The sequence below is a fragment of the Streptomyces sp. NPDC048337 genome (assembly GCF_043201175.1).
Lineage (GTDB): Bacteria > Actinomycetota > Actinomycetes > Streptomycetales > Streptomycetaceae > Streptomyces.
Map to the genome: position 1 here is coordinate 1 of NZ_JBICYR010000022.1, position 57,299 is coordinate 57,299.

Here is a 57,299-nt window from a genome sequence, read left to right on the forward strand (position 1 = left end):
ACGCCCGGTTACATTCCGAACCCGGAAGCTAAGCCTTTCAGCGCCGATGGTACTGCAGGGGGGACCCTGTGGGAGAGTAGGACGCCGCCGAACAACCCGCCCTTTTAGCTCAGTCGGTAGAGCGTCTCCATGGTAAGGAGAAGGTCAACGGTTCGATTCCGTTAAAGGGCTCCATCAGAAAAGGCCCCCGCCATCAGGCGGGGGCCTTTTTGTGTTTCCGGAGCGGTTGAGGGAGAAGGTGCCCTGGGCCGCCGCTGCAGGAGCGGTCCAGGGCCGAACGGGTGGATTCAGGAGCCTTCGCGCTGGTGCGGGACGCGGAAGGCGAGGATGGCCATGTCGTCCGAGGCGGGTTCGGCCGCGAAGCGTTCGACCGCGCGCAGGACGCGGGAGGCCACCGCGCCGGCGGTGAGGCCCGTACAGGTGGTGAGGACCTCCGCCAGGCCGTCGTCGCCAAGCATGCGGGAGCCTTCGCGGCGTTCCGTCACGCCGTCCGTGACGCAGAGGAGGACGTCGCCCGGGGCGAGGGAGAGGGTCTGCTCGTAGAGGTCGAGGTCCTCGATCACGCCGAGGAGCGGTTGCGGCTCGGCGGCCGGGGTGACCTGGCCGTCGGGGCTCAGGCGCAGCGGGAGCGGATGGCCCGCGCAGACCACCTTCATCAGGGCGCCGCCGTCGGGCTGGGGGTGGAGCTCCCCGTAGAGGAGGGTCAGGAAGCGGCTGCGGGCGCCCTCGTCGAGGATGGCCGCGTTCAGACGCTCCAGGACGGCCGGGCCGCCGAGGCCCTCGCGGGCCAGGAGGCGCAGGGCGTGCCGGGCGAGGCCGGTGACGGCCGCCGCTTCCGGGCCCGTACCGCAGACGTCGCCGATGGCGAAGCCGTACGCGCCGTCGCGGATCGGGAAGACGTCGTAGAAGTCTCCGCCCACCTCGTTGCCCTCGCCGGCCGCGCGGTAGATGACCTCGACCTCCATGCCGGGGATCGCGGGGTAGCCGGGCGGCAGCAGGCTGCGCTGGAGCGAGCGGCTGATCGCCGTGCGCTCGGAGTAGAGGCGGGCGTTGTCCAGGGCGAGGGCGGCCCGGCGGGAGAGGTCCTCGGCGAGTTCGAGGATCTCCTGGCGGAAGTGCTCCTCGCTGGGCTTGCCGAGGGTGAGCATGCCGATCACGCGGTTGCGGGCGAGGAGGGGGAGGACGACCGTCTCGCCGCCGACCGCCGAGGCGGCCTCTTGCCAGGGGCGGGCGCCGGCCTCGCGGACCGGCTCCGGCGCGCTGACCCGGGAGAGGAGGGCCTTCAGGCCGTCGATGCGTTCCTCGTCCTCGTGGAGCACGTAGGAGAGGTAAGGGTCGGATGCCTGGTCGGCGATCGTGTAGACGGCGCACCAGGTGGCGAGGGTGGGGACGGTCATCTGGGCCATGAGGGCCAGGGTCTGGTCCCGGTCGAGGGTGCCGGCCAGCAGGTCGGAGGCCTCGACGAGGAAGGACAGGGAGCCGCGGCGCAGGCGTTCCAGCTCGCCGAGGCGGGCCGATTCGACGGCGAGGGCGATGCGGTCGGCGGCGAACTGGAGGCGCAGGGCCTCCGCGTTCGAGTAGCGGCCGGGCACCTCGGCGGCGACGCCGAGGGAGCCGGTGAGCCGGCCCTCGACCTTGAGCGGGACGGTGACCACGGAGCGCATGCCGGTGGACTCCAGGAGCGGGACGGCTCCGGGGACGGCCGTGAGGTCGTCGTGGACGGCGGGCATGCGGGCGGAGCCGTACCGGCTGGTGCCGGCCTCGACGGGGACGCGGGCGAAGCGCTGGCGCGTGGAGGGCAGGCCCGTGGTGGCGCGGACCTCCAGCTCGGTCTCGTCGTCGGTGGCGAGCAGCAGGAAGGCGGAGTCGGCGTCGAGGAGGTCGCGGGCCCGCTCGACGGTGCGCTGGAGGAGGCCGTCGAGGTCATCGGGGGCGGGGGAGCCGATGAAGACCTCGAAGGGGTCCGGGCGGGATTCGGTCAGGTGGCCGCTGTCGGTCGTGGGGATGCGTACGGGGGTCTGGAGCAGGGCGCGCTCGTCGTCGTGGACGAGGAGGCAGACGATGGAGGGCTCCCCGTGGGCATCGCGTACCCGCAGGTGTGAGGCGTAAACGGGGATCACCCGGCCGTCGGCGCCGCGGATGCCGTAGCTGCCCTCCCAGCGGGACAGGCGCAGGGCCTCGGCGATGCCCGTGCCGGTGCCGGGGGTCTGGGGCCAGGCGGCGAGCTCGGCGAGCGGGCGGCCGATGACCTTCTCGGCGCTGAAGCCGAAGACGTGCTCGGCGTCCTCGTTCCAGGCGGAGATCGCGTCGCCGGAGTCGATCTGGAGGACGGCGACGCGGACCCGGCTGTCGGCGAGGGGGAGCAGCTGGTCGGGGACGATGGGGCCCGCGGAGCGGGTACCGACCGGACGGTCCGGGAGGTCGAGGCGGAACCACACGTGCTTGTGGGTGGCCGTGTACTCGACGCCCCAGCGCGTGGCGAGGGCGGCGCAGAGCATGAGCCCGCGGCCGTTCTCGCGGTCGGGGTCCGCGTACGGGCGCTCGCCGGGGTGCTGGAGCGGGAGCTCGCGCTCCGGGTACCGGTCGGCGACCTCGACCCGTACGCCGTCCTCGGCGCGCAGGCACAGCACCTCGGCCCGGGTTCCGGCGTGGACCACGGCATTGGTGACGAGCTCGCTGGTGAGGACCACCGCGTCGTCGACGATGTCCGCGAAGCCCCAGCCCTGCAGGGTGTCGCGGACGAACGCGCGAGCGGCGGCGACCGAACGCCCGAGGGGATCGAAACTGGCAGCCGCCCGTGCCGTGATCACGAGTCTCCTTCGACGCGGTTGGACATCGGGTGCCAGGTTACTTACCTTCGCGGTCGGCATGGTGCCGTCGTCCGGGAATCCACCCGCAGGGTACGGCGGGTGTGCGATGGTGCCGAAGTGTTATGGCCGGGTTCGGCCAGGGTGAAACACTGGGCAGGCTTGTAGAGCCGGCTTGTGAAGAGTCAGGTCCGGTGGAACGGCGGTCGACCCTTTCGGGAGGGACACGGTGGAGTCTGGCGCAGCGGTGCGGCGTACGGGAACGCGGCCGAAGGGCGGACGGTCCCGGCGGGGCAGCACGACGGAGGTCGATACCGCGGCACTGAACCGGCTGCTCACGGCCCTGGTGTCGATGCGGGACGGCAATTTCCGCAAGCGGCTGACGGTGTCCGGCGAGGGCGTGATGGCGGAGATCGCCGCCGTCTACAACGAGGTCGCCGACCGTAATCTCCATCTCACCGGGGAGCTGTCCCGGGTCCGGCGCATGGTGGGCCGCGAGGGCAAGCTGAGCGAACGGCTGGAAACCGGTGCCTGTGAGGGATCCTGGGCGGCCGCGATCGACGCCTCGAACCAGCTCGTGGACGATCTGGCCCGGCCGGTGTCCGAGGTGGGCCGGGTGCTGTCGGCGGTGGCCGAGGGTGATCTGGACCAGCGGATGGACCTGCGGACGCAGGCGCCGGACGGGGTCGGGCATCCGCTGCGCGGGGAGTTCCTGAAGGTCGGGCGTACGGTCAACAACCTGGTCGACCAGCTGTCCGCGTTCACCGACGAGGTGACGCGAGTGGCGCTGGAGGTCGGTACCGAGGGCAAGCTCGGCGGTCAGGCCCAGGTGCGCGGAATGTCCGGTTCTTGGAAGGATCTGACCGACTCCGTCAACACGATGGCGTACCGGCTCACCGCTCAGGTGCGTGATATCGCTCTCGTCACGACCGCGGTGGCGAAGGGCGATCTGTCCCGCAAGGTCACGGTTCACGTGGCCGGCGAGATGCTCCAGCTGAAGAACACCGTGAACACCATGGTGGACCAGCTGTCCTCCTTCTCCTCCGAGGTGACCCGCGTCGCACGCGAGGTGGGTACGGAGGGTGAGCTGGGCGGCCAGGCGAAGGTGCCCGGGGTCGCCGGTGTGTGGAAGGACCTGACCGATTCCGTCAACACCATGGCCGGCAACCTGACGGCCCAGGTGCGCGGGATCGCGCAGGTCACGACGGCCGTCGCGAACGGCGACCTGTCGCAGAAGGTGCGGGTCAGCGCGCGCGGCGAGGTGGCGCAGCTGGCCGAAACGATCAACCAGATGACCGAAACGCTCCGTACTTTCGCGGACGAGGTCACGCGTGTGGCCAGCGAGGTCGGCGCGAAGGGTCTGCTGGGCGGTCAGGCGCAGGTGCCGGGGGCCGCGGGCACGTGGAAGGACCTCACCGATTCGGTGAACACGGTCTTCCGCAACCTCACGACGCAGGTGCGGGACATCGCGCAGGTGACGACGGCGGTGGCCAACGGAGACCTGTCGCAGAAGGTCACCGTCGATGTGGCCGGCGAGATGCTGGAGCTGAAGAACACCGTCAACACGATGGTGGACCAGCTCCAGTCCTTCGGTGCGGAAGTGACGCGAGTGGCCCGTGAGGTCGGCGTCGAGGGTGAGCTGGGCGGTCAGGCACAGGTGCCGGGGGCCGCCGGCACGTGGAAGGACCTCACCGATTCGGTGAACACCGCCTTCCGCAACCTCACCGGCCAGGTCCGCAACATCGCGCAGGTGACGACGGCGGTCGCGAACGGCGACCTGTCGCAGAAGGTCACCGTGGACGTCTCCGGCGAGATGCTCCAGCTGAAGAACACCGTGAACACGATGGTGGACCAGCTGTCGAGCTTCGCCGACCAGGTCACGCGGATGGCGCGGGACGTGGGCACGGAGGGCCGGCTCGGCGGTCAGGCACGGGTGGAGGGGGTGTCCGGTACCTGGAAGGAGCTCACCGACTCCGTCAACTTCATGGCCGGCAACCTGACCTCCCAGGTGCGCCAGATCGCCCAGGTGACCACGGCGGTGGCGCGCGGCGACCTCTCGCAGAAGATCGACGTGGACGCCCGCGGCGAGATCCTGGAGCTGAAGAACACCATCAACACGATGGTCGACCAGCTCTCCGCCTTCGCGGAGCAGGTGACCCGGGTGGCCCGGGACGTGGGTACCGAGGGCCGGCTCGGCGGTCAGGCGCAGGTGCCCGGGGTGGCCGGCGTATGGCGTGACCTGACGGACTCCGTGAACGGTATGGCCGGGAACCTGACCTCGCAGGTGCGCAACATCGCGCAGGTCGCGACGGCGGTGGCGCGCGGCGACCTCTCGCAGAAGATCGACGTGGACGCGCGCGGCGAGATCCTGGAGCTGAAGAACACCCTCAACACGATGGTCGACCAGCTCTCGAACTTCGCGGAGCAGGTCACGCGGGTGGCCCGCGAGGTGGGCACCGAGGGCATCCTGGGCGGTCAGGCGGAGGTCAAGGGCGTCTCCGGCACCTGGAAGGACCTCACCCAGTCCGTCAACTTCATGGCGAACAACCTGACGTCCCAGGTGCGCAACATCGCCGAGGTGACGACGGCGGTCGCCACGGGTGACCTGTCGAAGAAGATCACGGTCGACGCGAAGGGCGAGATCCTCGAACTGGTCACCACCGTGAACACGATGGTCGACCAGCTGTCCTCCTTCGCCGAGCAGGTGACCCGGGTGGCCCGCGAGGTGGGTTCCGAGGGCATCCTCGGCGGCCAGGCCCGGGTGCGCGGGGTCACCGGCATCTGGAAGGACCTCACCGACAACGTCAACCTGATGGCGAACAACCTGACCTCGCAGGTCCGCAACATCTCCCAGGTCTCCTCGGCGGTCGCCAACGGCGACCTGACGAAGAAGGTCACCGTCGAGGCGCGCGGCGAGGTCGCGCAGCTCGCCGACACCGTCAACACGATGGTGAAGACCCTGTCCTCCTTCGCCGACGAGGTCACGCGCGTGGCCCGCGAGGTGGGTACGGAGGGACGCCTGGGCGGTCAGGCGCACGTGCCCGGTGTCTCGGGGACCTGGAAGGACCTCACCGATTCGGTGAACTTCATGGCCTCCAACCTCACCGGCCAGGTGCGGCAGATCGCCATGGTCACGACCGCCATCGCCAAGGGCGACATGACCAAGAAGATCGACATCGACGCCCGGGGCGAGATCCTGGAGCTCAAGACGACCATCAACACGATGGTCGACCAGCTGTCGTCCTTCGCGGACCAGGTGACCCGGGTGGCCCGGGAGGTGGGTACGGAGGGCATCCTGGGCGGCCAGGCCCGCGTCCGTGACGTCGACGGCACCTGGCGGGACCTGACCGAGTCCGTGAACGAGATGGCCGGGAACCTCACCCGGCAGGTGCGCGCGATCGCGGCCGTGGCCACCGCGGTGACCCGCGGCGACCTGAGCCTGAAGGTCGACGTGGACGCGGCGGGCGAGATCCAGGTCCTCCAGGACAACATCAACACGATGATCGTCAACCTGCGCGACACCACCCTGGCCAACAAGGAGCAGGACTGGCTCAAGGGCAACCTCGCCCGGATCTCCGCCCTGATGCAGGGCCGCCGGGAGCTCGACGACGTGGCCTCGCTGATCATGAGCGAGCTGACCCCGGTGGTCTCCGCGCAGCACGGTGCGTTCTTCCTGGCCCTGCCGGCCGGCGGCACCACCGAGATCGGGACCGACGGCGGCGCGGAGGGCTCGTACGAGCTGCGGATGCGCGGGAGTTACGCGTACGCCGGAGGCCAGATGCCGATCTCCTTCCGGCCGGGGGAGGGGTTGATCGGGACGGTCGCGGAGGAGAAGCGGACGATCCTCGTCGAGAACACCCCGCCCGGCTACCTGAAGATCTCCTCGGGTCTCGGCGAGGCGCCGCCGGCGCACGTGATCGTGCTGCCGGTGCTCTTCGAGGGGAAGGTGCTCGGCGTCATCGAGCTGGCCTCCTTCACCCCCTTCACGCAGATCCAGAAGGACTTCCTCAGCCAGATCGCCGAGATGATCGGTACGAGCGTCAACACCATCTCCGTCAACTCCAAGACGGAGATGCTGCTGAAGCAGTCGCAGGAGATGACCGAGCAGCTGCGCGAGCGCTCCGACGAGTTGGAGAACCGGCAGAAGGCCCTCCAGGCCGCCAACGCCGAACTGGAGGAGAAGGCCGAGCTGCTGGCTCGTCAGAACCGGGACATCGAGGTGAAGAACACCGAGATCGAGGAGGCCCGGCAGGTCCTGGAGGAGCGCGCCGAGCAGCTCGCGGTCTCGATGCGCTACAAGTCCGAGTTCCTGGCGAACATGTCGCACGAGCTGCGGACCCCGCTCAACTCGCTGCTGATCCTGGCCAAGCTGCTGGCCGACAACGCGGACGAGAACCTCTCGCCGAAGCAGGTGGAATTCGCCGAGACGATCCACGGCGCGGGCTCGGACCTGCTCCAGCTGATCAACGACATCCTCGACCTGTCGAAGGTCGAGGCCGGGAAGATGGACGTCTCGCCGACCCGGATCGCCCTGGTCCAGCTCGTGGACTACGTGGAGGCCACCTTCCGGCCGCTGACGGCGGAGAAGGGGCTCGACTTCTCGGTACGGGTCTCCCCGGAGCTGCCGGCCACCCTGCACACCGACGAGCAGCGGCTGTTGCAGGTGCTGCGCAACCTGCTGTCGAACGCGGTGAAGTTCACCGACACCGGGGCGGTGGAGCTGGTGATCCGGCCGGCCGGGTCCGATGTGCCGACGGCGATCCGGGAGCAGCTGCTGGAGGCCGGTTCGCTGCGCGAGGCCGACGCGGACCTGATCGCCTTCTCCGTGACCGACACCGGCATCGGGATCGCGGCGAGCAAGATGCTGGTGATCTTCGAGGCGTTCAAGCAGGCGGACGGCACGACCAGCCGCAAGTACGGCGGTACGGGTCTGGGCCTGTCGATCAGCCGGGAGATCGCCCGGCTGCTCGGCGGGGAGATCCACGCGGCCAGCGAGCCCGGCCGCGGCTCCACCTTCACGCTGTACCTGCCGCTGCACCCGAGTGAGCTGCCCCCGCAGGGGTACGCGCCGCCCACGCCCGGCGGCGGCCGGGGCGAGCTGTACCGCAGGGCGGCGGACGGGGTGCGGCCCGCGCTGCCGGAGGCCCCGGTGGCGCCCGTGCCGCTGGCGGCGCCGCCGTCCGCGGCGCCGGTGCTGGGCGGCGCCGAGCCGGCCGGGCAGGGGGCGTCCTCGGCGCTGTTCCGGCGGCGCCGCAAGGCCCTGCCGGATCCCGTGCCGCGGGTGGAGGTGCCCGGCCAGCCGCACGCCGACGCGTGGGGGGTGGAGGAGGCGCTCCCGGCCGGGCCGCGGGCGTACGACTTCCACGGCGAGCGGGTGCTGATCGTGGACGACGACGTGCGCAACGTCTTCGCGCTGACGAGCGTGCTGGAACAGCACGGGCTGGCGGTGCTCTACGCCGAGAACGGGCGGGAGGGCATCGAGGTGCTGGAGCAGCACGACGACGTGGCGGTCGTGCTGATGGACATCATGATGCCGGAGATGGACGGATACGCGACGACCGAGGCGATCCGGCGGATGCCGCAGTTCGAGGGGCTGCCGATCATCGCGCTCACGGCGAAGGCGATGAAGGGGGACCGGGAGAAGGCGATCGAGTCGGGTGCGTCCGACTACGTCACCAAGCCCGTGGAACCGGATTACCTACTGTCGGTCATGGAAGGGCATATGCGGGGCAAGTGAGGACCGGAGAGGTGTGACCGGACGGCGCAGAGGGAACCTTCTGCTCCTCCACCACGTTTCTGCTTCGTGCACAGTGACATCTTGGTGACAGGGTGTGGCGATCTCGGGACTGGGGCTACGATGACCGGCACAAGGACGGACGGCGCAAGGATGCCGTCCTCTGGGGCGGGGCCCGGCGTACAGGCCGGAGCCAGGAGCCGGGGAGGCCCCATGCCGGGGCGAGGAGGACAGGGCATGGTGCAGAAGGCCAAGATCCTCCTGGTCGACGACCGGCCGGAGAATCTGCTGGCGCTGGAGGCCATCCTCTCCGCGCTCGATCAGACACTGGTCCGGGCGTCGTCGGGGGAGGAAGCGCTCAAGGCGCTGCTGACGGACGATTTCGCGGTCATCCTGCTGGATGTGCAGATGCCGGGCATGGACGGATTCGAGACGGCCGCGCACATCAAGCGGCGGGAGCGGACCCGGGACATCCCGATCATCTTCCTCACCGCGATCAACCACGGTCCGCACCACACCTTCCGCGGCTACGCGGCGGGCGCGGTGGACTACATTTCGAAGCCGTTCGACCCGTGGGTGCTGCGGGCCAAGGTGTCGGTCTTCGTGGAGCTGTATACGAAGAACTGCCAGCTGCGGGAGCAGGCGGCCCTGCTGCGGCTCCAGCTGGAGGGCGGCGGGACCAACGGCGCCGACGGCAGCAAGGAGACGGCCGGCCTGCTGGCGGAGCTCTCCGCGCGGCTCGCGGCGGTGGAGGAGCAGGCCGAGGCGCTGACCAAGCAGCTCGGCGAGGACTCGGCCGACGCGGCGGTGGTGGCGACGGCGGCCCATCTGGAACGCAAGCTGACCGGGCTGCGGCGGGCACTCGACGCACTGGAGCCGGGGGCGGGCGGCGGAGCCGTGCTGCCTGCGCAGAGCTGAGCCGATCCACTGCCGCCCCCGGCGCCTCAAGTGCCGCCGGGGCTGGAAGTGGCGGGGTGTCAGGTCTGGTGGGGCGTCAAAGGTGGTGCGGAGCCGGCGACACGAACGGGTGAAGGGGTGGGCACGCGTGTCCACCGGCGCGGTCACCGGTAACCTCGGCCCCATGGCCTCACGTACGTCCGGCAAGGGTTCCCAGAGCACCGCGGGCACCGCGAAGAGCCGCACCGGCCGTACGACGGCGCCGGCGAAGAAGGCGGCTCCCGCGCGCAAGGCCCCGGCGAAGAAGGCCGCGGCCGCCAAGCGCGCCCCGGTCAAGAAGGTCGCGGCCAAGCCCGCGCCGTCCCCGACGGGCGGCGTGGTGCGGCTGGTGCGCGCCGTGTGGCTCGGCTGCGCGCACGCGGTCGGCGCGGTCTTCCGCGGGATCGGCCGGGGCGCCAAGAACCTCGACCCCGCGCACCGCAAGGACGGCGTGGCGCTGCTGCTGCTCGCCCTGGCGCTGATCGTCGCCGCCGGAACCTGGTCGAACCTGAGCGGGCCCGTCGGGGATCTGGTCACCATGCTGATCACCGGCGCCTTCGGGCGACTGGATCTGCTCGTGCCGATCCTGCTCGGTGTCATGGCGGTGCGCTTCATCCGCCATCCCGAGCAGACCGACGCCAACGGCCGCATCGGCATCGGGCTGTCCGCCCTCGTCATCGGCGTGCTGGGCCTGGTCCACATCGCCTGCGGGGCACCCGGCCGGGACGAGGGCACCACCGCGATGCAGAACGCGGGCGGGCTCATCGGCTGGGGCGCCTCCAAGCCGCTGATCTTCACCATGGGCGCACCGCTGGCCGTGCCGATGCTGGTGCTGCTGACGATCTTCGGGCTGCTCGTGGTCACGGCGACCCCGGTCAACGCGATCCCGCAGCGGCTGCGGCGGCTCGGCATCAAGCTCGGGATCATCGCCCCGAACGAATACGACGAAGGGTACGGGGAGGCCCCGGCGGGAGCCGCCGCCGAGCGGCACGATCCCGAGCGGTGGCGGGCCCGTACCGCGGCCGGCGCGGGCCCGGCCGCCGACCCGGCGGACGCCGCCGAGGAGGAGGCCCTCGCCCGGCGGCGCCGCCCGCGCCGGTCCGCGGTCCGGCCGGCCATGGACCGCGAGATGGACGCCGTCGACGTGGCCGCGGCGGCCGCCGCCGCGCTGGACGGGGTGGTCTACGGGGGGCTGCCGCCCTCGCCCCTCGTCGCCGACCTCACCCAGGGGATCACCCCCGAGCGGGAGGGCCCGGACATCACCGCTCCGGTGCCGCCCGCCCGCGAGGAGCGCCCCGTACCGGCCGCCGAGCCCCCGCACGCCACCACCGCCGCGGCCTCCGGGACGCTGTCGGTGCCCGACCTGACCAAGGCCCCGCCGGAGGCCCAGCCGCTGCCGCCGCGCGCCGAGCAGCTCCAGCTGCGCGGGGACATCACGTACGCGCTGCCCTCGCTGGACCTGCTGGAGAAGGGCGGGCCGGGCAAGACCCGCAGCGCCGCCAACGACGCGGTGGTCGCCTCGCTGCGCAACGTGTTCACCGAGTTCAAGGTCGACGCGGACGTCACCGGCTTCACCCGGGGGCCGACGGTCACCCGGTACGAGGTCACGCTGGGCGCGGCGGTCAAGGTCGAGCGGATCACCGCGCTGACCAAGAACATCGCCTACGCCGTGGCCTCGCCGGACGTGCGGATCATCAGCCCGATCCCGGGCAAGTCCGCCGTCGGCATCGAGATCCCGAACACCGACCGCGAGATGGTCAACCTGGGCGACGTACTGCGCCTCGCGGACGCGGCCGAGGACGACCACCCGATGCTGGTCGCGCTCGGCAAGGACGTCGAGGGCGGCTACGTCATGGCCAACCTCGCCAAGATGCCGCACGTGCTGGTCGCCGGCGCCACCGGCTCCGGCAAGTCCTCCTGCATCAACTGCCTGATCACCTCGATCATGGTCCGGGCCACCCCGGAGGACGTGCGGATGGTCCTCGTCGACCCCAAGCGGGTGGAGCTGACGGCGTACGAGGGCATCCCGCACCTGATCACGCCGATCATCACCAACCCCAAGCGGGCCGCCGAGGCGCTCCAGTGGGTCGTGCGCGAGATGGACCTGCGCTACGACGACCTGGCCGCCTTCGGCTACCGGCACATCGACGACTTCAACCGGGCGATCCGGGACGGCAAGATCCAGTTGCCGCCGGGCAGCGAGCGCGAGCTCAGCCCGTACCCGTACCTGCTGGTGATCGTCGACGAGCTGGCCGACCTGATGATGGTGGCCCCGCGGGACGTCGAGGACTCGATCGTCCGCATCACCCAGCTGGCCCGCGCGGCCGGCATCCACCTGGTGCTCGCCACGCAGCGGCCCTCGGTGGACGTGGTCACCGGCCTGATCAAGGCGAACGTGCCCTCGCGGCTCGCCTTCGCCACCTCCTCGCTCGCCGACAGCCGGGTCATCCTCGATCAGCCGGGCGCCGAGAAGCTGATCGGGAAGGGCGACGGGCTGTTCCTGCCGATGGGCGCGAACAAGCCGGTCCGCCTCCAGGGGGCCTTCGTCACCGAGGACGAGATCGCGGGGATCGTCCAGCACTGCAAGGACCAGATGGCCCCGGTCTTCCGGGACGACGTCACCGTCGGGCAGAAGCAGAAGAAGGAGATCGACGAGGACATCGGCGACGACCTCGACCTGCTGTGCCAGGCGGCGGAGCTGGTGGTCTCCACGCAGTTCGGCTCCACCTCGATGCTCCAGCGCAAGCTGCGGGTGGGCTTCGCCAAGGCCGGCCGGCTCATGGACCTGATGGAGTCGCGGGGGATCGTGGGGCCGAGCGAGGGTTCGAAGGCGCGCGACGTCCTGCTGAAGGCCGACGACCTGGACGGGGTGCTCGCCGTCATCCGGGGGGAGGCACAGTCATGACGCGTGTGCGGTCCAGGCGATTTTCCGGGCAACCGTTTCCCCTCGGCCCGCGTCCAGTTGAAGAGAGGTGGCGGCACCGCGCACGGCATCGCGCACGGCGCCGGGTCGCCGCACCGGGGCGACCTCCCTTAGCCATTCGGATGGCGTAGGAAGTGCACCCTCCGGTTGCTCCACCCTTTCGTCACCCCCCTAGACTGGACATCCAGCAGGTGGCTACACGCTCGAAAGGCGCCCACGTGTCCATCGGCAACTCCAACTCCCCCGAAGAAGAGCGGCCTTCGACCGACGACCGGTCCGAGGACCGCCTCGTCGAACGTCCCGTCGAAGGACCGTCCATCGGGACGGCCCTCAAGAAGGCCCGGATCGCCGCCGGGCTCACCGTCGACGAGGTCAGTTCCACCACCCGCGTGCGCATCCCGATCGTGCACGCGATCGAAGAGGACGACTTCACGCGGTGCGGCGGCGACGTCTACGCCCGCGGTCACATCCGTACGCTCGCCCGCGCCGTCCACCTCGACCCGGTACCCCTGGTCGAGGCCTACGACGCGGCCCACGGCGGCCGGCCGGCACCCACCCCCGCCGCGCCGATGTTCGATGCCGAGCGCATCCGCCCCGAGCGGCAGCGGCCCAACTGGACCGCCGCCATGGTCGCCGCCATCGTCGCCGTGATCGGCTTCGTGGGCTTCACCGCCTTCAGCGGCGGTGACGACAAGGACAAGCGGCCCGTGGCGGAAGGTTCCGCCGCCCCGAAGCCCGCCCCCAAGCAGAGCGGTGGGAAGCCGGCCGCCCAGCCGCAGCAGACCCCGCAGGCGCCGAAGCCGGAGCCTTCCGACAGCGCCATCGCGGCAGCACCCAAGGACCTCGTCACGGTCGTCCTGACGGCCGACACCGGGGAGAGCTGGATCTCCGCGAAGGACCACACCGGCAAGCTGCTCTTCGACGGCACCCTCATGCAGGGCGAGTCCAAGACCTTCACGGACAAGGAGTCCGTCGACCTCGTGCTCGGCGACGCCGGCGCCGTGAAGCTGTTCGTGAACGGCAAGGAGATCAAGGACGACTTCCAGCCGGGTCAGGTGGAACGTCTCACTTACACCAAGGAAGACCCCCTCCAGAACCAGCCCCAGGCGGGCTGAGGCGGGGCCGCCCTAGGGCGGAGCGCTTGAATCCGGATCCCCGGTGCGCTGTGCGGAGTCCGCCGCCGGCCCCGGGGATCTTGCTGTGGGGGGACTTGGGGCGGGGCCCGCGCCGGGACGAAGTAGTCTTGAGTCCATGCCCGAACGCCGTACCGTCGCCCTTGTCACTCTTGGCTGCGCCCGTAACGAGGTGGACTCGGAGGAGCTCGCAGGCCGCTTGGCGGCGGATGGCTGGGAGCTCGTCGAGGACGCCGCCGACGCGGACGTAGCCGTCGTCAACACCTGTGGCTTCGTCGAAGCCGCCAAGAAGGACTCCGTAGACGCCCTCCTGGAAGCCAATGATCTGAAGGATCACGGCAAGACCCAGGCCGTCGTCGCGGTCGGCTGTATGGCCGAGCGCTACGGCAAGGAGCTCGCCGAAGCGCTCCCCGAGGCCGACGGAGTCCTCGGTTTCGACGACTACGCCGACATCTCCAACCGCCTCCAGACCATCCTGAGCGGTGGCAGCGTGGAGGCGCACACCCCGCGCGACCGGCGCAAGCTGCTGCCGATCAGCCCGGCCGAGCGGCAGAGCGCCGACGTGGCCCTGCCCGGCCACGCCCAGGCGCCCGCGGAGGAGCCCGCCGAGGCCCCCGCAGACCTGCCGGACGGGCTCGCGCCCGCCTCCGGGCCGCGCGCGCCGCTGCGCCGCCGTCTGGACAAGAGCCCGGTCGCCTCCGTGAAGCTCGCCTCCGGCTGTGACCGGCGCTGCTCCTTCTGCGCCATCCCGTCCTTCCGCGGCTCCTTCATCTCGCGCCGCCCCAGCGACGTGCTGGGCGAGACGCGCTGGCTCGCCGAGCAGGGCGTCAAGGAGATCATGCTGGTCTCCGAGAACAACACCTCCTACGGCAAGGACCTGGGCGACATCCGCCTGCTGGAGACCCTGCTGCCCGAGCTGGCGGCCGTGGACGGCATCGAGCGCGTCCGCGTCAGCTACCTCCAGCCGGCCGAGATGCGGCCCGGCCTGATCGACGTACTGACCTCGACCCCCAAGGTCGTCCCGTACTTCGACCTGTCCTTCCAGCACTCGGCCCCCGACGTGCTGCGCGCCATGCGCCGCTTCGGTGACACCGACCGGTTCCTGGAGCTGCTGGACACCATCCGCAGCAAGGCCCCGCAGGCCGGCGTACGGTCCAACTTCATCGTCGGCTTCCCCGGCGAGAAGGAATCGGACTTCGCCGAGCTGGAGCGCTTCCTCACGAACGCGCGCCTGGACGCCATCGGCGTCTTCGGCTACTCCGACGAGGACGGCACCGAGGCCGCCGGCTACGAGGACAAGCTGGACGAGGACACCATCGCCGAGCGTCTCGCCCACATGCAGCGCCTCGCCGAGGAGCTCACCTCGCAGCGCGCGGAGGAGCGGATCGGGGAGACCCTGGAAGTACTCGTCGAGACGGTCGTTCCGCTGGACGAGGCGGAGGAGGGCGAGGGTGCCTACGGGCGCGCCGCCCACCAGGCCCCCGAGACCGACGGACAGGTCGTCTTCACGGACGGCACGGGGCTGGTCCCCGGGCGTATCGTCACGGCCAAGGTGGTCGGCTCCCTGGGTGTGGACCTGGTGGCCGAGCCCCTGGGCATGGACCTTGAGGAGGCGGCCGGATGACCGGAGTCCCGGCATCTGCGGCGGGCGGGACCGGCCGCCGGCCCGCGCCCGGCGCGAAGCTGGGAGCCGCGGCGGTCGATCAGGCCAGCCTGTGGAACATCGCCAACATCCTGACGATGATCCGGCTCGTCCTGGTGCCGGGATTCGTCTTCCTGCTGCTGGCCGAGGGCGGCTACGACCCGGCCTGGCGGGCGTGGGCCTGGGCGGCCTTCGCCGTCGCCATGATCACGGACATCTTCGACGGGCACCTGGCCCGGACGTACAACCTGGTCACGGACTTCGGCAAGATCGCCGACCCGATCGCCGACAAGGCGATCATGGGCTCCGCGCTGATCTGCCTCTCCTGGCTGGGCGACCTGCCCTGGTGGGTGACCGGGGTGATCCTGGGGCGGGAGCTCGGGATCACGCTCCTTCGCTTCTGGGTGATCCGCTACGGAGTGATTCCGGCCAGCCGCGGCGGCAAGCTGAAGACCCTGGCGCAGGGCACGGCCGTGGGCATGTACGTGCTCGCGCTGACCGGCCCGCTGGCGACCTTGCGCTTCTGGGTGATGGCGCTCGCGGTCGTACTGACCGTCGTCACCGGTTTGGACTACATCCGGCAGGCGGTCGTACTCCGCCGCAAGGGCCTCGCGGCGGAGCGGGCCGCGACGTGACATACGCGGCGGGGGAATCTTCGGGTGTCCGGAACTGAAACCGGAGTGGCTGGGGCGGCCGATGTGGCCGCGGACGTGCTGCGGCTGCTCGCGGAGAGTGACCAGACCCTCGCCGTCGCGGAATCCCTGACGGGCGGCATGGTGGCCGCCGAGCTCACGGCCGTACCCGGGGCGTCCCGGTCCTTCCGCGGCTCGGTCACGGCCTACGCGACGGAGCTCAAGCACCGGATCCTGGGAGTGGACGCCGGCCTGCTTGCGGCCGAAGGCGCGGTGAACGCGCAGGTCGCGGAGGAGATGGCGACCGGGGTGCGGCGGGTGATGGGCGCTTCCTGGGGGATCGCGACCACCGGCGTGGCCGGTCCGGACCCGCAGGACGGGCAGCCGGTGGGCACCGTTTTCGTCGCCGTGGCGGGTCCGGGGGGCAGGAAAACGGCCCGGCTGCGGTTGAACGGCTCCCGCGCGGAAATCCGTAGGGAGAGTGCACGGACAGTGCTCGAACTGCTCTCGAGCGAACTCCGCGAGAATCTGCGGGGGCAGGATACGGAACAGAACGGGGGGATTTGATGTTTACAGCCCTGAGTGAACACGACATCGCTCCCCGCACGGCCGCGGCGCGAGGCGGTACGGTGGGGCGTGAAGGATGCGGCTACACGGTCAGAGGAGGGAGCCACCGATGATTCTGCTCCGTCGCCTGCTGGGTGACGTGCTGCGTCGGCAGCGCCAGCGCCAGGGCCGTACTCTGCGCGAAGTCTCCTCGTCGGCTCGAGTTTCGCTCGGCTATCTCTCCGAGGTGGAGCGGGGGCAGAAGGAGGCATCCTCCGAGCTGCTCTCCGCGATCTGCGACGCGTTGGACGTACGGATGTCCGAGCTGATGCGCGAAGTCAGCGATGAACTGTCGCTGGCCGAGCTGGCACAGTCGGCCGCGGCAAGCGAACCGGTGAGTGTGCCGGTACGCCCGATGCTCAATTCGGTCTCCATGGCTTCGGTCACGGGTGGGCCGGAGCGGGTGACCATCAAGGCGCCTGCGGAAGCGGTGAATGTCGTAGCCGCGTGAGCGAGCACGTGAGTGTGTGAGTGTGGCCGGAGCCCCGGCCGGTGCGTGAAGCACCGGCCGGGGCTCCCGGCCGTTCTGGGTGCGGGGCCGGGAGGGGTGCGGGAGGATGGGGCCGTCCGGGTCCCGGCCCTTGGGAGGTAGCCGTGCGGCGGTTACTGCGCCTGTGCCCGCGCCTGCGCATACCCGTGCCGTTGACCCTCGCGCTGGCGGTGGGGGTGCTGTGGTGGTGGGCCGTGCTGCGGCTGGCCTTCGCGCCCGGGGAGTCCGGACCCGTGGAGGGCGCGGTGGCCGTGGGCGGATGGGGGCTGGGGCTGCTGCCGGTGCACTGTGTACCGGGGCCGCCGAAGCGCGGGGCCCGGCGGGGATCGGCGGACGCGGTGGCCACGGCTCCGGGGGCTACCAGGGCATCGACACTCCGCCGTTCGGGCGAAGGATCTGACCCGTCGTGAAGGACGAGGCGTCCGAGGCCAGGTAGAGCACGGCCTGGGCGATGTCCTCGGGCTCGCCGACCCGGCGCAGGGGGGACATCCGGACCATCATCGCCTCGGTCTGTTCCTGGACCTCGGGGGTGTGGCGGCCGGTCATCGGGGTGCGGATCCATCCGGGGGCCACGGCGTTGACGCGGATGCCGTGCGGGCCGGCCTCGGTGGCCAGCGTCCTGGTCAGCTGGACGACGGCGGCCTTGGCGGCGCTGTAGCAGAGCAGGCCGGGCTGGGAGGCGTCCACGGCGCCCGAGGCCATCGTGACGATCGAGCCCGGGCGGCCCGCCGCGATCATGGAGCGGGCGGCCTCCTGGCAGGTGCGCAGGACGCCCTTGAAGTTGATGTCGAGGACCCGGTCGAGGTCCTCGTCGGTGGTCTCCAGCACGCTGCTGGTGTGCATGACCCCGGCGATGGCGGCGGCGATGTCGAGCGGTCCCGCGGCCGCGACGGCGGCCCTCAGGGCGGCGCGGTCGGTGACGTCGAGGGGGTGGACGGTGGCGGCTCCGCCGGCCTTGGCGACGAGGGCGGCCGTCTCGGCGAGACCCAGCGCGTCGCGGTCGGCGCAGTGCACGTGCGCCCCCGCCTCGGCGAGGAGCAGGGCGGTGGCGCGGCCGATTCCGCTGGCGGCGCCGGTCACGAGGGCAGTGCGCCCGGTGAGGTCGTACGGGGCCGATGCTGTACGGGTGGGTGTGGGCATGCCGGGACGGTACGACCGGATCTGACGGACCGTCAACTAGGGCGTCGGGCCCGGCTGGCAGCGGGGGCACCAGTAGGTCGGGCGGCCGTCCTGCGGGGCCTCGCGGATGGCGGTGCCGCAGCGCAGGCAGGGGCGGCGGGCGCGGCCGTAGACGAAGAGGTCCTGGCCGGGGCGGCGGCTGCCGGTGGTGTTGCGGGGGCCGGGCCGGTCGCCGGTGTTCGCGGCCAGCAGGCGGTGCGCGGCGGCGGCCAGGCGGGGGAGGGTCGCCTCGGGGAGCGCGCCGACCGGGGTCCAGGGGGTGACCTGGGCCAGGAAGCAGAGCTCGGCCTTGTAGATGTTGCCGATCCCGGCGAGGTTGCGCTGGTCGAGCAGGGCCTCGCCCAGGGGGCGCTCGGGGGCGGCGAGGAGGTTGGCCGCCGCGCGGTCGGGGTCCCAGTCGGGGCCGAGGAGGTCGGGGCCGAGGTGACCCACGGCCCGGTCCTCGTCGGCGGTGCGGATCAGCTCCAGCACGGGGAGGCGGTAGCCGACGGCGGTGTGGTCGGCGGTGGCCAGGATCGCCCGGATCTCGTGGGCGGGGCCGCCGTGCCAGGTCGCGCCCGCGGGGAAGACGTGCCAGGCGCCGTCCATGCGGAGGTGGCTGTGCAGGGTGAGACCGCCCTCGAAGCGGGTCAGGAGGTGTTTGCCGCGGGGGGTGACCTCGAGGGTGGTGCGGCCGGTGAGGTCGGCGGTGGCGAAGCGGGGGACGCGCAGGTCGCTGCGGGTGAGCGGTTTGCCGGCCAGGGCGGCGTGCAGCCGGGTGGCCGTGCGCCGGACGCTGTCTCCTTCGGGCATGGCCCCATTGTCCGTCGGCCGCGGACTCCGGCGGGTCCGCGGGGCGCGGTCAGTGCGGGGGGCGGAGGGCGTGGGTGAGAACGGCCAGGACCTCGGCGCGGGTGGGCGGGGTCGGGGCCGTCATGGCGTGCAGGCACAGGCCGGTCATCAGGGGCGGGATCGTCGCGGCGACCACGGGGCCGAGCAGCGGGGTCATCACCTCGATGCTCGCCCGGGCGGGCAGGCTCGCCGCCTCCCGCAGGTCGGGGCGGCGCAGGGCGGCGACGTGGAGCTCGTACTCGACGACGGCCGAGGTGCGGCCCTCGCCGAGGCAGGCCATGACGCTGTCGGCCAGCGCCTCGGCGATCTGCTCCGGGGTGGCGTCGGCGTGCTCCTCGGCCCACTGCCGCACGAAGCCGGCGAAGCGGTCGGCGGCCCGTTCCAGCGCGGCCCGGACCAGCGCCTCGCGGTCGGCGAAGTGGTAGGTGGTCGAGGAGAGGGACACGTCCGCCCGCTCGGCGATGGCCCGGTGTGTCAGCCCCTCCAGCCCGCGCTCGGCGATCAGCTCCTCCGCCACCTGGGCGATCCGCTCGCGCCGGTTCGGGTCGTGCCTGCGCGTCCGCCGCCGGGGGGCGGCCTCCTCGTGAGTCTCTGCGTGCATGGAGTCAGCCTCGCACAAAAGTATTGGTACGGACGTACGTACTGATGTTATGGTGGAGAGGTCGTCAGGGGGTCGGGAAACACGGAACGGAGCAAAGCAATGAAGGTCGCAGTCCTCGGTACCGGCGCGGGTGGCCGCGCGCACGCCGCCAAGCTGCTGGAACTCGGGCACGAGGTCTACGTCGGCACCCGCGACTCCCAGGTCACCCTCGGTCGCACCGAACCCGATTTCATGGGCATCGAGCCCTTCGGGCAGTGGTTCGCGAACTACCCCGGCATCGAACTCCGGAGCTTCGGCGAGGCCGCGGCGGCCGCCGACTTCGTCATCAACGGGATCGACGGCGCCAACGCGGTGCGCGTGCTCAGCGGCATCGACAAGCAACTCGCGGGCAAGACCCTGATGGACTACGCCGTCCCGTACGTCTACAACCCCGAGCAGGCTCATCCCTGGCCCACCCCCTGGGGGGTGATGCCGGCCCTGGACCCCGTCGACCACGACAGTCTGGGGGAGCGGATCCAGCGTGCCCTGCCGCAGGTCAAGGTCGTCAAGGCCTGCGTCACCCAGGAGCAGGAGACCGTGGTCAACCCGCGGGCCGTGGCCGGCGGAGACCACACGATGTTCATCGCCGGGGACCACGACGACGCCAAGGCGGAGGTCACCGCGCTCCTGCGGTCCTACGGCTGGCAGGACGTCCTCGACCTCGGTCCGCTGGTCAGCTCCCGCGGCATGGAGATGTACTCCCACATGCACAGCGCCATCCAGTTCGCGCTCGGCGGTGCCCGCTTCGGCATCAAGGTGATGCGCTGACGCGGGAGTTCCGGTGGAACGGGGAGAGCCCCTGCGGCGGGGTGCCGTCGCAGGGGCTCGATGTGCCGGAAGGGCGGGGCCTGGTGGGCCGCTCGGCGCTTCCGGGTCAGGGGCTCACTTCCAGGTGAGGGGCTTGCCGTTGCTCAGGTTGTTGTAGGGGTTGCCCCAGTACTGGGCGCCGGCCACCTTCGTCTGGGCGGACGGGGCCAGGGCGATGGCGCAGCCGGTCGTCGTCTGGCCGTTGGTGAAGCCCCTCGGCAGGGAGTCGTCCTTGCACTTCTCGAACTTGCCGATGACCGAGACGCCCTGCGCCTCGCTGCCGTCCGGAAGCAGGCCCTTGATGTGGCCGACCGTGGTGTTCGACAGGTCCACGGTGCCGACGTTCTTGACCGAGTAGCGGACGTAGTAGGGGATCATCCCCTTCACCTTGTCGCCCAGGTTGAGCGAGGCCAGGTCGGCCGGGTCGCCCTGCTCGACCGCCGTGACGGTGAGGGCGATCGTGCCGCCCTTGGTGCTGCCGTAGTCGAACGGGACCGTGGCGGTCTCGCCGAGCTTGAAGGCCTGGCCGGGCTTGGCCTGGCCCGCCGCCCCGGCGGCGGGGGCCTCGCTGCTGTAGCCGCCGCCGGCCGACGGGCTGGCCGGGGCCGCGCTCGGGCTGGCCGGGGCGCCGCTGGCGCCGCCCGGGGCGGAGGAGGTCGGGGCCGGAGCCGGGTCCTCGTTGCCGTTCTTGCAGCCCGTCAGGGCCACGGTGCCGGCGACCGCGAGGCCGACCGCGACCAGGGTGCTCTTGCGCATGCTGATGGTGCTCACTCTTCTCGTCCCCCATGACTGTGCATCGTCAATGCGACGCCTGTGATCATCTTGATAAGGGATGGATAAGTGCGAGTGCCAGCTCAGAGGCGGTCGAGGACGGTTCTGTGACATGCCCAAGACATGTGCGGAACAGTCGTTATCCGTTCGCCGCCGTGGCAAGTGCCGTCAGGAGCGCAGGCGCAGGCCCCTCGGGGTGGCGTGGAAACCGGCCGACTCCAAGGCGGACCCGAGGGGGGACGTCAGGGAGGCGGCGGCGTTGATGCGCTCCACCGTGAGGGCCGGGAGGGTGCCAGCCCGGGAGGCGGCGGCCAGGGCCGCCACCGCCGCCGTCAGCCGCGGGTCCCCGGCATCCGGCCAGGCCAGCAGGGTCTTGCCGCCGCGCTCCAGATACAGGGTGAGTTCGCCGTCGACCAGAACCACCAGGGAGCCCGCCTTGCGGCCCGGCTTGTGGGTGGCGCCGGCCGGGGGCTCCGGCCAGGGCAGCGCCGCGCCGTACGCGTTCGCCGGATCGGCGGCGGCGAGGACCACCGCCGCCAGCGGGGGCGGGGTCCGCTCGGCGGCCCGGAGCCGGTCCACCGCACCGTCCATCGCGAACTGGGCCGCGCCCAGCCCCTCGACGACATAGCCCCGACGGGCCTGGCCGCTGTCCTCGAAGGCCGACAGGACGCGGTAGACCGCGCTGAAACCGCCCTCGATCCCCTCCGCGGCCACCGCGCCCCGCGTCACCACCCCGTGCCGGTCCAGCAGGGTCCGGGCCATGGCGTGGGCCCGGTGGGTCGGGTCGGGGGCCTGTGACGGGAGCACCGACCAGCGGCCCGATACCGTGGGCGGGCCGGTCCGGGACACGGTCGCGCCGAGCGTGCCGTACCGGCCGCGGGGGACGGTGCGCCGGGCCCGGTGGGCGGTGGAGCCCGCCGTCCGGCCCGAGCCGAGCAGCGATCGCAGCGGGGCCAGGGTGTCGTTGGTGAGCCGGCCCGACCAGGCCAGATCCCAGAGCGCATCCGCGAGGGCCATGTCGGAGACTTCGGGCAGCACCGCGCGCACGGAATCGGCAATCTGGCGGAAGAACAGGCCGTACCCGCCCGCCAGGGACTCCAGGACCGCCTGGTGGAGCGGGCTCTGCTCCAGAGGGTGCGGCGGGGGCAGGAGCAGCGGGGCCGCCTCCGCCAGGTAGAGGGAGACCCAGCCGTCCTTGCCCGGCAGGGAGCCGGCGCCCGCCCACACCACCTCGCCGGAGGTGGTCAGCTCGTCCAGCAGGGCCGGGGAGTACCCGCTGACCCGCGAGGGGAGGATCAGGCGCTCCAGCGCGGAGGCCGGCACCGGCGCGCCCTGGAGCTGCTCGACCGCCCGGGCCAGGCCGTCGATGCCGCGCAGGGCTCCGCCCAGGTGCTGCCACTGCGGGAGGAAGGTGGCCAGCGAGGCCGGCGGGACCGGCTCCAGCTCCTGGCGCAGCGCGGCCAGGGAACGGCGGCGGAGCCTGCGCAGCACCGCCGCGTCGCACCACTCCTGGCCGATGCCCGCCGGATGGAACTCGCCCTGGACCACCCGGCCGGCCGCCGCGAGCCGGTGCAGGGCGCCCTCGGTGACCGCCGCTCCCAGGCCGAACCGGCCCGCCACGGCGGCCGTGGTGAACGGTCCGTGGGTCCGGGCGTACCGGGCGAGGAGGTCGCCCAACGGATCCTTGACCGGCTCGGTGAAGGCCTCCGGGACGCCGACCGGGAGCGCCGTGCCCAGCGCGTCCCGCAGCCGGCCCGCGTCCTCGACCGCCGCCCAGTGGTCCGCGCCGCCGATCCGGACCCGGATGACGCGGCGGGCCGAGGACAGCTCGCGCACCCAGGACGGCTCGGCCCCGCGCTCGGCGAGCTCGGCATCCGTCAGCGGGCCCAGCAGCCGCAGCAGGTCCGCCACCGACTCGCTGTCCTTGGCCCGCCGGTCCTCGGTGAGCCACTGCAGCTCCCGCTCCAGCTCCTCCAGCACCTGCGCGTCGAGCAGTTCGCGCAGCTCCGCCTGGCCGAGCAGCTCGGCCAGCAGGCGGGAGTCCAGCGACAGCGCGGCCGCCCTGCGCTCGGCGAGGGGCGAGTCCCCCTCGTAGAGGAACTGGGCCACGTACCCGAAGAGCAGCGACCGTGCGAAGGGGGACGGTTCGGGGGTGGTGACCTCGACCAGGCGGACCCGGCGCGCCTCGATGTCGCCCATCAGCTCGGTCAGCCCGGGCACGTCGAAGACGTCCTGGAGGCATTCGCGTACGGCTTCCAGGACGATCGGGAACGAACCGAACTCCGAGGCCACCTGAAGAAGTTGGGAGGCGCGCTGGCGCTGCTGCCACAGCGGGGTGCGCTTGCCCGGACTGCGGCGCGGCAGCAGCAGGGCGCGGGCCGCGCACTCGCGGAACCGGGAGGCGAACAGCGCGGAGCCGCCGACCTGGTCGGTGACGATCTGGTTGACGTCGCCGTGGTCGAAGGCGACATCGGCCGCGCCGAGCGGGGCCTGCTCGTCGTCGAACTCGAAGGACAGCGGGGCGGAGGGGTCGTGGTCCAGCAGGTCCATGCTCAGCAGGTCGGCGTCGGGCAGGCGCAGCACGATCCCGTCGTCGGCGTGCATCACCTGCGCGTCCATGCCGTACTTCTCGGCGAGGCGGGCGCCCAGCGCCAGCGCCCACGGGGCGTGCACCTGCGCGCCGAAGGGGGAGTGGACCACGACCCGCCAGTCGCCGAGCTCGTCGCGGAACCGCTCCACCACGATGGTCCGGTCGTCCGGCACGTGGCCGCAGGCCTCGCGCTGCTCCGCGAGGTACGCCAGGACGTTCTCGGCGGCCCAGGCGTCCAGGCCGGCCGCCAGCAGGCGCAGCCGGCCGTCCTCCTCGGTCAGGCCGCCGAGCTCGCGCAGGAACGCGCCGACCGCGCGGCCCAGTTCGAGCGGGCGGCCCAGCTGGTCGCCCTTCCAGAACGGCAGCCGCCCCGGGACCCCGGGAGCCGGGGTGACCAGGACCCGGTCGCGGGTGATGTCCTCGATCCGCCAGGAGGTGGTGCCGAGGGTGAAGACGTCCCCGACGCGGGACTCGTAGACCATCTCCTCGTCCAGCTCGCCGACGCGGCCGCCGCCCTTCTTGGGGTCCGAGCCCGCGAGGAAGACGCCGAAGAGGCCCCGGTCCGGGATGGTGCCGCCGGAGGTCACCGCCAGGCGCTGCGCCCCCGGCCGGCCGGTGATCGTCCCGGCGACGCGGTCCCACACCACCCGGGGTCTGAGCTCGGCGAACGCGTCCGAGGGATAGCGGCCCGCCAGCATGTCGAGGACGGCGGTGAACGCCGATTCCGGCAGCGCCGCGAAGGGCGCCGCCCGACGGACCAGGGCCAGGAGGTCGTCCAGCTGCCAGGTGTCCATGGCGGTCATCGCGACGAGCTGCTGGGCGAGGACGTCGAGGGGGTTGGAGGGGATCCGCAGGGACTCGATCGAGCCGGTGCGCATCCGCTCGGTGACCACGGCCGCCTGCACCAGGTCGCCCCGGTACTTGGGGAAGACCACGCCGGTGGAGACCGCGCCCACCTGGTGCCCGGCCCGGCCCACGCGCTGGAGCCCGGAGGCCACCGACGGCGGGGACTCCACCTGGACCACCAGGTCCACCGCGCCCATGTCGATGCCCAGTTCCAGGCTGGAGGTCGCGACCACGGCGGGCAGCCGGCCCGCCTTCAGGTCCTCCTCGACCAGGGCCCGCTGCTCCTTGGACACCGATCCGTGGTGCGCGCGGGCCAGCAGCGGCGGGGCTCCGTGGGCGGCGCCCGACTGGGCCATGATCTCCGCCGGGGGCGGTGCGCCGTCGGCCAACTGCTCGCCCGTCGCCCGCTCGTACGCGATCTCGTTGAGCCGGTTGCACAGTCGCTCGGCGAGGCGGCGGGAGTTGGCGAACACGATCGTCGAGCGGTGGGCCTGGACGAGATCGGCGATCCGCTCCTCCACATGCGGCCAGATGGACGGCTTGTCACCGCCCTCCTTGCCCTCGGTGGCGGGGGAGCCGCCCAACTCGCCCATGTCCTGCACCGGGACGACCACCGACAGGTCGAACTCCTTGGCCGACGACGGCTGGACGATCTCCACCTTGCCGCGCGGCGCCAGATACCGGGCCACCTCGTCCACCGGCCGGACCGTCGCCGACAGTCCGATCCGGCGCGCCGGGCGGGGCAGCAGCTCGTCCAGCCGCTCCAGGGACAGCGCGAGGTGCGCGCCGCGCTTGGTCCCGGCGACCGCGTGCACCTCGTCCAGGATCACGGTCTCGATCCCGGCCAGGGCCTCCCGGGCGGCCGAGGTCAGCATCAGGAAGAGGGACTCGGGGGTGGTGATGAGGATGTCCGGCGGCCGGGTGGCCAGCGCCCGCCGCTCCGCGGGCGGGGTGTCCCCGGAGCGGATCCCGACCCGGATCTCCGGCTCGGGCAGCCCGAGGCGGACGGACTCCTGCCGGATGCCGGTCAGCGGGCTGCGCAGATTGCGCTCCACGTCCACGGCCAGGGCCTTCAGGGGCGATACGTACAGCACCCGGCAGCGCTTCTTCGGCTCTGCCGGCGGCGGGGTCGAGGCCAGCTGGTCGAGGGCGGCGAGGAAGGCGGCCAGGGTCTTGCCGGAGCCGGTGGGCGCGACGACCAGCACGTCCGAGCCCGCCCCGATCGCCCGCCAGGCGCCCTCCTGCGCGGAGGTGGGCCTGACGAAGGCCCCCGTGAACCAGGAGCGGGTCGCGGGGGAGAACGATTCGAGCGCGGAGCCGGACATGCCCCCATCCTGCACCCCGGCACTGACAACGGGCCGGACCTGCGAGAACACCCCCGCCCGGAGAGGCGCAGAATGGGGGGATGGGGACGCCGGGGACGGACGGGGGACGCCAGGAGGCCAAGGAGTGGGCCCGGCACTGGCAGTACCCGGAGCTGCCCGGACTGGACCTGCTGCGCGCCCACTACGTCCGGCACACCTTCCCGCGCCACGCCCACGACGGCTACGTCATCGCGGCCGTCACCGGCGGCATCGAGGAGATAGGGCTCCCCGGCGGCACCGTACGGGCCGGTCCGGGCAGCGTGGTCCTGATCAACCCCGAGGTGGCGCACACCGCGCGCGCCGGGGTGCCCGAGGGCTGGGCGTACGCCACCCTCTACCCCTCCCGCGGGCTGATCACCGAGGTCGCCGCCGAGATCGGCACCCTGCGCGGCACCCCCGGCTTCACCGCCGACATGGTCGCCGACCCGCAGGGCTCCCGGGTGATCACCGAGGTCCACCGGGCCGCCGAGGCCGGGAACGCGCTGGCCGCCGACACGCTGCTGCGGGGTGTGGTGGCGCGGATGCTCAGCCGGCACGCGGGCCCGCTGCCCGCCCGTACGGTACGACGCGCGGGCACCGCCGACGCCGAGCGGGCCCGGGCCGTACTGGAGGGGCGGATGGCCGAGCCGCCGTCGCTGGAGCAACTGGCGGCGGAGCTGGGGACGAGCCCCTTCGCCCTGCTGCGCGCCTTCCGGGAGCGGTACGGGATGCCGCCGCACACCTGGCTGACCGACGCCCGGGTGCGGCGGGCCCGCCGGCTGCTCGACGCGGGCACCCCGCCGGCGGAGGCGGCCGTCGCCGTCGGCTTCACCGACCAGCCGCACCTGAACCGGCACTTCACCCGGATCGTGGGCGTGCCTCCGGGCGCGTACCGCATGGAACGGGGAGCGGGCGGCAAGGCCTAGCCTCCGTGCTACGGGCCCGGATGCGGTTGGACGCGCATGACGGGCCGGCTGCCCGCGGCGGAGGCGCCGAGATGGCGGCCGAGTGCCAGGTAGGCGTCGAACTGGTCGTGGTCGAAGGACTGGTCGAAGGTGCTCTGGCGGGGGAAGACCTTCTCGGTGAGGGCGTAGCTCAGCAGCTCGTAGGGCATGTCGGTGGTCAGGCTGGCCTTCGCGAAGATGATCGTGCCCTCCCGGGTCTCGGCCTCGCCCGGGGTGAACTCGATGGGCTCCGGGTAGCGGATGGTGCCCCGTACGACGCACCGCGCGGAGAGGCGCGCGTTGAGGGCCGACATCGGGTCCTCCGGGCACAGTTTCTCGGCGCTGCCCGGCACGAGCGTGAGCATGTTCTGGTCCGGCCCGTCGAAGGTGATCTCCACGCCGAGGTCCTCGTACGCCAGCGCGATCGCCTGGGCGAGCGTGGTGGCCAGCGGGGGGACGTCGCCGCTGGAGTCGATGACGTAGATCTTCCGGCAGCGCAGCCGCAGCAGCTCCACCAGCCCCAGATTGTCGATGTGCCCGCCGTCCGTGCACAGCAGCATGGGGCTGGTGTCCGAGTACAGCCCGATCAGCTCCTGCAGCTGGTAGCGCAGCCGCCGCATCCGCGGCAGCCGGGGCATGGTCCAGTCCGGCGCGAACTTGGCGACCTCGGCGAGGTACAGCGGGTTGGGCAGCCAGGTGCCCAGACGCAGGTTGGACAGGGCCAGCAGCCGCTGCACCGCCTTCGACTGCGTGCCCATCGTGGACGCGAACGCCGCGCCCGAGACGGCGACGGCGGACTGGACGGTCAGGTCGCGCTGGATGAGGGGGTGCGAGATCCGCTCCAGGGTGGAGGTCTTGACCCAGCCGACGTCCGGCCCGCCGACGTAGTCGGAGGCGAAGGTGAAGGGCACGGCCGGCCTGCCCGGCGCCGTGCGGTTGCGGCTGGACAGGGCCGCGGCCGCCGCGAAGATGACCTGCGGGAAGGGCTTCACCCGCTCGGCGTGCGTGCTCAGCCGGGTCAACTCCGCGTGGTAGTCGTACGGAAGTGCCCCGACGGAGCCGTCCCACAGCACCGCGCGCCGCACCGAGAAGGCGCTGGCCAGCCGCTGCCGGTAGAAGGGGTGCAGGCTGCACATGGTCTGGTCGAGCACCACGGCCAGGAGGAGCAGCGCGGCGGGCAGGCCCAGCCGCCACCCCCAGTGCCACTGGTCGGACAGCACGGTGGACCAGGAGAGCACGGCGAGGCCGACGAAGCCGAGCACGAGGAGCACCACCCACACGACGAGGTGCTGGAGCCAGCCCGTGCCGACCCTGGTGACGAGCGAGGCGCCGCTCCCGGAGAACCAGCCCGCCTTCTCGCCGTCCGGCCGGATCTTCTTCACCTGCTGGTACAGCGCGGTGAACATCGCGCCGAGCCAGGTGAGGGCCGCCGTGAGGCCGGCGAGGAGGGACACGCCCTGCGTCCCTTCCGGGAACAGGTTCTGACGCTGCGCCAGCCAGGCGAAGAACCACAGCACCAGGGGGATGAGCAGGGCGTACAGCGCGATCCCGACGGCCATCCACACGATGCCCTTCACCGAGATCCGCAGCCAGCGGGGCCACCCGGACCCGGTGCGCGGCCGGAGCAGGGAGGCCGCCAGGGACACCGCGCCGGCGACCGCGACCAGACCGCTGATGGGCAGCCAGGCGTAGCGGGGGAGGAACAGGGGCCGGACGCCCGTGGACGCACCCGAGGCCGAGGTGGGGTCGAAGCCGCCCGGCCGGAAGCGTTCGATCTCGATCACGGGGACGAGCGAATAGAACTCGTTGAGCGCGATCCCGGCCACGGTGAAGGTCAGGGCCAGCAGCGTGAGGGATACGAGGACCCCGCGCAGCGCCGCGGCCAGGGCCCGTACGAACTCCTGCGGGCTGTCCGCCAGGTACTTGGCGTGCCGCCGCAGATGGTGCTCTTCGGGACTGCCGGGAGCGAACACGTCCTCCGGTTTCGCCAGGTCGGCCGGCGGCGGAGGTTCCTTCCGCCGGTCCCGCGGCTGCCTCGTGGTCAGCGCCAGCTGGAAGGCCCCGGCCGTGAACCCGCCACCGGACACGGAGACCAGGTAGCGCGCCTTGGTCAGCACCTCCGCCTCGCGCAGGGCCTGCAGGGCGCCGAGGGTGACGGACGCGGAGCGGATCCCGCCGCCGGACACGCAGATGCCGACCTCCGCCGCCTCGCGGCCGGGCAGGGGCAGGGCCCGGCTCCGCCAGCGGCGGTGCGCACTCTCCGGCGGCTTCTGCTCGCTCCGCGGCGCGGTCCAGTCCTGCAGGGGCGAGGAGCGGTGCGGCGCCGCCGGCGGCACGACGATCTGCAGATCGTCCGGCGCCCGGCCGGCGCCGTGGGCGAGCCGGTGGGCGAAGCGCACGGGGAGCCGCGGGCCGTGCCGCCGGATCCTGCGGCTGATCAACAGCGCCCAGAAACCCGCCCCGTAGGCCGCCCGGCGGACGCCTTCGACCGCGCGGGTCCGCGCCATCCGGCGCGCGATCCCCGGACTTCCCGGCAGGACCGGCGGCTTCGGGGAGAGCCGCAGTTGCGCCCTCCCCGTGAAGCACCTGGCCAGCAGGGTGAGGAGCACCCAGCCCGCGGCGAGGAACAGCGGGGCGACGAGCGCCCACTTCAGCAGCGCGAACGAGGCCGCCGCCACCAACTCGTAGTCGGGATCGTCGGCCATGTGCTGCAGGGCGCTGCGCAGGAAGGCGTTCTCGGCCAGGTCCGCCGCGGCGGCCACCGGGGTGAGGAGCATCGCCCGGAAGGCGAACCTCCGCGACGCCAGCCGGTACAGGAAGAGGACACCCAGCCCGAACACCGACAGGAGCGCCAGCGCGTACGAGGGGATCAGCCAGTGGCTGTCGGCGCTGATGGCGTGCTGGAAGGCGTCGATGCGCGCGCTGCTGGTCTCACACCGCCGGCCCAGCTCGTAGACGGCCCCGCACGCCTCCTCGCGATGACCGGCGAACTGGAGCAGCTGCTCCCGGTGCTTGCCCAGGCCGTGCGGCCGGTCGTGCAGGTACCGGATGAACAGGGCGCCGGAGGTGATCAGTCCGGCCGCACAGAGGAAGGCCGCCCAGCGGGGAGCCCGGTGCCGGGGGGCCCGGTCGGGAGAGACTGGCATGCGTCGACCGTAGTGTCGCCGTCACGGTGCGTGGTGGACGCGCGCCCGGCCGCGCGCAAGAACGTACAAGACCCGCCCGCCCCGCCCCGCATAGCTTCGGGGCGTGGGAGAACAACGGATGGTGATGCAGGAGACCCCCGCGGGGGTCGCCGTCGAGCGGCCGCGGGCCGCTGTCGTACGGGACGCGCTCGGGGTCGGGGTGGCCGTCGGGCTGTCCGGGTTCGCCTTCGGCGTGACCGCGGCCGGAGCGGGGATCAGCGTGGCGCAGGCCTGCGTGCTGAGCCTGCTCGTCTTCACCGGCGCCTCGCAGTTCGCCCTGGTCGGGGCGCTGGCCGCCGGCGGGAACCCCTTCACGGCCGCCGCCGGGGCCTTCTTCCTCGGGACGCGGAACGCCTTCTACGGGCTGCGGCTCTCGCAGCTGCTCGCCCTGCCGCGCGCCCTGCGGCCCCTCGCCGCGCACTGGGTCATCGACGAGACCACCGCCGTGGCGCTGGCGCAGCCCGACCGGAAGTCGGCCCGCCTCGGGTTCGGCCTGACCGGGCTCAGCCTGTACGTGCTGTGGAACCTCACCACCCTGCTGGGCGCGCTCGGCGCCGAGGCCATCGGCGACACCTCCGCCTGGGGGCTGGACGCCGCCGGACCGGCCGTGTTCCTGGCCCTGCTCGCGCCGATGCTGAAGACCGCCACCGAGCGGGCCGTCGCCGCCCTGGCGCTGGTCCTCGGGCTCGCCTTCCTGCCGGTGCTGCCCGCCGGTGTGCCCGTACTGATCGCCGCGCTGGCCGCGCCGGCCGTGCTGTGGATGAAGGGACGCCGCTCGTGAACGTCTGGATCGCCATCGGGCTCACCGTCGTCGGCTGCTACGCCGTCAAGCTCGCCGGGCTGCTCGTCCCCGCCGGGGCCCTGGAGCGGCCGCTGGTGCGCCGCCTCTCCGCCCTGCTGCCGGTCGCGCTGCTCGCCGCGCTCACCGCCCAGCAGACCTTCAGCACCGGCCACGAGCTCGTCCTCGACGCCCGCGCCGCCGGGCTCGCCGCCGCCGCGGTCGCCCTGCTGCTGCGGGCCCCGTTCCTGCTGGTCGTCGCGGCCGCCGTCGTCGTCACCGCGGGCGTACGGGCCCTGGGCGGCTAGCCGGGCCGAGCGGGCGACCGTACGCCCGCAGGGTGAGCAGGGCCTCCAGGGTCGCGATCGGGCGCCGCTCCAGCGAGCTGCCCGGCGCCCAGGCCCGGCGGCGCACCGGCCAGCCGCCGTCCGCCTGCTGCTCGGCGGCCAGGAAGTCCAGCGAGCGGCGCAGCTCCTCGTCGGTGAACCAGGCGCGGGCCAGCGACTCAGGGCGCCGCGCGAAGTCGTGCGGGTACAGCTGCTCGCCCGGCGCGTAGCCCGGGGCGGGCGGGTACTCGTGCCGCCGCCGCGGATCCAGCACCACGAGCCGCTGCTCGCGCACCAGCCGGCCCAGCCGGTCCGCGGCCGCCGCCGCGCGGGCCCGGTCGGGGGAGCCGTCGAGGAAGGCCACCGCGCTCTGGATCTCGTACGGATGCGAGCGGCGCAGGCCCTCGACCCGGTCCCAGCAGAAGTCCGTCGCCCGGAACAGCCAGGCGTGCCAGATCCGGTTGCGGTGCAGTACGCCGACGACCGGGCCCGTGGTCAGCAGCTCGCCCGGCGGATCGTCGAAGACCGGGTGGTAGGGGGCCGCGGGGTAGCCGCGCGGGGCCGGGGAGACCACCGGAAGCGCGCCGTCCGGCGTGGAGACCCGGGTCAGGTGGCGGCAGAGCCGCTCGATGCGCTGACCGGCGCAGCGGCCCAGGCTGTCCAGGACGCGCAGCGCGTGCGCGGTGTGCAGGGGCTGGCTGAGCGGGCCGCGCAGATCCGGATCGAGCGCGTGCCCGTAGCCGCCGTCGCCGTTGAGGTAGGAGCAGAGGGCTGTGTCCACCGGATCGGCGTCCCCGCCGAGGAAGTGGAACGCGAACCGCCGCTGCTCCAGCACGCGGGCCGTGAGCCAGATGAACTGCTCGGCGCGGGCCAGCGGGGCCAGGGCGGCCGACGAGGGGGCTTCGTCTCCAGGCATGCGAGAAACCGTAGGGCGCCGTGACGCGGCGAGGGGGGACGAACGGGGCCGGTGCACTCTCCGGGGCGGGATACTGGGGTCATGCGGTTGACGATTTTCTGGGAGCGGATGGCGGAGCACTTCGGTGCGGGCTACGCGGACTCCTTCGCGCGGGACCACGTCATGGCGGAGCTGGGCGGCCGGACCGTCCACCAGGCGCTGGACGCGGGCTGGGAGGCCAAGGACGTGTGGCGGGCCGTGTGTTCGGCGATGGACGTGCCGGCTTCGCTGCGCTGAGCTGCGCAGTTTTTACGGTACGGGCTGCCGGTGGGACAGACTTGGCCGCGTGGCAGCGACTGATGAGACGACGGACCCGCCCGAAGCCCCCCGGGGAGCGGGGGAGACGACGCCGACGTGGCCGGTCGACCCGGCGCGCGGCCCGTCCGGAGGCGGCCGTCCGCCGGCCGGGGGCCGGGCGGAGGCGCGGATGCCGCCGTGGCTGCCCCGCGCCGTGGTGCTCGTACTGGCCCTGGTCGCCTGCTTCCAGCTCGGCAGCTGGGCCTTCCACCAGCTGATCGGGCTGCTGGTCAACATCCTGATCGCCTTCTTCCTCGCGCTGGCGATCGAGCCCGCGGTGTCCCGGATGGCGGCCCGCGGGATGCGCCGCGGGCTCGCCACCTTCCTGGTGTTCCTCGGGGTGTTCGTCGCGACCGCCGGCTTCCTCACCCTGCTCGGCTCGATGCTCGCCGGACAGATCATCGAGATGGTGGAAGGCTTCCCCGGCTACCTCGACAGGGTGATCAACTCGATCAACGCCACCTTCCGCACGGAGTTCTCCCGGCTGGAGATCCAGGAGAGCCTGCTGCGCTCCGACTGGCTGCGCAAGTACGTGCAGAACAGCGCGAGCGGCGTGCTCGACGTGTCCGCCACCGTGCTCGGCGGACTGTTCAAGCTGCTGACGATCGGGCTGTTCTCCTTCTACTTCGCCGCCGACGGGCCGCGGCTGCGGCGCGCGCTGTGCTCCGTACTGCCGCCCGCGAAGCAGGCCGAGGTGCTGCGCGCCTGGGAGATCGCCCTCACCAAGACGGGCGGCTACCTGTACTCGCGCGGGCTGATGGCGCTGATCTCCGGCATCGCCCACTACATCCTGCTGGTGATCCTCGGCGTGCCGTACGCGCCCGCCCTCGCCGTGTGGGTGGGGCTGGTCTCCCAGTTCATCCCCACCATCGGCACCTATCTGGCGGGCGCGCTGCCGATTCTGATCGCCTTCGCCGTCGACCCCTGGTACGCGCTGTACGTCCTCGGCTTCGTGGTGGTCTACCAGCAGTTCGAGAACTACGTCCTCCAGCCGAAGCTGACCTCGAAGACGGTGGACATCCACCCCGCGGTGGCCTTCGGTTCGGTCGTCGCGGGCACCGCCCTGCTGGGCGCGGTCGGGGCGCTCGTCGCCATCCCGGCCGTCGCCACGCTGCAGGCGTTCCTCGGCGCGTACGTGAAGCGGTACGCGCTGACCAAGGACGCGGACGCCCCTACTCGGCGCCGCCGTCCGCGTCGCCGAGTACGGCTGCCAAGGCTTCGGTGACGGTCGCCTCGGTGACGGCCTTGTCCGCGCCGAGGCCGCTGAGCACGCCCTCGCCGTCCTCCAGTTCCAGGAGCGCGAGCAGGATGTGCTCGGTGCCGACGTAGCCGTGGCCCAGGCGCAGCGCCTCGCGGAAGGTGAGCTCCAGGGCCTTCTTGGCGTTGGCGTCGAAGGGGATCAGCGCGGGGACCTCCGCGGCCGCCGGGGGCAGGGTGGCGGTCACGGCGGCGCGCACGTCGTCCGCCGCGACCCCCTGGGCGGCGAGCGCGAGCGCGGCGAGCCCCTCGGGCTCGGCCAGCAGGCCCAGGACCAGGTGGCCGGTGCAGATCTCGGTGCCGCCGGCGGCGTGGGCCTCCTGCTGCGAGGCCACGACGACGTTGCGGGCGCGGGGGGTGAAGCGGGCGAAGCCCGCGCTCGGGTCGAGGCCGGCGTCGCCCTCCTTGTCGGCCTTCGGGACGAAGCGCTTCTGGGCGGCCTGGCGGGTGACGCCCATGCTCCGGCCGATGTCGGTCCAGGAGGCGCCGGAGCGGCGGGCCTGGTCGACGAAGTGGCCGATGAGGTGGTCCGCCACGTCGCCGAGGTGCTCGGCGGCGACGACGGCTCCGCTGAGCTGCTCCAGGGTGTCGCTGTGGGACTTCTTGATGGCCTCGATGAGGTCGTCGAGGCGTACCGGATTGGTCATGCGAACGGGTTCCACTGAAGGGTTCGTCATAAGTGCAACCGTAGGTTGACAGTCGAGAGGGCGTCAACCTTGGGTTGTCACTTCGCGCCGCGCGCGTCTCGGGTGGGTCCCGCGTGGCGCGCTTGACAGGGAAATCGAACATCCATTCTGATGAGTTATCCACAGCCGAACCGGTCGTGGAGGCGCATTGTCAGTGGCAGGCATTAGCGTCAATGGCGTGAAGCGATCGACTCAAGCAAACCGGGTGGAACCCATGGCAGGCACCGACCGCGAGAAGGCTCTCGACGCCGCGCTCGCACAGATTGAACGGCAATTCGGCAAGGGTGCGGTCATGCGCCTCGGCGACAAGCCGAACGACCCCATCGAGGTCATCCCCACCGGGTCGACCGCGCTGGACATCGCCCTCGGCGTCGGCGGGCTGCCCCGCGGCCGCGTGATCGAGGTGTACGGGCCGGAGTCCTCCGGTAAGACGACCCTGACCCTGCACGCCGTGGCCAACGCGCAGAAGGCCGGCGGCACCGTCGCCTTCGTGGACGCCGAGCACGCGCTCGACCCCGAGTACGCGAAGGCCCTCGGCGTCGACACCGACAACCTCATCCTGTCGCAGCCGGACACCGGTGAGCAGGCGCTGGAGATCGTGGACATGCTCGTCCGCTCCGGCGCCCTCGACCTGATCGTCATCGACTCCGTGGCGGCCCTGGTGCCCCGCGCCGAGATCGAGGGTGAGATGGGCGACTCGCACGTGGGTCTCCAGGCCCGTCTGATGAGCCAGGCGCTCCGGAAGATCACCGGTGCGCTCAACCAGTCCAAGACCACCGCGATCTTCATCAACCAGCTCCGCGAGAAGATCGGTGTGATGTTCGGCTCGCCGGAGACCACCACCGGTGGCCGTGCGCTGAAGTTCTACGCCTCGGTGCGCATCGACATCCGCCGCATCGAGACCCTGAAGGACGGCACGGAGGCGGTCGGCAACCGCACCCGCTGCAAGGTCGTGAAGAACAAGGTCGCGCCGCCCTTCAAGCAGGCCGAGTTCGACATCCTCTACGGCCAGGGCATCAGCCGCGAGGGCGGCCTGATCGACATGGGCGTGGAGCACGGCTTCATCCGCAAGGCCGGCGCCTGGTACACGTACGAGGGCGACCAGCTCGGCCAGGGCAAGGAGAACGCCCGCAACTTCCTGAAGGACAACCCGGATCTCGCCAACGAGATCGAGCGGAAGATCAAGGAGAAGCTCGGCGTGGGCGTGCGCAAGGACGCCGCCGCGGACGAGGCCGCCGAGGCTCCGGCCGACGCCGCTGCCGCCGCCGTGCCCGCCCCGGCGACGAAGGCCAAGACCGCGGCCAAGGCCGCCGTCGCCAAGAGCTGACCCGTGCGGGAGCAGGAAGGGGGCGGCGGGAGCCGGGGCGGCCGTGAAGGCCGCCCGGAACTGCCGCCCCAGAGCCCCGAGGAGCAGGCGCGGGCGATCTGCCTGCGCCTGCTCACCGGGAGCCCCCGCACCCGGCGCCAGCTCGCGGACGCCCTGCACAAGCGGGGCATCCCCGAGGAGGTGTCACAGCAGGTCCTCTCCCGGTACGAGGAGGTGGGCCTGATCGACGACGCCGCCTTCGCCGGAGCCTGGGTCGAGTCCCGGCACCGCGGCCGGGGTCTGGCCCGCCGGGCGCTCGCGCAGGAGCTCCGGACCAAGGGGGTGCACGCCACCCTCGTGGAGGAGGCCCTGGAACAGCTCGACTCCGAGCAGGAGGAGCAGACCGCCCGGCAGCTCGTGGAGCGCAAGCTCCGCTCCACCCGCGGCCTGGAGCGCGACAAGCGGATCCGGCGCCTCGCCGGGATGCTCGCCCGCAAGGGATACCCGGAGGGCATGGCCCTGCGGGTGGTCCGCCGCGCGTTGGAAGCGGAGGGCGAGGAGACCGACGGTCTGGAGTAGTAGGGCTAACCCCCGGGCGCAGACGCCGGGGTACGCCAATGTCAGGCGGCGGGCCCGGCGGCAGAGTTGACCGCATGATGCTGCGTTACGCCCTTCAGACCGTCAGAGACCGCAAAGCCGGTTTCCTCGGCGCCTTCGTCGCGCTCCTGTGCGCGGCCGCCCTCATCACCGCGTGCGGCACGCTCCTGGAAACGGGCCTCCGCGGAAAGATCGGCACCGAGCGCTATGCGGCCACGCCGGTCCTCGTCTCCGCCGACCAGAACGTCCACGAGACCACGGTCAAGGAGAAGAAGGGCAAGACCAAGGAGAAGCACAAGGCCAAGCCCGTCGCCGAGCGGGCCTGGCTCCCCGCCGCCACCCTGGACACGGTGCGGTCCGTGCCGGGCGTCGAGCGGGCCGTGCCCGAACTCACCTTCCAGGCCGTCCCCCTGGTCAAGGCACCGGCGGGCGACGCGAAGCCCTCGTACGGGCACGCCTGGACCTCCGCCGTCCTCACCCCCTTCACCCTCGCCGAGGGCCGAGCCCCCCAGGGCGGCGACGAAGTCGTCGTCGACCACGCGCTGGCCGCCCGCGCGGGGCTGAAGCCCGGCTCCGAGCTCACCGTGCAGTCCACCGGCGCGCCGAAGACGTACCGGGTGAGCGGCGTCGCGAAGACCGCCCCCGGCGACCTCGCACAGCAGAGCGCGCTCTTCTTCGGCGACGCCGAGGCCCAGCGGCTCGCCGCCCGCGACGGGCAGGTCAGCGCCATCGGCGTACTGCCCGCCCCCGGCGTGGACCCCGGCCAGCTGGCCGGGCAGCTCGCACAGGCCCTGAAGGGCACGACCGCGCAGGTCAGCACCGGTGACGAGCGCGGGCCCGTGGAGTTCCTCGACGCCGCCGGGGCCCGGATCAAGCTGGTCTCCATGGGCGGCGCGATGGGCGGCACCTCGCTGCTCGTCGCGATCCTCGTGGTCGTCGGCACCTTCGCCCTCTCCGTCCAGCAGCGCCACCGCGAACTCGCCCTGCTGCGGGCCGTCGCCGCCACGCCCCGCCAACTGCGGAGCATGATCGGCCGGGAGGCGCTGCTCGTCGGCCTGGCCGGCGGAGTCGCCGGGGCGCTCGCCGGACTGCCGCTCGCCGCCTGGCTGTACGGCCGGTTCGTCGACAGCGGGGTCGTCCCCACCGCCCTGGAGCGCACCGCGGGCATCTTCCCGATGATCGCCGCCGTCGGCGCGAGCCTCCTCGGAGCCTGGGCCGCCGCGCGGATCACCGGGCGGCGGATCGCCCGGATCCGGCCTGCCGAGGCGCTCGCCGAAGCCGCGCTCGAAGGGCGCCGGCCCGCGTGGATCCGGAGCGTGCTCGGCGTACTGCTGCTGGCCGGCGGGGCGGTCCTGGTCGTGGTGCTCGCCGGTCTGCGCACCGAGCCGGCGTCCACCCCGGTCACCTTCCTGGCCGTGGTCGTCCTGGCCGGGGCCGTCTCGCTGCTCGGCCCGCTCCTCGTACGGGCCGCCACCGCGCTGCTCGCCGGTCCGCTGCGGCTGGCCGGGGCGGGCGGCCACCTCGCCACCGCGAACCTGCGCGGCAACGCCGTCCGGATGGCCTCCGCCGTCACCCCGCTCGCGCTGCTGGTCGGCATGACCTGCACCGTGCTCTTCATCACCCCCACGCTCGGGGACGCCGCCCGGGCGCAGGCCCGTGACGGGGTCCGGGCCGGATGGGTGCTGGCCGCGCAGGGGCCGGGCGTCACGGGGGAGGCCGCCGAGCGGATCCGCCGTACGCCCGGGGTCACGGCGGCCACCGAGATCGTGCACACGTCGGTACGGGTGGGCCTGACGAAGTACGGCGCGCAGGGCGTGACCCCGGCCGGGCTGACCCGGACCTGGGACCCCGAGGTCACCGGCGGCGGCCTGGACGGCTTCGGGGAGGGCAGCGCGGCGGTGAGCGAACTGGCCGCCGAGCAGCTTGGGCTGAAGCCGGGGAGCCCGCTGAAGCTGACGCTCGGGGACGGGACTCCGGTGACGCTGACCGTCTCCGCCGTGTACGCGCGGGGGCTGGGCTTCGGCGATCTGACGCTGCCGCACGGGCTGGTGGCCGCGCACGTGGACAACCCCCTGGCCGGCAGCGTGCTCGTGGCGACGGAACCGGGCACCGGGCGGGAGCGGTTGGCGGCGGCGGTCGCGGGCTTCCCGGGGGTGGCGGTGCTGTCCGCGCGGGACGCGGACGAGGTGCGGGCCGCGCGGGCCGATGCGGGAGCGGAGATCAACCTGCTGGCGATGGGGCTGGTGCTTGCCTTCACGGCGATCGCGGTGGTCAACACCCTGGCGATGTCGACGGCTGAGCGGGTGCGGGAGTTCGGGATGCTGAGGCTGGCGGGGGCCAAGCGTCGGCAGGTGCTGCGGATGCTGCGGGCCGAAGCGGTGGCGGTCGTGCTGATCGGGGTGGTGCTGGGGTCGGGGATCGCGCTGGCTGTGCTGACCGCTTTCAGCGTCGGGATGACGGGGGTGGCGGCTCCGGCGGTGCTGCCGGTCGCCTACGCCGGTGTGGTGGGCCTGGCCGGTCTGCTGGCCCTCCCGGCCACTGCCCTCCCGGGCCGGGCGGCACTCCGGGTTCGCCCGGTGGACGTGGCCTCGGCCAAGGGCTGAGCCGTCGAGGGCCTGTGCTGGGGTTGCCGCGGGGGGCCGGGGCCCGGGCCCCCGGCCGGGCCGCCTGGTGGGGGCTTCGTGGGGTCGGGGCGGGGGCCGGGGTGGGGTGTCGTCCGGGACGGGCTTCGATGTTCGGCGCCCCGTCCGGGTCTGTTGTGTTGGACGGGAGCCTGCGCCGAATTCATCTCGTTTTAGTCCCGGCCGACACCCCACCCCGTCCCCGACCCCGACCGGGCACATCCAGCTGGGTAGGGGACCCGTTCCGCGCAGCGGCACCCTTGACCTCCGAGCCGCACCCGCCCCCACCCCCGAGGGCAGCGGGCGCGGGGTGCTCCGGGGTCAGGCGGGGGTCACGGGGAGGCCGGCTGACTTCCAGGACTGGAAGCCGCCGGTCAGGTCCGTGGCGCGGTGGAGGCCCAGGGCGTGGAGCGAGGCCGCCGCGAGGCTGGAGGCGTAGCCCTCGTTGCAGATGACCACCACCTGGAGGTCGTGGCTCGTGGCCTCGGGGGCCCGGTGGGAGCCCTGGGGGTCAAGCCGCCATTCGAGTTCGTTGCGTTCCACGACCAGCGCACCCGGGATCAGACCGTCCCGCTCCCGTAGGGCCTGGTAGCGGATGTCCACCAGTAGGGCGCCGGCGAGGGAGGCGGTGTAGGCCTCCTGTGGGTCGATGCGGGTGTAGCCCGCGCGGACCCGTTCCAGGAGGTCGTCGATGCCGACCGGCGTCACGGCGGTCACTGCCAGTCCGCCGGGCGCTCGACGTGCTCGAGGTGGAGCACCGGGCCGCTGCGGCTGTAGCGGCGGATCAGCGGAAGCGGCGGGTAGTACGCGTGCACCGAGATCGCGTGCTCGGCCCGGGATTCGTTGAGGACCTCGTGCACGTGGTGCTCCTTGAAGGCCCGCCCGGTCCCCGGGCCCAGGCTGCGGGTGCGGTCCACCCCGTGGGCCAGTTCCAGCGACCGCCAGCCCTCGGAGGGCAGGCGTACGGCGAGGGAGTGCTCGGTGAGCCGGCCCCGGGCGGTGGCGAACGCGCCCCGCGAATCGGCGTGGTCGTGCCAGCCGGTGCCGGTGCCCGGCGGCCACCCGATCACCCAGGCCTCGCTGCCGGCGGGCCCGTCCAGCCGGATCCAGGTGCGGCCCTCGGGGTCGAGCGGGAGGGAGTCGATGATCGAGGCGTTGGCGGCCGTGTCGAGGGCGAAGGCGAGCAGTTCCGCCGCCGAGGGGCCCCCGCCCAGTGGTGTGGGGGCAGGGGCGTGCGTGGGTGCAGACATGGAAGGAGACCGTTCCTGGGTTCGCGGAGGTGCGCGCGGGCCGATGACGGCATGGGGCGCGCAGGGGGAAGGGCGAATCAGCAGGAAGGGCGACACACGCAGCCCGCGTAGCGGAGCAGGTCCATATGGACCCTCCGCCACAGGCGTACGTCGTTGCCGGTCATGCCCGCGAGTGAACCACGACCCCGCGGGGACGGTCAATCGATCACGTGGTCGGTGTCGGAGTCGTGCGCGGCGCCGTGGTCGGTGCCGGCAACCCCGGCAAGCGGGACCCGGGCGCGCCCGCCCGGACTGCGTCGGCGGCCTCGTACAGCTCCGCGGGCCGCACGCCCGCGAAGGTCGCCGCCAGGTGCCCGTCCGGCCGGACCAGGAGCACGGTGTGTGCCGGAGCCCCCGGGTAGCCGTCCGCGACCAGCAGATCGGTGCGGACCGGCAGGGCGCTCACCGCCGCCGCCAGACGGGGCATCAGGCCGGCGCCGAGCCAGTGGCGCCGGTCCCAGACCCCGGTGCCCGGCGCGACCAGGACCACCAGCAGCCGGCCCTGCCCCAGCAGGTCGCGCAGCGGCACCGTGGCGCCGTCGGGCGCGGTCACCGGCACGTTCGCCACCGGTCCGCCCGGTTCCGTGGCCGTCGGGACCTCGCGTACGGCCACGGGCGGCGCGTACGTCGGCTCCCCGCCCAGCGGCCCCCGCCCCAGGTGCCCGTCGGTGAGGAGGGTCTCCCCCGTACGGGCGGCGCCCGACAGGAGGGTGCGCAGGCCGCCCCCGCCGCGCAGCACGGGCAACGCCTGGTCGGCCGCGCGCAGCCGGGCCGCGACCGCCGTGCGCCGCTCGTCCTCGTAGCTGTCGAGCAGGGCCTCGGAGGCCCCCTGGTGCCAGGCCAGTGCGAGCTTCCACGCCAGGTTCTCGGCGTCCCGCAGCCCCTCCTCGACCCCCTGGGTGCCGAGGGCCCCCAGCAGGTGCGCGGCGTCGCCGGCGAGGAAGGCGCGGCCGTCGCGCCAGCGCCGGGCCAGCCGGTGGTGCAGGGTCTGGACCCCGGTGTCGATGAGGTCGTACGGGGGAGTCGTGCCCCCGCACCACCCGGCGAGGGTGTCCCGGATGAGGGCCACCAGCGCGTCGGGGGTCACGAGCTCGCCGCGGGCCGGGAGCAGCCAGTCCAGCCGCCACACCCCGTCGGGCAGCGGCCGCGAGGTGACCTCCTGCGGCGGGCTGCGGTCCAGCAGGGCCTCGCCGGGCCAGGGCAGTTCGGTGCGCAGCGCGGCCACGGCGTGCCGCTCGACGGCGGTGCGGCCGGGGAAGCGGATGCCGAGGAGCTTGCGGACGGTGGAGCGGGCGCCGTCGCAGCCGACGAGGTAACTCCCGCGCCACCACGTGGTCTCGGCGCCCCGGGTGTGCGCGGTGACCCCGCGGCCGTCCTGCTCCAGGGCGTCCAGCTTGCTGTCGGTGACCAGTTGGACGAGGGGGTGCGCGGTGGCGGCGTCGCGCAGCCCGCGCGTCAGGGCGTGCTGCGGCAGGTGCAGAGGGGCCGGGTGGTCCTCGAAGGTGATCCGCTGCGCGGGCCGTCCGCGCCGCATGGTCCGCCAGGCGGCGAAGTACGCCCCCTCGTCGCGCAGGGTCGTACAGCCCAGCCGGTGCGCCATGGCGGCGGTGTCGGCGTGCAGGACGACCGTACGGGCCGGCCGGGGCTCGTCCTTGCCGGGCCCCTCGTCGAGCAGGACGGAGGGCACACCCTGGCCGGCCAGGGCGAGGGACAGGGACAGCCCGACGGGCCCGGAGCCGACGACGATCACCGGGTCCATGATGTGGCTCCCGGTGTCCGGTATGTGATCACAGAACGTATGCAACCCACTGGAGGTGCCTGCGTCAAGTGACACAGGTCGGGACAACGCCGAGTGGTGCGACGGGTGACTCCCGCCGCACCACACGTGTCACGCCAGTGTACTGACCGGGCGTCAGGGCGCCTCGCCCACACCGGCCGCGCCGCCCGCGTCGACCTCGGCCACGTCGCCGGCGACGACCGCGCCGGTGCTCTTCTTCGACTTCCGCAGCCGGCCTTCCAGCCAGGAGGCGAAGGTGGTGAGGGTGAAGTTGACCACGATGTACAGCAGGGCGATCACGACGAGTGTCGGGATGGTGTTGCTGAAGTTCGCCGAGATCTGCCGGTTCATCGACAGCAGCTCGCCCAGGCCCAGCACCGCACCGCCGATCGCGGTGTCCTTGAGGATCACCACGAGCTGGCTGACCAGCGCCGGCAGCATGGCCGTCACGGCCTGCGGGACCAGGACGTTCGCCATGATCTGACCCTTGCGCATGCCGATCGCCTTGGCCGCGTCGGTCTGGCCCCGCGGCAGCGACTGGATGCCAGCGACGACGATCTCGGCGATGACCGCGGAGTTGTACAGGACCAGACCGGTGATCACCGCGTACAGCGGCCGCAGCTCGGAGCTGACGGTGCCGAAGCGCACGTACAGCGCGGAGCCGAACAGCATCAGCATCAGCACCGGGATGGCGCGGAAGAACTCGACCCAGGTGCCGACGGGGATCCGTACCCACCGGTGGTCGGAGAGCCGCCCGATACCGAGGATCGCGCCCAGCGGCAGCGCGATGACCATGGCGATGAGGCCGGCCTTCAGCGTCTCGCCGATGCCCGGCAGCAGGTACGTCGTCCAGACCTGGCTGTCGGTGACGAACGGGCTCCACTTGTCGGCCTCGAGCTGGCCCTTGTCGGCCATGGCGCCGAGCACCCACCACAGGACCAGCCCGACCACCACGACGAAGATCGCCGTGTAGATCCAGTTGCGCGCCCTGGCCTTGGGGCCCGGGGTGTCGTACAGCACGGAGCTCATCGCTTCACCGCCACTCGCTTGGCCACCCAGCCCAGCAGCAGGCCGGTGGGCAGGGTCAGCAGGACGAAGCCGAGGGCGAAGACCCCGAACACCGCGAAGAGCGCGTCCGCCTCGTTCTCGATCATTTCCTTCATCAGCAGGGCCGCTTCGGCCACGCCGATGGCCGCCGCCACCGTGGTGTTCTTGGTGAGGGCGATCAGTACGTTCGTGAGCGGCGCGATGACCGCCCGGAAGGCCTGGGGGAGCACGATCAGCGTGAGCACCTGGAAGAAGCTCAGACCCAGTGCGCGGGCGGCTTCGGCCTGGCCCACGGGCACCGTGTTGATGCCCGAGCGGATCGCCTCACAGACGAAGGTGCCGGTGTACGCCACGAAGCCGAGGACGGCGAGCCGGAAACCGATCTCCTTGAAGGTGCCGCCGCCGAGCGTGACGCCGAGGGTCTGGTTCAGGCCCAGCGAGCAGCCGATGATCAGGACGGTCAACGGCGTGTTGCGCACGATGTCGACGTACGCGGATCCGAATGCCCGCATCAGCGGGACCGGGCTGACCCGCATCCCGGCCAGGACGGTGCCCCAGACCAGCGATCCGGCCGCCGAATAGAGGGTGAGTTGAACCGTCACCCAGAAGGCTCCGAGCACGTCGTACTGCCCGGAAGTAAGAAAGTCGAACACGTTGTCCTGCGCTCTCCCCAGGATGGCCGGTGAGGGCGCCGCCGCCCGTGGCAGGCGGGCGGCGACACCTCTCACCGATGAATCAGCTGCCTTCGGTGATCTGCGGGGCCGGCTCGTTCTTGTAGTCGGCCGGGCCGAAGTTCTTCTTCACGGCCGCCTCCCAGGCGCCGTCCGCGACCATCTTCTTGAGGGCGGCGTTGACCTTGGTCTGGAGCTCGGTGTCGCCCTTCTTCAGGCCGATGCCGTAGGGCTCGTTGCTCAGCTTCAGGCCGACCAGCTTGAACTTGCCCTTGTTCTTGTCCTGCGAGGCGTAACCGGCCAGGATCGAGTCGTCCGTGGTCAGCGCGTCGACGGACTTGTTCTCCAGGCCGGTGAGGCACTCGGAGTAGCCGCCCTGCTGCAGCAGGTCTGCCTTGGGGGCCAGCTTGTCCTTGACGTTCTGCGCCGAGGTGGAGCCGGTGACCGAGCACAGCTTCTTGCTGTTGAGGTCCTCTGCCTTGGTGATCGAGGTGTCGTCGGCACGGACCAGCAGGTCCTGGTGGGCCAGGAAGTACGGGCCGGCGAAGTCGACCTTGGCCTTGCGCTTGTCGTTGATCGTGTAGCTCGCGACGACCAGCTTGACGTCACCGTTGGAGATCAGGTTCTCGCGCTCGGCGCTGACGGCCTGCTTGAACTCGATTTGGTCGGGCTGGTAGCCGAGCTCCTTGGCCACGTACGTCGCGACGTCGACGTCAAAGCCCGTGAACTTGCCGTCGGGGTTCTTGAGGCCCAGACCCGGCTGGTCGAACTTGATACCGATGACGATCTTGTCCTTCTTGGCGCCACCGGTCGCGCCGCCGTCACTGCCCGCCTTGTCACTGCTGCCGCCACAGGCGGTCGCGGTCAGGGCGAGAACTGCGGCCACGGCTGCGGCCGCACCGGCCTTGAAAAGCTTCATGGTGAACTTCCCTCGGATGAGACGTTGTTGTACGACGAGCGACTGGTGTGCTCTGAGCCGCCAGAGGATCACTACCAGACAAGACCGTCAGTGGTGCAGGATCTTCGACAGGAAGTCCTTGGCGCGGTCGCTGCGCGGGTTGCTGAAGAACTGTTCCGGCGCGGCCTCTTCGACGATCTTTCCGTCCGCCATGAAGACAACCCGGTTGGCCGCGGAGCGGGCGAAGCCCATCTCGTGCGTGACGACCACCATCGTCATGCCCTCCCGGGCGAGCTGCTGCATGACCTCCAGCACCTCGTTGATCATCTCCGGGTCGAGCGCCGAGGTCGGCTCGTCGAACAGCATCACCTTCGGCTCCATGGCCAGCGCGCGGGCGATCGCCACGCGCTGCTGCTGGCCGCCCGAGAGCTGCGCCGGGTACTTGTCGGCCTGCGAGCCGACGCCCACCCGGTCCAGCAGCGACTTCGCCTTCTCCAGCGCGGTCGCCTGGTCCGTCCCGCGGACCTTGAGCTGGCCCAGCATGACGTTCTGGAGCACCGTCTTGTGCGCGAAGAGGTTGAACGACTGGAAGACCATGCCGACGTCGGCGCGCAGCCGGGCCAGCTCCCTGCCCTCCGACGGCAGTTCCTTGCCGTCGAGGGTGATGGTGCCCGAGTCGATCGTCTCCAGGCGGTTGATGGTCCGGCACAGCGTGGACTTGCCCGATCCCGAAGGACCGATCACCACGACGACCTCACCGCGGGCAATGCTCAGATCGATGTCCTGAAGCACGTGCAGCGCGCCGAAGTGCTTGTTGACGTTGCTCAGTACGACCAGGTCGTCCGCGGCACCGGCCGCGTCCTGCACGTCCTTGGTCACTGATACTCCGCTCATCGGCTTCTTGCTCCGTCCTCCTCGGTTGGGAGGACAGTAGTGACGAAGCGCGCACACCGTCATCACATCTGAGGGAGAATTGAGCATAACGATCCGGCCTCACCCCGATACGCTCCGTGCGCGGCACCGGCCCGGTGGGCCGTGTGGTCGTACCGGGTGGATAACGGAAGGCGCGCCGGACCGGAACCCCCTTGACGTGGGAGTCCGCATCGGCGTGGATGCATGGTGGCCCTGCGATGTACGGAATCCGAAGACGGAGTCCGAAATGCGAGAAGAAGAGGAGAGGGGGACGACATGAGACTGCTGCTCGTCGAGGACGACGACCACGTCGCCGCCGCCCTGTCCGCGATCCTCGCCCGGCACGGCTTCCAGGTCACCCACGCCCGCAACGGCGAGGAGGCCCTCCAGGCGCTGCTGCCAGCCGGCGCCCCGCCCTATGGGGTGGTCCTGCTCGACCTCGGCCTGCCCGACCAGGACGGCTACGAGGTGTGCGGCAAGATCCGCAAGCGCACCGCCACGCCCGTCATCATGGTGACGGCGCGGGCCGACGTGCGCTCCCGGATCCACGGCCTGAACATGGGCGCCGACGACTACGTCGTTAAGCCCTACGACACCGGCGAACTCCTCGCCCGCATCCACGCCGTCGCCCGGCGCACCGGTGGCTCCGAGGAAGCCGCCGCCAACGGGACCGGCGCCCCCGCCCTGGTCCGGCTCGGGCCCGTCAGCATCGAGCTGCCCACCCGCCGGGTCAGCGTGGACGGCACCGACGTACCGCTCACCCGCAAGGAGTTCGACCTGCTGGCCCTGCTCGCGCAGCGGCCCGGGGTCGTCTTCCGCCGCGAGCAGATCATCAGCGAGGTGTGGCGCACCAGCTGGGAGGGGACCGGGCGGACCCTGGAGGTCCACGTCGCCTCGCTGCGCTCCAAGCTGCGCATGCCCGCCCTCATCGAGACCGTCCGCGGGGTGGGCTACCGGCTCGTCACCCCGGCCGCCCCCTAGCGGGGCCCTGCCGTGCGTGCCCGGCTGCTCCCCCTGCTCGTCGTCCTGATGGCGGGCGTGCTGCTCGCCCTCGGCTTCCCGCTCGCCGTGAGCCTGGCCGCCGGGCAGCAGCAGCGGGTGGTCGTCGACCGCATCGACGACAGCGCCCGCTTCGCCGCCCTCGCCCAGTTCGTCGTCGACGCCGAGGGCTCCGGATCCACCGGGGCCGACGAGCGCCGCGAGACCCTCCAGCTCGAACTGGCCCGCTACCAGGAGCTGTACGGCATCCGCGTCGGCATCTTCCTGCGCGACGACAACGCCATGGCCCGCGCCCCCGGCTGGTGGCAGCTCCCCGAATCCGGCGAGGGCCGCCGCGCCTTCGAGGAGGCGCTGGCCGGACGGCGCAGCCACGACCCCGCCCAGGTGTGGCCCTGGCAGACCCACGGCAAGCTCCTCGTCGCCTCCCCGGTCGTCCTCGACGGGGACGTGGTCGCCGTCGTCGCGACCGAATCGCCCACCGACCAGATGCGCGGCCGGATCCTGCGGGGCTGGCTGATCATCGCGGCCGGGCTCGCCGCGGCCATGCTGCTCGCCTTCGGCGCCGCCCTGCGGCTCACCAGCTGGGTCCTCAAGCCCGTGCAGACCCTGGACGCGGCCGCGCACGGCATCGCCACCGGGCGGATGAACTCGCGCGTCGCGGCCGCCGGCGGGCCGCCGGAACTCCAACGCCTGGCCCGCTCGTTCAACGAGATGGCCGACAACGTCGAAGAGGTACTGGAGCAGCAGCGGGCGTTCGTCGCGGACGCCTCCCACCAGCTGCGCAACCCGCTCGCCGCGCTGCTCCTGCGGATCGAGCTGCTCGCCCTCGAACTGCCCGAGGGGAACGAGGAGATCGCCTCCGTGCGCGCCGAGGGCAAGCGCCTGACCCAGGTCCTGGACGACCTGCTGGACCTGGCGCTGGCCGAGCACGCCTCGGCCGAGATCAGCCTCACCGACATCGGGGCGCTGACCGGCGAGCGGATCGCCGCCTGGCGGCCGTACGCCGAGGAGAAGGGCGTACGGCTCACCGGGACGGGCCGGACCGCCGTCACCGGCTGGGCCGATCCCGTCGCCCTGTCCAGCGCGCTCGACGCCGTCATCGACAACGCCCTCAAGTTCACCCCCACGGGTGAGGAGGTCGAGGTGTCGGTCTCGGCCGCCGGCAGCACCGTGCGGGTGGTCGTCGCCGACCGCGGCCCCGGCCTCACCGAGGAGGAGCTGCTCCGCATCGGCGACCGGTTCTGGCGCAGCGGCCGGCACCAGAACATCAAGGGCTCCGGGCTCGGCCTGTCGATCTCCCGCGCCCTGCTCGCCTCGGGCGGCGGGTCCCTCGCCTACGAGACGAACCCGCCGCACGGGCTGCGGGTGACGGTGACCGTCCCGCGCACCGACCCGCACACCGCCTAGACACCCCCTAGGACCAGGCGAGGGTGGTGCGCGCCGCGGCGGAGAGCGCGTACAGCTCGTCCACGGCCCGGACCTCGAAGACGGCCGCCCGCTCCCGGCCCGCCCGTTCGACGGCGGTCACGTAGAGGGCCGTGCCGCAGGTGCCGCCGAGGAAGCGGCGGGTGCCGTCCGGCAGGACGCGGGACACCTCGTAGTGGCGCACCCGCCCGGCTGCCCGGCGCCACGACAGGCGGAGCGAGGCCTTGCCGTCGTGTCGGGCCGAGGCGTCCACGGTCAGGGTGCTCGGAGCACCCGGCCGCCGCCCGTGGGTGTCGTCGCGTACCGATACGGCGCCGAGCCGCCAGGCCACGGCTCTCTTCCCGAGTCCGGTGATCCGTACGGCCAGTGCGTACGCCGTCCTCCCGGCCAGCGCCGACAGCCCGACCCGCGTCGTGCGCCACGCCTGCCCCGAGCCCGGCGTCTCCGCCTTCAGCCAGGTGTACGGGATCGGGCCGCCCGGGGTGGCCGGCTCACCGGTCGCCACCCCCACCTCCACCGTGACCGGGCCCGACTCGGTCGCGTGCACCAGCTCCAGGACCGTCGACCGGGTCAGCGGCAGCCGCGTGCAGTGCAGCCCGACCGCGGCCGGGGCGGTCAGCCGCCCGGCGACGAGCAGGCTGGAGCCGCCGCGCCAGGCGCGCGCGAAGTCCAGGGTCACGGAGGGCCGTTCCCCGGCGGTGTCCACGACCCAGCGGCGCCCGGGCAGCCTGTCCTGGAGCCCCAGGTGGTTCCACGGGGTCTCGGAGGTGACCTCGCCGGCCTCGTACCAGCGCTCCCCGTGCCCGGTGTTGAAGGCGCAGGCGAACGGCAGAGCGGTGACGGTGGAGCGGTCGGCGACGGCCGCGGCGGGGGCCCGCCAGGTGGCCCCGGGCGCCGGGCGGGACGGATCGAGGGACTCGCCGGTCCAGAACCGGTCGTCGGCGCGGTGGAAGGCGCCGGGGGAGCGGTCGGTGAGGTGGTTCCGGGTCCACTCGGGTCGGTAGAAGCCGTAGCTGACGACGTGGTCGCGGCCGCGCGGGATGATCGCGTCCCAGCGGACCGCGGAATTCCAGCCGTTCGACTCCGTGTCCACCGCAGCCCACAGCTCGTGGCGGGAGCGGCCGAGCCGCTCCGCGAGCGCGCCCGAGTCCGCCAGCGTCCGCGCGGTCCAGCGGAAGTCCACGAACACGGTGTCCGCGACCGGGCCGCGGCGGTCCTCGAAGAACTCCTGGTTCAGCTCGTTGAGCGCACCCTGCCAGCCGACGCGGCCGGTGGAGTCCATGGCGTCGTACCAGGTGATCCGCAGGCCGTGCGGCTCGCCGGCCGCCCGCAGGGTGCGCAGGAACTCCCGCATCCGGGTGGCGAGTTCGCTGTCCCCGCCGTCGGTCTCGGCGTTGACGAACCAGCCGTCGAAGCCGTACGTCCGCGCCACCAGGGCGAGTTTCTCGGCGATGGGGAAGCGGCCGAGGGAGTCCCGCTGGACCAGGTCGCGGGTCCACTGGAGGTCGCCGCCGTAGGGCACGGGCGGCAGGAAGACGTTGCCGAGCACGCGCACCCCGTTGCGGTGGGCGGCGTCGACCACGGGCGCGTTCGGGGCGAGCACGATCCCCTCGCCGGAGGAGCCGCCCCAGAAGACCAGTTCGTCGATGTACGCCCAGTGCGTGAGCGCGTAGTGGTCGGCGGTGGGGGAGCCCTGCGCGGGGTTGCGGGAGGTGGGTCCGAAGGAGACGAGGGAGGCGATCCGGGCCTGCCCGGCACGGGCTTCGGGATGCGCGGGCACCGGGGTGAAGCGCGGTGCGAGGGGCACGGTGGCGGTGTTGTGGGCGAGGTCCGGGTCGCTCTCGGGGGTCCACTGCCTGAGCGAGCGCCACACGATGCCCGGGCCGGGGGCGCCCTTCGGCAGGGAGTCCGGGAACCAGTACGAGGCGTACGGGGCCAGGTCGGGCGGGGTGGTGCCACCCTCGGCGGCCGCCGAGGCCGGGCTCGCCGCGCCCAGCAGGGCGGCGGCGCCCGCCCCCGCCCCGGCGGCGAGCAGGCCGCGCCGGGTCGGGCGTAAGTGTGAGGAGGGGGACCTACGAGGGTGGTCGACGCCGTTGTCGGTCTCGGACATGGGGCTCCTCTGCGGGGGATGGTCAGGTGGGGTCGGGAACGCGCAGCACCTCGGTGATGCCGCGCGCGGCCAGGTGCGCGGGGTCCTCGGCGAGCTCGGCCAGCACCACCGCCGGCCGGACCCCCCGCGCGGTGAGCGCCGCCCAGGCCTCGAAGAAGGCGCCGCCGGGGGCGCACACCGAGCGCCTCGGAGCTTCCTCGGCCCCGCCGACGTCCACCACCAGCGCGGTGGTCCGTACGGGCGGCCGGTGCGTGCGGCCCCGCCACTCCTCGGTGACGCGCGCGAGGGCGGCTCCGGCCGGCTTGACCCGGCGGTCGTTGGTGAGCAGCCCGAGGCCGTACTCCAGCTGCGGGAAGTCCGCGAGCTCCCGCGACACGTCGTGCGAGCACCACCAGGTCACGCCCCACAGGTCCGCGCAGTCCAGGGCGTTCGCCACGGTGGCCTCGGTGAACCGCGCCGCCTGCTCCGGCCGGATGAGCGGCGCGGGCGCTCCGACCTCCTGGAGCCAGACCGGGCGGTGCGGGTCGCGGGCCCAGGCCTTGGAGAGCTCGATCAGGTACGCGGCGTGGTGCTCGGTCGCCGTCCCCGTCGGGCCGTGGCGCTGCGCGGTGCCGTTGAACACCCAGGAGTGCACGGCGGTGGCCGCGCCCAGCCGGGCCGCCTGGGCCACGGTGAAGGGGTGGCCGTCCTGGTACCAGGCGGCGTCGTACTCGGCGTGCAGGTGGAACCGGCCCGGCGCGCCCTTCTCGCAGGCGGCGAGCATCCGCTCCAGCCAGCGGCCCGCCTGCTCCCGGGTGATGCGGTCGGGGTCGGGGTGCGGGGCGTCGGAGAACTGGTTGATCTCGTTCCCGACCGTCATGCCCAGGAAGTTCGGCCGGTCCGCGAGGGCGGCGGCCAGCGTGCGCAGGTACTCCTCCTGCCCGGCGACCACGTCCGGGTCGTCGAAGAGGCCCCGCCGGTGCCAGGTCCGGGTCCAGGCGGGCAGGAAGTCGAAGCTCGACAGGTGCCCCTGCAGTCCGTCCACGGTGACGTCGAGCCCGCGCTCGGCGGCCGCGTCGGCGAGCGCGACGAGCTGCTCGACCGCGCGCGGCCGGATCAGCGTCCGGTTGGGCTGGAACAGCGGCCACAGCGGGAAGACGCGGACGTGGTCCAGGCCGAGCGCGGCGAGGGAGTCGAGGTCGGCCCTGACCTCGTCGAGGTCGAAGTCCAGCCAGTGGTGGAACCAGCCGCGGGTCGGCGTGTAGTTGGCGCCGAAGCGGAGGGTTCGGGGCGGGCGGGGAGCCTGGTGCATGAAGGGTCCCGGAGTTCAGGGGAATTCGCCGGACGCCCATAAGCTGCCGCTCTCCACAGGGGAAGTCAACAGGGCCTCGATTTCCGAACGTCCCGGTCCCGCGGGGGCTGTACTTAAGCGCTTCAGTCCTGTTGACGTACGGGTTGTGTGTGCTGGAGCTGATCGGGCTAATGCGGTTTAGTTCGAGCTGTCACGCAAGGAAGTGCGCGGAAATGGACAGCGGTATTTCGGTCATAGTCGTGACCATGCCCGGACCCCTTCACCGGCCCACCGGAATCCCCGGGCCCAGGCGGAGTTCGGGATCCGGCCACCGGTCGGGGCAGGATCGCGTACGGTCCGGCCATTGCCGTTCATGTCACGCCGGACGCGCGGCACCGCGTCACCGCAGACCCGAAGGATGAATGAGGCAGGCCATGGCCCGCAGACCCACCATCAAGGACATCGCCCGCCAGGCCGGGGTCTCCGAGAGCGCCGTGTCCTTCGCGCTCAACGACCGGCCCGGCGTCTCCCGGGACACCCGCGCCCGGATCCGCCGCGTCGCCGAGGAACTCGGCTGGCAGCCCAACAGCGCCGCCCGCGCCCTGTCGGGGGAGCGCTCCGGAGCCGTCGGCCTCGTCCTCGCCCGGCCCGCGCACACGCTCGGCGTCGAATCCTTCTTCCTCCAGCTCGTCTCGGGCATACAGGAGGTCCTCTCCGCCGCCCGGACCGCCCTGCTGTTCCAGGTCGTCGAAGGCATCGACGCGGAATGCGCCGTCTACCGCCGCTGGTGGGCCGAGCGGCGGGTCGACGGAGTGATCGTCGTCGACCCGCGCACGCGCGACCCGCGCCCCGAGCTCCTCGGACGCCTGGCCCTGCCGGCGGTCACCGTCGGCGAGGCAGGGTCCTGCGCGAGCCCCTCCGTCCAACCCGCCGCGACCCTCTCCTCCGTCCGGGCCGACGACGCCGGGGCGATGGCGCAGGTCCTGGACCACCTCCACGGGCTCGGGCACCGCCGGATCGTGCACATCGCGGGTCTGCCCGGCCTCGCCCACACGGCCCGCCGGATGGAATCCCTGCGGACCGAGGCCGCCCGGCGCGGGCTCGGCCGGGACCAGGTGCGCTCGGTGGTCACCGACTACTCCGACGCCGCGGGCGCGGCGGCCACCCGACGGGTCCTCGCCGAGCCGCTGCCGCCCACCGCCCTGGTCTACGACAACGACGTGATGGCCGTCGCGGGCAGCGCGGTCGCGGCCGAACTGGGCATCCCCGTGCCCGGCCGGCTCTCGATCGTCGCCTGGGACGACTCCGCGCTCTGCCGGGTCACCCACCCCCGGCTCACCGCCCTCGTCCGGGACACCGCCGGCTTCGGGCGACTCGCCGCCGAGGAACTCCTCGCGCTCCTCGCGGGCGGCCCGTCCGGGGTCCGGGAGAGCGAGCGGCCGCGGCTGGAGCCCCGCGAGAGTACGGCGCCCCCAGCGGCGCATACTGAATCCTGACCCCTTCCTGGAGCCGCCACCGTGACCACCCCCACCGCCCCCTTCCCCGCCCCGCGCGCCGGCGCCTCGGCCGCAGGCCTGACGGTGGCGATCGACATCGGCGGGACGAAGATCGCCGGGGCGCTGGTGCACCCCGACGGCACGATGACGGCCACGACGCGGCGCCCGACCCCGGCCGGGGCGGACGCTGACGCCGAGACCGTCATGGCCGCGGTCGCCGAGGTCGTCGCCGACCTGTCCGGCTCACCGCTGTGGCCCTCGGCGGTCCGCTGCGGGATCGGCAGCGCCGGCCCGGTCGACGCCTCCCGGGGCACGGTCAGCCCGGTCAACATCGGGGCGTGGCGGGAGTTCCCGGTCCAGGCCCGGATCGCGGCCGAGCTCGCGGCGCGCGGGGCGGACGTGCCGACCGTACTGGCGGGCGACGGCGTGGCGATGACCGCGGCCGAACACTGGCTGGGCGCGGCCCGGGGCCACGCCAACGCGCTGTGCATGGTCGTCTCCACGGGCGTGGGCGGCGGCCTCATCCTGAACAACCAACTCCACCCCGGCCCCACCGGCAACGCCGGTCACATCGGCCACATCAGCGTGGCCTTCGACGGCGAGCCGTGCGTCTGCGGGGGCCACGGCTGCGTGGAGTCCATCGCCTCCGGAACGGCGATCGCCCGCTGGGCCCTGGCCCAGGGCTGGACCCCGGCACCATCGGCCACCCCCGGCAAGGGCCCCGACGCCACCGCGGCGGGCGTGGCGGCGGCCGCCGCGGCCGGCGACCCCATCGCCCTGGCCGCCTTCGACCGCGCGGGCCGGGCCCTGGCCGCGGCCATCGCGGCCACCGCCACCCTCGTGGAGACCGACATCGCGGTCATCGGCGGGGGCGTCGCCGCCTCCGGAGACACCCTCTTCGCCCCGATCCGCGAGCACCTCGCCGCCTACGCCACCCTCTCCTTCGTGCGGGAGCTCCAGGTGGTCCCGGCGACCCTGGGCACGCACGCGGGCCTGATCGGCGCGGCCGCGGCGGCCACCATGCTGCTGCCGCGGGCCGCTACGGCTTGACCGAGCGGTAGTAGCTCCGCGCGCCCTCGTGCAGGTCGAGGGGATCGGTGTAGATCGCCGTCCGCAGGTCCACCAGCTGTGCCGCGTGCACCTCGTGCCCGATGCGGTCGCGGCTGAGGATCACGGTCCGGGTGAACTGCTCGGTCAGCTCGGGGTCCATCTTCTCGGTGGTCACCAGCAGGTTCGGTACCGCCAGGGTCGTCACCGAGCTGGTGTTGCGGGCCCGGGCGTACGCGTCCTGCGGCATCACCGCCGCCCGGTAGTAGCGCGCCGGGCTTCCCGTGCCCTGCAGCTGCTCCACCAGGTCGCCGAGCTGCACGAGCCGGATCTCGAACCGCTCCGACAGCTCGCGCACCGCGTTCGTGGGCAGGCCCCCGGACCAGAAGAACGCGTCGATCCGGCCCGCCTCCAGCTCCTGCGGCATCGTGTCGATGCCGATGGACACCGGGGTGACGTCCCGTGCCGGGTCCAGCCGTGCCGCCGTCAGCAGCCGCTCCGAGATCAGCCGCACCCCGGATCCCGGCTGGCCGACCGCGACCCGCTTGCCGCGCAGGTCCCGCGCCGACTGCACCGGCGACCCGGCGGGCACCACCAGCTGCACGTAGTCGTCGTAGAGCCGCGCGCACCCGCGCAGCGACGTCGAGCCGGGCCTGCCGTCCTGCCGGTACTTGGCCACCGCGTCCGCCGTCGCCACCGTGAAGTCGGCCTCCCCGGTGGCCACCCGCTGGAGGTTCTGCTGCGAGCCCTCGCTGGTCTCCAGCCGCACCTTCACCCCGGGCATGTCCCGCCGCAGCTCCTGCTCCAGCAGCTGCCCGTAGCGGTGGTACACCCCGGTCCGCACACCCGTGCTGAAGGTCAGCCCGCCCGTGAGCTCCGGCTCCCCGAAGGGCTTGAGCCACCACACGAGGGCGCCGAGTACGGCGAGTACGGCCACCAGGGCCCGCAGGGCATGGCGCCTGCTGATCCGGGGCGGTACGAGAGGCATGGCGCGATCCTGCCACCCGCCCGCCCTCCTGTCACGGGCCGCCCGGCCGGAGGCCCTCCGGGCACCGCCTACCCTTGTTCCATGACCAGCAGCAGCGACCGGAGCCCGGCAGTGGACGTCAAGGGAACATACGAGGTGCGCACCTACGGGTGCCAGATGAACGTGCACGACTCCGAGCGACTCTCCGGTCTGCTGGAGGACGCGGGCTACGTCCGGGCCCCCGAGGGGTCCGACGGCGACGCCGACGTCGTGGTCTTCAACACGTGCGCCGTCCGCGAGAACGCCGACAACAAGCTGTACGGCAACCTCGGCCGCCTCGCCCCCATGAAGACGAAGCGCCCCGGCATGCAGATCGCCGTCGGCGGCTGCCTCGCCCAGAAGGACCGCGACACGATCGTCAAGAAGGCCCCGTGGGTCGACGTCGTCTTCGGTACGCACAACATCGGCAAGCTCCCCGTGCTGCTGGAGCGCGCCCGCATCCAGGAAGAGGCGCAGATCGAGATCGCCGAGTCGCTGGAGGCCTTCCCCTCCACGCTCCCGACCCGCCGCGAGTCCGCCTACGCCGCCTGGGTCTCGATCTCCGTCGGCTGCAACAACACCTGCACCTTCTGCATCGTCCCGGCGCTGCGCGGCAAGGAGGAGGACCGCCGTCCCGGCGACATCCTCGCCGAGGTGGAGGCCCTGGTCGCCGAGGGCGTCTCGGAGATCACCCTGCTCGGCCAGAACGTCAACGCGTACGGCTCCGACCTGGGCGACCGCGAGGCCTTCAGCAAGCTGCTGCGCGCCTGCGGGCAGATCGAGGGCCTGGAGCGGGTCCGCTTCACCTCCCCGCACCCGCGCGACTTCACGGACGACGTGATCGCGGCGATGGCGGAGACCCCGAACGTGATGCCGCAGCTGCACATGCCGCTGCAGTCCGGCTCGGACCCGATCCTCAAGGCGATGCGCCGCTCGTACCGGCAGGACCGATTCCTCGGCATCATCGAGAAGGTCCGCGCCGCGATCCCGCACGCCGCGATCTCCACCGACATCATCGTGGGCTTCCCCGGTGAGACGGAGGAGGACTTCCAGCAGACCATGCACGTGGTGCGCGAGGCCCGCTTCGCGAACGCCTTCACCTTCCAGTACTCCAAGCGGCCCGGCACCCCCGCCGCCGACATGGAGGGGCAGATCGCCAAGGAGGTCGTGCAGGACCGCTACATGCGCCTGGTCGCCCTCCAGGAGGAGATCTCCTGGGAGGAGAACAAGAAGCAGGTCGGCCGCACCCTGGAGGTCATGGTCGCGGAGGGCGAGGGCCGCAAGGACGGCGCCACGCACCGGCTGTCCGGCCGCGCCCCCGACAACCGGCTCGTGCACTTCACGAAGCCGGAGGAGGAGGTCCGCCCGGGCGACGTGGTCACCGTCGACATCACCTACGCGGCCCCGCACCACCTGCTGGCCGAGGGCCCGACCCTGACCGTGCGCCGGACCCGCGCCGGCGACGCCTGGGAGAAGCGCAACGCCGCCCCGGCCCAGCCCGCGGGCGTCATGCTCGGCATCCCCACCCTCGGCGTCCCGGCCCCCCTCCCGGCGGCCACCTCTGGCTGCGCGGCCCCGCAGGGGTGAATCCAGCCCCGCCGGCGATTGAGGCGCGGGGTCTGGGGCGGAGCCCCAGGGCGTGAAGCCGCACCGGTTCACCGGGCGGAGCCGAATCCAGCCCCGCCGGCGTTTGAGGCGCGGGTGCGGGCAGCGCCCGCGCGGCTCCGCGCAGCGGTACCCCACCCGCCCGAGCCGCGCTGGCGTTAGGCTGCGGATCATGCTCGTAGCCGCCGCCGTCTGCCCCGCCCCACCGCTCCTCGTGCCGGAGGTCGCCGCGGGCGCCGCCGCCGAGCTGGGCGATGCCCGTACCGCCTGCTCGGACGCGATCGCCGTGCTCGCCGCCGCCCGGCCCGACCTGCTGGTCGTCGTCGGGGCGGCGCCCCGGGGCGGCGGGTACGACCAGGGCACCCCCGGGTCCTTCGCCGGCTTCGGCGTGGACCTGACCGTGGCGCTCGGCCCCCGCCCCGAGGAGCCCGCCCCCGACACCGCCGAGGGCCCGCTGCCGACCTCGCTGGCCGTCGGTGCCTGGCTGCTGGAGAGGGCCCGCTGGGGCGCCTCGCCGCTGGCCGGGGTCGCCGTCGCCGACCACCTCGAACCGGCCGCCTGCGCGCTTCTCGGGACCGACCTCGCCGGCTCCGCCGGGCGGGTGGCGATGCTGGTCCTGGGTGACGGCAGCGCCTGCCGGACCCTGAAGGCCCCCGGCTACCTCGACGAGCGGGCCGCCGCCTTCGACGCGGCCGCCGGCCGGGCGCTGGGCGCCGCCGACACCGCGGCCCTCGCCGCCCTCGACCCCGTGCTCGCCACCGAACTCCAGGCCGCGGGCCGAGCGCCCTGGCAGGTACTGGCCGCCGCGGCCGAGGGCGCGGGCCTCGACGGGCGGCTGCTGTACGAGGACGCGCCGTACGGCGTCGGGTACATCGTCGCCGCCTG

Annotated in this window: 43 protein-coding genes, 1 tRNA gene and 1 rRNA gene (1 of these 45 running past the window's edge); 25 read left to right on the forward strand and 20 right to left on the reverse strand. The window is 72.7% G+C overall.

The genetic code is table 11. The features are described 5' to 3' along the window. Positions 1–93 (forward strand): 5S ribosomal RNA (rrf, locus tag ACGFYU_RS29245); the annotation flags it as partial. Positions 94–98: 5 nt separating this feature from the next. Continuing rightward, positions 99–174 (forward strand) — tRNA-Thr (locus ACGFYU_RS29250). Positions 175–287: 113 nt separating this feature from the next. Here the strand turns inward: ACGFYU_RS29250 and ACGFYU_RS29255 are convergent. Then, complete coding sequence (locus ACGFYU_RS29255) at positions 288–2,870, reverse strand: SpoIIE family protein phosphatase (protein WP_393830302.1); 2,583 nt, start codon at positions 2,868–2,870, stop codon at positions 288–290. 166 nt (positions 2,871–3,036) lie between these two features. Between ACGFYU_RS29255 and ACGFYU_RS29260 the strand changes: the two genes are divergently transcribed. The 8 genes from ACGFYU_RS29260 to ACGFYU_RS29295 all read left to right on the forward strand — a co-directional run bounded on the left by ACGFYU_RS29260 (position 3,037) and on the right by ACGFYU_RS29295 (position 16,864). Beyond that, positions 3,037–8,544, forward strand: a complete 5,508-nt coding sequence (locus ACGFYU_RS29260; protein ID WP_393830303.1) for a HAMP domain-containing protein — start codon at positions 3,037–3,039, stop codon at positions 8,542–8,544. A gap of 234 nt (positions 8,545–8,778) precedes the next feature. Continuing rightward, on the forward strand, positions 8,779–9,459 hold the full coding sequence (locus ACGFYU_RS29265) for a two-component system response regulator (protein ID WP_393830304.1): 681 nt from the start codon (positions 8,779–8,781) through the stop codon (positions 9,457–9,459). Between the two features lie 163 nt (positions 9,460–9,622). Beyond that, positions 9,623–12,382, forward strand: a complete 2,760-nt coding sequence (locus tag ACGFYU_RS29270; protein ID WP_393830305.1) for a DNA translocase FtsK — start codon at positions 9,623–9,625, stop codon at positions 12,380–12,382. A 236-nt stretch (positions 12,383–12,618) separates the two neighbouring features. Continuing rightward, positions 12,619–13,515, forward strand: coding sequence for a helix-turn-helix domain-containing protein (locus tag ACGFYU_RS29275; protein ID WP_393830306.1), 897 nt, complete (start codon positions 12,619–12,621; stop codon positions 13,513–13,515). Between the two features lie 136 nt (positions 13,516–13,651). Continuing rightward, positions 13,652–15,157, forward strand: a complete 1,506-nt coding sequence (rimO, locus tag ACGFYU_RS29280; protein WP_393830307.1) for a 30S ribosomal protein S12 methylthiotransferase RimO — start codon at positions 13,652–13,654, stop codon at positions 15,155–15,157. After that, entirely contained in the window at positions 15,154–15,810 is a 657-nt protein-coding gene (gene pgsA, locus ACGFYU_RS29285) for a CDP-diacylglycerol--glycerol-3-phosphate 3-phosphatidyltransferase (RefSeq protein WP_393830308.1), read from the forward strand. The genes rimO and pgsA overlap by 4 nt, the downstream gene beginning before the upstream one ends. Before the next feature lie 63 nt (positions 15,811–15,873). Continuing rightward, complete coding sequence (locus tag ACGFYU_RS29290; RefSeq protein WP_393830309.1) at positions 15,874–16,374, forward strand: CinA family protein; 501 nt, start codon at positions 15,874–15,876, stop codon at positions 16,372–16,374. 109 nt (positions 16,375–16,483) lie between these two features. Beyond that, positions 16,484–16,864 carry a helix-turn-helix domain-containing protein gene (locus tag ACGFYU_RS29295; RefSeq protein WP_030012484.1) on the forward strand — a complete coding sequence of 127 codons (381 nt, stop codon included), beginning with the start codon at positions 16,484–16,486 and terminating at the stop codon, positions 16,862–16,864. Between the two features lie 396 nt (positions 16,865–17,260). Here the strand turns inward: ACGFYU_RS29295 and ACGFYU_RS29300 are convergent, their stop codons facing one another. From ACGFYU_RS29300 to ACGFYU_RS29310, 3 genes are read right to left on the reverse strand one after another with little or no spacing between them, the layout of a single operon-like run. Further along, positions 17,261–18,079, reverse strand: a complete 819-nt coding sequence (locus ACGFYU_RS29300) for an SDR family NAD(P)-dependent oxidoreductase (RefSeq protein WP_393830310.1) — start codon at positions 18,077–18,079, stop codon at positions 17,261–17,263. After that, complete coding sequence (locus tag ACGFYU_RS29305) at positions 18,080–18,874, reverse strand: Fpg/Nei family DNA glycosylase (RefSeq protein WP_393830311.1); 795 nt, start codon at positions 18,872–18,874, stop codon at positions 18,080–18,082. It abuts the gene before it with no gap. Between the two features lie 49 nt (positions 18,875–18,923). Next, on the reverse strand, positions 18,924–19,514 hold the full coding sequence (locus ACGFYU_RS29310; RefSeq protein WP_393830312.1) for a TetR/AcrR family transcriptional regulator: 591 nt from the start codon (positions 19,512–19,514) through the stop codon (positions 18,924–18,926). A gap of 99 nt (positions 19,515–19,613) precedes the next feature. Between ACGFYU_RS29310 and ACGFYU_RS29315 the strand changes: the two genes are divergently transcribed. After that, positions 19,614–20,321: an NADPH-dependent F420 reductase gene (locus tag ACGFYU_RS29315; protein ID WP_393830313.1), complete on the forward strand. Its 708-nt coding sequence runs from the start codon at positions 19,614–19,616 to the stop codon at positions 20,319–20,321. Between the two features lie 114 nt (positions 20,322–20,435). Here the strand turns inward: ACGFYU_RS29315 and ACGFYU_RS29320 are convergent, their stop codons facing one another. Together ACGFYU_RS29320 and ACGFYU_RS29325 are read right to left on the reverse strand one after the other, a co-directional pair. After that, positions 20,436–21,131 carry a hypothetical protein gene (locus ACGFYU_RS29320; protein WP_393830314.1) on the reverse strand — a complete coding sequence of 232 codons (696 nt, stop codon included), beginning with the start codon at positions 21,129–21,131 and terminating at the stop codon, positions 20,436–20,438. A 168-nt stretch (positions 21,132–21,299) separates the two neighbouring features. After that, a complete protein-coding gene (locus tag ACGFYU_RS29325; RefSeq protein ID WP_393830315.1) occupies positions 21,300–25,892 on the reverse strand; it encodes an ATP-dependent helicase in 4,593 nt (1,530 codons plus the stop codon). A gap of 80 nt (positions 25,893–25,972) precedes the next feature. Between ACGFYU_RS29325 and ACGFYU_RS29330 the strand changes: the two genes are divergently transcribed. Continuing rightward, on the forward strand, positions 25,973–26,836 hold the full coding sequence (locus tag ACGFYU_RS29330; RefSeq protein ID WP_393830316.1) for an AraC family transcriptional regulator: 864 nt from the start codon (positions 25,973–25,975) through the stop codon (positions 26,834–26,836). Between the two features lie 8 nt (positions 26,837–26,844). Here ACGFYU_RS29330 and ACGFYU_RS29335 read toward each other — a convergent pair whose 3' ends face one another. Beyond that, positions 26,845–30,000, reverse strand: a complete 3,156-nt coding sequence (locus ACGFYU_RS29335) for a hypothetical protein (protein WP_393830317.1) — start codon at positions 29,998–30,000, stop codon at positions 26,845–26,847. A gap of 118 nt (positions 30,001–30,118) precedes the next feature. On the opposite strand from ACGFYU_RS29335, the gene ACGFYU_RS29340 reads away from it, so the two are divergent. Together ACGFYU_RS29340 and ACGFYU_RS29345 are read left to right on the forward strand one after the other, a co-directional pair. Beyond that, positions 30,119–30,820: an AzlC family ABC transporter permease gene (locus ACGFYU_RS29340; protein ID WP_393830406.1), complete on the forward strand. Its 702-nt coding sequence runs from the start codon at positions 30,119–30,121 to the stop codon at positions 30,818–30,820. Next, positions 30,817–31,125 (forward strand): AzlD domain-containing protein, encoded by a 309-nt coding sequence (locus ACGFYU_RS29345; RefSeq protein ID WP_393830318.1) that lies wholly within the window; start codon positions 30,817–30,819, stop codon positions 31,123–31,125. Before ACGFYU_RS29340 ends, ACGFYU_RS29345 begins: the two co-directional genes overlap by 4 nt. Here ACGFYU_RS29345 and ACGFYU_RS29350 read toward each other — a convergent pair. Beyond that, the gene (locus ACGFYU_RS29350; protein ID WP_393830319.1) at positions 31,094–32,059 is read right to left on the reverse strand and encodes a hypothetical protein; all 966 of its coding nucleotides are present in this window, start codon (positions 32,057–32,059) and stop codon (positions 31,094–31,096) included. The genes ACGFYU_RS29345 and ACGFYU_RS29350 overlap by 32 nt on opposite strands. 81 nt (positions 32,060–32,140) lie before the next feature. On the opposite strand from ACGFYU_RS29350, the gene ACGFYU_RS29355 reads away from it, so the two are divergent. Continuing rightward, a complete protein-coding gene (locus ACGFYU_RS29355) occupies positions 32,141–32,335 on the forward strand; it encodes a DUF3046 domain-containing protein (protein ID WP_393830320.1) in 195 nt (64 codons plus the stop codon). A gap of 190 nt (positions 32,336–32,525) precedes the next feature. Then, positions 32,526–33,620 (forward strand): AI-2E family transporter, encoded by a 1,095-nt coding sequence (locus ACGFYU_RS29360; protein ID WP_393830407.1) that lies wholly within the window; start codon positions 32,526–32,528, stop codon positions 33,618–33,620. Here ACGFYU_RS29360 and ACGFYU_RS29365 read toward each other — a convergent pair. After that, complete coding sequence (locus ACGFYU_RS29365) at positions 33,568–34,329, reverse strand: Clp protease N-terminal domain-containing protein (protein ID WP_393830321.1); 762 nt, start codon at positions 34,327–34,329, stop codon at positions 33,568–33,570. The genes ACGFYU_RS29360 and ACGFYU_RS29365 overlap by 53 nt on opposite strands. Positions 34,330–34,552: 223 nt before the next feature. On the opposite strand from ACGFYU_RS29365, the gene recA reads away from it, so the two are divergent. From recA to ACGFYU_RS29380, 3 genes are all read left to right on the forward strand, one after another. Then, complete coding sequence (gene recA / locus ACGFYU_RS29370; RefSeq protein ID WP_393830322.1) at positions 34,553–35,665, forward strand: recombinase RecA; 1,113 nt, start codon at positions 34,553–34,555, stop codon at positions 35,663–35,665. Between the two features lie 3 nt (positions 35,666–35,668). Then, complete coding sequence (recX, locus tag ACGFYU_RS29375) at positions 35,669–36,223, forward strand: recombination regulator RecX (protein WP_393830323.1); 555 nt, start codon at positions 35,669–35,671, stop codon at positions 36,221–36,223. 74 nt (positions 36,224–36,297) lie between these two features. Next, positions 36,298–38,844, forward strand: coding sequence for an FtsX-like permease family protein (locus ACGFYU_RS29380; protein ID WP_393830324.1), 2,547 nt, complete (start codon positions 36,298–36,300; stop codon positions 38,842–38,844). A 339-nt stretch (positions 38,845–39,183) separates the two neighbouring features. On the opposite strand, the gene ACGFYU_RS29385 is transcribed toward ACGFYU_RS29380, so the two are convergent. The 8 genes from ACGFYU_RS29385 to ACGFYU_RS29420 all read right to left on the reverse strand — a co-directional run bounded on the left by ACGFYU_RS29385 (position 39,184) and on the right by ACGFYU_RS29420 (position 45,438). Further along, positions 39,184–39,579: a rhodanese-like domain-containing protein gene (locus ACGFYU_RS29385; protein WP_393830325.1), complete on the reverse strand. Its 396-nt coding sequence runs from the start codon at positions 39,577–39,579 to the stop codon at positions 39,184–39,186. Further along, positions 39,576–40,112 carry a cysteine dioxygenase gene (locus ACGFYU_RS29390; RefSeq protein ID WP_393830326.1) on the reverse strand — a complete coding sequence of 179 codons (537 nt, stop codon included), beginning with the start codon at positions 40,110–40,112 and terminating at the stop codon, positions 39,576–39,578. The genes ACGFYU_RS29385 and ACGFYU_RS29390 overlap by 4 nt, the downstream gene beginning before the upstream one ends. Positions 40,113–40,189: 77 nt before the next feature. Then, positions 40,190–40,276, reverse strand: a complete 87-nt coding sequence (locus ACGFYU_RS29395) for a putative leader peptide (RefSeq protein ID WP_311318651.1) — start codon at positions 40,274–40,276, stop codon at positions 40,190–40,192. A 41-nt stretch (positions 40,277–40,317) separates the two neighbouring features. Then, complete coding sequence (locus ACGFYU_RS29400) at positions 40,318–41,910, reverse strand: FAD-dependent monooxygenase (RefSeq protein WP_393830327.1); 1,593 nt, start codon at positions 41,908–41,910, stop codon at positions 40,318–40,320. A gap of 153 nt (positions 41,911–42,063) precedes the next feature. After that, positions 42,064–42,957 carry an amino acid ABC transporter permease gene (locus ACGFYU_RS29405; protein WP_393830328.1) on the reverse strand — a complete coding sequence of 298 codons (894 nt, stop codon included), beginning with the start codon at positions 42,955–42,957 and terminating at the stop codon, positions 42,064–42,066. Then, complete coding sequence (locus ACGFYU_RS29410; protein WP_393830329.1) at positions 42,954–43,628, reverse strand: amino acid ABC transporter permease; 675 nt, start codon at positions 43,626–43,628, stop codon at positions 42,954–42,956. The genes ACGFYU_RS29405 and ACGFYU_RS29410 overlap by 4 nt, the downstream gene beginning before the upstream one ends. A gap of 82 nt (positions 43,629–43,710) precedes the next feature. Continuing rightward, a complete protein-coding gene (locus ACGFYU_RS29415) occupies positions 43,711–44,565 on the reverse strand; it encodes a glutamate ABC transporter substrate-binding protein (protein WP_393830330.1) in 855 nt (284 codons plus the stop codon). Positions 44,566–44,652: 87 nt separating this feature from the next. Beyond that, positions 44,653–45,438, reverse strand: a complete 786-nt coding sequence (locus tag ACGFYU_RS29420; RefSeq protein WP_382649082.1) for an amino acid ABC transporter ATP-binding protein — start codon at positions 45,436–45,438, stop codon at positions 44,653–44,655. A 294-nt stretch (positions 45,439–45,732) separates the two neighbouring features. Here ACGFYU_RS29420 and ACGFYU_RS29425 point away from each other — a divergent pair, with 294 nt between their 5' ends. Continuing rightward, positions 45,733–46,437 (forward strand): response regulator transcription factor, encoded by a 705-nt coding sequence (locus ACGFYU_RS29425; protein WP_393830331.1) that lies wholly within the window; start codon positions 45,733–45,735, stop codon positions 46,435–46,437. 12 nt (positions 46,438–46,449) lie between these two features. Beyond that, a complete protein-coding gene (locus tag ACGFYU_RS29430) occupies positions 46,450–47,862 on the forward strand; it encodes an ATP-binding protein (RefSeq protein WP_393830332.1) in 1,413 nt (470 codons plus the stop codon). A gap of 7 nt (positions 47,863–47,869) precedes the next feature. Here the strand turns inward: ACGFYU_RS29430 and ACGFYU_RS29435 are convergent, their stop codons facing one another. Together ACGFYU_RS29435 and ACGFYU_RS29440 are read right to left on the reverse strand one after the other, a co-directional pair. Further along, positions 47,870–49,990, reverse strand: a complete 2,121-nt coding sequence (locus tag ACGFYU_RS29435; RefSeq protein WP_393830333.1) for an endo-beta-N-acetylglucosaminidase — start codon at positions 49,988–49,990, stop codon at positions 47,870–47,872. A 22-nt stretch (positions 49,991–50,012) separates the two neighbouring features. Then, the gene (locus ACGFYU_RS29440; RefSeq protein ID WP_393830334.1) at positions 50,013–51,281 is read right to left on the reverse strand and encodes a glycosyl hydrolase; all 1,269 of its coding nucleotides are present in this window, start codon (positions 51,279–51,281) and stop codon (positions 50,013–50,015) included. Between the two features lie 413 nt (positions 51,282–51,694). On the opposite strand from ACGFYU_RS29440, the gene ACGFYU_RS29445 reads away from it, so the two are divergent. Together ACGFYU_RS29445 and ACGFYU_RS29450 are read left to right on the forward strand one after the other, a co-directional pair. Continuing rightward, entirely contained in the window at positions 51,695–52,756 is a 1,062-nt protein-coding gene (locus tag ACGFYU_RS29445) for a LacI family DNA-binding transcriptional regulator (RefSeq protein WP_393830335.1), read from the forward strand. 21 nt (positions 52,757–52,777) lie between these two features. Next, the gene (locus ACGFYU_RS29450; RefSeq protein WP_393830336.1) at positions 52,778–53,806 is read left to right on the forward strand and encodes an ROK family protein; all 1,029 of its coding nucleotides are present in this window, start codon (positions 52,778–52,780) and stop codon (positions 53,804–53,806) included. Here ACGFYU_RS29450 and ACGFYU_RS29455 read toward each other — a convergent pair. Next, the gene (locus tag ACGFYU_RS29455) at positions 53,796–54,791 is read right to left on the reverse strand and encodes a TAXI family TRAP transporter solute-binding subunit (protein ID WP_393830337.1); all 996 of its coding nucleotides are present in this window, start codon (positions 54,789–54,791) and stop codon (positions 53,796–53,798) included. The genes ACGFYU_RS29450 and ACGFYU_RS29455 overlap by 11 nt on opposite strands. A gap of 81 nt (positions 54,792–54,872) precedes the next feature. Between ACGFYU_RS29455 and miaB the strand changes: the two genes are divergently transcribed. Together miaB and ACGFYU_RS29465 are read left to right on the forward strand one after the other, a co-directional pair. Continuing rightward, positions 54,873–56,396: a tRNA (N6-isopentenyl adenosine(37)-C2)-methylthiotransferase MiaB gene (gene miaB, locus ACGFYU_RS29460; RefSeq protein ID WP_393830338.1), complete on the forward strand. Its 1,524-nt coding sequence runs from the start codon at positions 54,873–54,875 to the stop codon at positions 56,394–56,396. A gap of 190 nt (positions 56,397–56,586) precedes the next feature. Beyond that, positions 56,587–57,299, forward strand: the 5' portion of a protein-coding gene (locus tag ACGFYU_RS29465; RefSeq protein WP_393830339.1) for a hypothetical protein. 7 nt of this gene lie beyond the right edge of the window; 713 of the gene's 720 nt are visible here — the first part of the coding sequence; its start codon is at positions 56,587–56,589; its stop codon lies off the right edge, out of view.

Bases quoted from the DNA above. Each gene is read 5' to 3' on its own strand.
- ACGFYU_RS29255 (WP_393830302.1), bottom strand. From the start codon at position 2,870: ATGCCGACCGCGAAGGTAAGTAACCTGGCACCCGATGTCCAACCGCGT.
- ACGFYU_RS29265 (WP_393830304.1), top strand. From the start codon at position 8,779: ATGGTGCAGAAGGCCAAGATCCTCCTGGTCGACGACCGGCCGGAGAAT.
- ACGFYU_RS29270 (WP_393830305.1), top strand. From the start codon at position 9,623: ATGGCCTCACGTACGTCCGGCAAGGGTTCCCAGAGCACCGCGGGCACC.
- rimO (WP_393830307.1), top strand. From the start codon at position 13,652: ATGCCCGAACGCCGTACCGTCGCCCTTGTCACTCTTGGCTGCGCCCGT.
- pgsA (WP_393830308.1), top strand. From the start codon at position 15,154: ATGACCGGAGTCCCGGCATCTGCGGCGGGCGGGACCGGCCGCCGGCCC.
- ACGFYU_RS29295 (WP_030012484.1), top strand. From the start codon at position 16,484: ATGATTCTGCTCCGTCGCCTGCTGGGTGACGTGCTGCGTCGGCAGCGC.
- ACGFYU_RS29305 (WP_393830311.1), bottom strand. From the start codon at position 18,874: ATGCCCGAAGGAGACAGCGTCCGGCGCACGGCCACCCGGCTGCACGCC.
- ACGFYU_RS29310 (WP_393830312.1), bottom strand. From the start codon at position 19,514: ATGCACGCAGAGACTCACGAGGAGGCCGCCCCCCGGCGGCGGACGCGC.
- ACGFYU_RS29315 (WP_393830313.1), top strand. From the start codon at position 19,614: ATGAAGGTCGCAGTCCTCGGTACCGGCGCGGGTGGCCGCGCGCACGCC.
- ACGFYU_RS29325 (WP_393830315.1), bottom strand. From the start codon at position 25,892: ATGTCCGGCTCCGCGCTCGAATCGTTCTCCCCCGCGACCCGCTCCTGG.
- ACGFYU_RS29330 (WP_393830316.1), top strand. From the start codon at position 25,973: ATGGGGACGCCGGGGACGGACGGGGGACGCCAGGAGGCCAAGGAGTGG.
- ACGFYU_RS29335 (WP_393830317.1), bottom strand. From the start codon at position 30,000: ATGCCAGTCTCTCCCGACCGGGCCCCCCGGCACCGGGCTCCCCGCTGG.
- ACGFYU_RS29340 (WP_393830406.1), top strand. From the start codon at position 30,119: ATGGTGATGCAGGAGACCCCCGCGGGGGTCGCCGTCGAGCGGCCGCGG.
- ACGFYU_RS29350 (WP_393830319.1), bottom strand. From the start codon at position 32,059: ATGCCTGGAGACGAAGCCCCCTCGTCGGCCGCCCTGGCCCCGCTGGCC.
- ACGFYU_RS29355 (WP_393830320.1), top strand. From the start codon at position 32,141: ATGCGGTTGACGATTTTCTGGGAGCGGATGGCGGAGCACTTCGGTGCG.
- ACGFYU_RS29360 (WP_393830407.1), top strand. From the start codon at position 32,526: ATGCCGCCGTGGCTGCCCCGCGCCGTGGTGCTCGTACTGGCCCTGGTC.
- ACGFYU_RS29365 (WP_393830321.1), bottom strand. From the start codon at position 34,329: ATGACGAACCCTTCAGTGGAACCCGTTCGCATGACCAATCCGGTACGC.
- recA (WP_393830322.1), top strand. From the start codon at position 34,553: ATGGCAGGCACCGACCGCGAGAAGGCTCTCGACGCCGCGCTCGCACAG.
- ACGFYU_RS29380 (WP_393830324.1), top strand. From the start codon at position 36,298: ATGATGCTGCGTTACGCCCTTCAGACCGTCAGAGACCGCAAAGCCGGT.
- ACGFYU_RS29390 (WP_393830326.1), bottom strand. From the start codon at position 40,112: ATGTCTGCACCCACGCACGCCCCTGCCCCCACACCACTGGGCGGGGGC.
- ACGFYU_RS29395 (WP_311318651.1), bottom strand. From the start codon at position 40,276: ATGACCGGCAACGACGTACGCCTGTGGCGGAGGGTCCATATGGACCTG.
- ACGFYU_RS29400 (WP_393830327.1), bottom strand. From the start codon at position 41,910: ATGGACCCGGTGATCGTCGTCGGCTCCGGGCCCGTCGGGCTGTCCCTG.
- ACGFYU_RS29405 (WP_393830328.1), bottom strand. From the start codon at position 42,957: ATGAGCTCCGTGCTGTACGACACCCCGGGCCCCAAGGCCAGGGCGCGC.
- ACGFYU_RS29415 (WP_393830330.1), bottom strand. From the start codon at position 44,565: ATGAAGCTTTTCAAGGCCGGTGCGGCCGCAGCCGTGGCCGCAGTTCTC.
- ACGFYU_RS29420 (WP_382649082.1), bottom strand. From the start codon at position 45,438: ATGAGCGGAGTATCAGTGACCAAGGACGTGCAGGACGCGGCCGGTGCC.
- ACGFYU_RS29425 (WP_393830331.1), top strand. From the start codon at position 45,733: ATGAGACTGCTGCTCGTCGAGGACGACGACCACGTCGCCGCCGCCCTG.
- ACGFYU_RS29435 (WP_393830333.1), bottom strand. From the start codon at position 49,990: ATGTCCGAGACCGACAACGGCGTCGACCACCCTCGTAGGTCCCCCTCC.
- ACGFYU_RS29440 (WP_393830334.1), bottom strand. From the start codon at position 51,281: ATGCACCAGGCTCCCCGCCCGCCCCGAACCCTCCGCTTCGGCGCCAAC.
- ACGFYU_RS29445 (WP_393830335.1), top strand. From the start codon at position 51,695: ATGGCCCGCAGACCCACCATCAAGGACATCGCCCGCCAGGCCGGGGTC.
- ACGFYU_RS29455 (WP_393830337.1), bottom strand. From the start codon at position 54,791: ATGCCTCTCGTACCGCCCCGGATCAGCAGGCGCCATGCCCTGCGGGCC.
- miaB (WP_393830338.1), top strand. From the start codon at position 54,873: ATGACCAGCAGCAGCGACCGGAGCCCGGCAGTGGACGTCAAGGGAACA.